The following is a 57,671-nucleotide window of genomic DNA, read 5'->3' on the forward strand; positions in this document are numbered from 1 at the left end:
GTATTGCCTGTCAGAAAGGCTTCATCCGAAATCACCCAGCCCGCCGATACCGACGGAAAAAAGGCCCAGTTGTTGCCCTTCGACAAACGCGACGAACCGTCGGCGCGTCCGGTGAGGGTGAGCAGATACCGGTCCTTAAAACCGTAGTTGATCCGGCCCATATACGATAATAACCCCCACTGGGTCAGCGAACTGGTAATGCCGGTGACGGTACCCGAACTTCCTAAATCGTAGAACGAGGAGGTTTCAATCGGAATATTCTGACCGCTGGCACTCGAGGATTCAAAGCGGTTTTTCTGCGTACTGAACAGCCCCACCACATTGAGCGAATGCGGCCCGAATTTTTTGTTGTAACTCAGAAGGTTCTCCAGTGTGTAGGCAAAGTTTTGCTGGTTTTCAACCGTCGCCCGGCTGGTGCCGCCCGCCAGCGTTCCGGAATAATTGCCCCGGCGGTAGGTGCTGAAATCCGGGCCGTAGTTCAGGCGGTAGGTAAGTCCTTCCGCGAGTTGGTATTCCCCGAAAAGCGTGGCAAAAACCCGGTATTTCTTCGTTTCATCAACGTACTGATTCGGCTGAAATTCGAGCAGCGGACTGGTCGTATTGCCTTCGCGGGGGTTTGGATAAGCCACAAAAGCACCGTCCGCGTTGTAAGGCTCAATCAAAGGCGAGAAAAGCAGGGCATTGTTGTACGGCGCGTTCGACATCACGTTTTGGAGGTCGGTCGATACCGTCGCGCTCACGCCGATCTTCAGCCGTTCGGTCAATTTGGTGTCGATGTTGGCCCGGAATGAATACCGGCGGTAATCGCTTTTTTGCAGCACGCCTTTTTCGTCGAAAAACGAGCCGGACAGGTAATACGTCGTGTTTTCGGACCCGCCACTGGCCGAAAGCTGGTGGCTTTGCTGAACGCCGTCGCGCAGAATGAGGTCCAGCCAATCGGTCGAAATGCCTTTGCTCAGGTTGTCGATTTCCAAACTGCTCATCAAAGCCGCGTCCTGACTGGCATTGTCGGGAGCGAGTCCCCGCGAAATCCGGGCATACCGGGCAAACTCATTCCCGTTCATCAGGTTCAGGTCTTTTTTCGCCTTTTTAATCCCGTAATACCCATCGTAGCTCAGCACGGCTTTCCCCTGTTTTCCGCGTTTGGTCGTGATCAGAATGACGCCGTTAGCCCCCCGCGACCCATAAATGGCCACGGCGCTGGCATCTTTCAGCACCTCCATCGACTCGATGTCGTTCGGATTGAAGTCGTTGATATTCACATCCGTCGGAATCCCGTCGATGACATACAGCGGGTTGTTGCTGGCGTTGATCGAACGGTTTCCACGGATCCGAATGGTGGGGTTGGAACCGGGTGCGCCGTTGGCCCGGACGATGTCGACTCCCGCCAACCGGCCCTGTGCGTTCGACAGAAAATTAGCCGCCGGGGTTTCGGAAATGTCTTTGCTGGAAATGGAAGAAATCGCACCCGTCAGATCCCGTTTTTTCTGCGTGCCGTAGCCCACCACCACAATCTCGCTCAAGGTTTTTTCGTCCGTTTTCAGAACGATGTTCAGCGTGGTTTTGGAACCAACGGGAATTTCCTGCGTCAGGTAACCGACAAAGCTGAACACCAGCGTCACCGATTTGTCCGGCACACTGATGCGAAACTGACCATTTCCGTCCGTTGTCGTGCCGCGCTGGGTGCCTTTCATCACAATGGAAACGCCGGGCAAGCCTCCGCCTTTTTCGTCCGAAACCGTTCCCGAAATCACTTCTTCAACCGGCTGCGTCAGTAGGGAGGCTTCCGGCGACGAATTGGGTTTAACCGCCGGGGCCACACCGGGCAGGCGGTTCAGTATGATCTGCTTACCGGACACCTCATAGCCCAGGTTCAACGGTTTCAGCATGTCTTCCAAAACCGTTCCCAGCTTTTCACGCTGCACATTCAGCGAGATTTTCCGGTCGGCCTGAATCAGGCTTGTGCTGTAGAGAAACTTCACTTTGGTCTGCTCTTCGATCAGTGCCAGAACCGTTTTCACGTCCTGATTCTGCATCTGAATCGTCACTTTGGTGTTCAGGATCGCCTGCGCCCGGATACCGGTTGCCAGAGCAATGCTGGTTACCAGTCCCGAAAGGAGCAGTTGCAGAAAACTCAGCTTCAGGGCCATTCGCCAGGAAATCAGGGTAGGGAGATTTTTTTTCATGTATTCAGTTTATTAGGTGTATTAGGGTAAGGGTCATTTGATTCCTCTGCCGCTTTCGACGGGCGAAAGTATTTCATTTTTTAGTAATCAGAACGAATTTAGTAAATTAAATCACTAGACTAAATATACAATTCATAAGTAACCCCGGTTTCAAGCGCCAAACCGCTTCCTTCATTGGCACCCTTTTGCCGAAATAACAATCTGTGCATCAACAACTTCGTAATGCCCTTCAATGCCTTTGCAAAGGAGTGTCAGTTTCTCAAAAAGGGGTTCTTCGGCTAAAGAGGCCGTTAAGAGACAATTGCCCAGCAGTTCTTCATCATACACGATGTCGATCCCGTAGGCCTGCTCCAGTTCCGAAAAGATCCGGGAAACGGGCGCATCCTTGAACTCAAAACTGTGTGGGTGTACGGGTGCTGGCTCAGCCACCAGCGATTTCTTCATCCGAACCTCATCGCGGGAGAAAGCCAGCTGCTGGTTGGGTGTCAGCACCACGCCTTCCAGCTCCCGGTTAGCCTGCATCGCATTGGCGCGGCTATCGGTCCGGGCAAAAACCGAGACTTTGCCGGTTTTCACCTGCACCACCACCTGCTTACCCGCTTCGGCGGCTTTGATCCAGAAACTGGTGCCCAGCACTTTGGTGACCAGTTCGTCGGCGTATACAAAAAACGGTTTTGCCGGATTTTTGGTCACCTGAAAGAAGGCTTCGCCGGTCAGATACACTTCCCGTTTCGCCTGACGACCGAAATCCCGGGCAAAACTGATCCGGCTATTCGGCTGCAACAAAACCGTACTCTGGTCAGGCAGACGAACCGTCATCGGTTGCTCGGATTGATTGGCTTTTTCCAGCAAAGCTGCAGACGACTGATCGATTAGCTGCTCATACTGTGTCGGAAGGCGGTTTTTCTGGTAGACCCAAAGTCCCAGACAAAGCAAAATGGAAGCAGCCGCCAGCCAGCGCCACGGGACCGGGAGTTGGCGCACGGGGGCGGGTTGCATGCGTTCCCGGACGTTCGTAAACATCCGTTCGACCTGGTTCTCGTCCGGATAATCCTGGATGACGGCTTCATCGATTGACTGCAAAACCATCCGGGCATGGTCGACAACCGGCTGTTTTTCAGGATGCCGGTCCAGAAACTGCCGCCAGAAAGCCTCGGTTTCCGGGGTCGGTGCAAACACCCATTGTCTGAAGGACTCCTCCTTTAAAAAGTCCTCCAAATCGAAATCCGCGTACTCCATCCTATCACTTTTTGGCTACGAAATTAGATTATGCCTTTAAGAAGAAAGAGAAAAGGGAGCCGCGGTTTAACTCACTTGCGGAGAAAAAAAAGTATAAACAGCAGAATGGTGCCAGAGAGAAAGGCAAACTGGCGGAGTTTATGAAGCCCGCGTTGCAGCAAATTCCGGACGGATTGTTCGTTGATGGCCAGAATGTCCGCGATCTGGGCGTAGCTGAAATCCTGGTAATAATAGAGCATCAGGACTTCGTATTGGCGAAGCGGCAATTTCTTCATTTTAGCCTGCAAATCAGCGGTTTGCGTTTGCAGCATTTCGGCATTGATCACTTCCGTTTCCTGCGCCGGGCTGGTGGGGAGCCGCCACTCGTCGGTCATTTCCCAGCTTTCGGAGGCAAGCTGATCGGGTCGGATTGACTTATGTATTTTCCGGCGCAGGGATCGAAACAAATAAAACCGGGCCGATTCCACGTCACTCAGGCGGCTACGGCTTTGCCACAGATCCACAAACAGATCCTGAACCGCATCTTCAACCGCCTGTTCGTCGCGGGACAGCTTTTTACCGTAACTGAACAACACCCGGACATACCGCTGGTAGAGCACCCCAAAGGCGGTTTCGTCGCCCTGTTTGAAGGCCTGCCACAAGGTCTTATCGTCCGTAGTTTCCGAAAAAGACATCAACGTGTTGAAGTAAAAGTTGCCCTGACTCAACGGTTTTGATCCAGAAATCAGTCGGCTCGCTTTCCCGTCCTGCCTGACCAGATCGCCAACCAGCAATCCAAAGGTACAATTACTTCTTAAAATGTGTCTATCATCCGCAAGAAATCGGTCGGTGCCAACTTACGCCAACGAATCTATTTTTTCACTACTTTTGAACACACTTCACACTGACTGGCCTTATGTTCCGTACCTTATTTCCGTTTCAATTTCTTTTCGTTCTTTTCATTCAGTTCCCCGCTTTTTCCCAACAAAAGCAACGGTTTCAAAATCTGCAACAGGCCCTGGCCGCTTCCGGCCAACTCGCTGGCTCACAAGGCCCTTCGAGTGTCAACTGGATCGATGGCGGCACCCGTTTTTCGTTTATCGACAAAGATGTGATCAAATCATTTTCGCCCAAAGACCAGCGCGAAGAGGTGGTTTTTGACGGCAGTGCACTCAAGTTTCCCGAAACCGGCCAGCCCTTTACCTATGAATCGTTCCAGTGGTCGAAAGACTCCAAAAATCTGTTGTTTCAAACCAACTTCCGGCCCGTCTGGCGTCGTTCGGGCATTTCGGATTATTACGTGTACGGCGTTGCCGACAAAAGTCTGAAGCGGGTTGCGAAAGACGCCCAAACCGCTGAACTCTCGCCCGACGGTTTGAAGATTGGCTATGAGCGGGACGGCAACCTGTTCGTGTTCGACTTTGCCACCCAGAAAGAAATGCAGCTCACCAACGATGCCGCGCCGTCGCTCTACAACGGTCGGTTTGGCTGGGCTTATGAAGAGGAGTTCGGTCTGGCGCAGGCCTGGGAATGGTCGCCCGACAGCAAGTTCATTGCCTATTGGCAGATTGACGAGCGCGAAGTGCCGATCTACGCCATGACCGATTACAAGGGCTTTGACGAAAACTTCACGAAACTTCCCTACCCGCGCGTGGGTGACAAAAATCCGACCGCCCGAATCGGCGTCGTTGAACTGTCCAATACAAAACAGCAGTGGATGAAGGTAGATTTGGGCGACGGCTACATTCCCCGCATTTACTGGACGTCGCAGGAAGCACAACTGGCGGTCGTGCACCTGAACCGCAAGCAAAACCACCTGAAACTGTTTTTGACCAACGCCCGCACCGGCGACGCGAAGCAGATTATGGAAGAAACGTCGAAAACCTGGCTCGACGTGTTCGATTTCTTCGCCGGCATCATGCACTATTTCTATTTCCCCGCCAATTCGCAGGAGTTTTTCTGGGTTTCGGAACGGGACGGCTGGGCGCACCTGTATCGCTACGACTACACCGGAAAACTGCTGAATCAGGTTACGAAGGGAAGTTGGGAGGTGGTTTTTGTGCACAACATCGACGCCAAAAACAAAAAGATTTACTACACCTCGACCGAGCAGTCCCCACTGGACCGGCAACTGTATGCCGTTGATTTTGACGGGAAAAACAAACGCCGACTGACCCCAGCTGCGGGCCGGCACAAGATCGATTTTGCACCCAACAGCCAGTATTACATCGACCGGTATTCGAACACCACCACGCCCACCCGCGTGGAACTGTGGGACACCAAAGGCAAGCTCATCAAACCGCTGGAAACCAACGCCAGCGTGACGAAATTCATCAGCAACTACGCCTATGCGACGAAAGAACTGACCCACTTCACGACTTCCGATGGCCAGAAGATCGACATCTCGATCCTGAAACCGCTTGATTTCGACGCTACCAAAAAGTATCCGGTGGTGGTGGATATTTACGGTGGGCCGGGTGCGCAGTCGGTTTACAACGAGTTCAATACGTCCGGCTGGCACCAGTTTCTGGCGCAACAGGGTTACGTCATTGTGAGCGTGAACAACCGGGGCAGTGGCGGCTACGGTTCTGATTTTGAGAAAGTAGTCTACGAAAAACTCGGCCAGTACGAAAGCCGGGATTTTGTTGAAACCGCCAAATACCTGAGTACGCTGCCGTGGATCGATGGAAGGCGCATGGCCATCCGGGGACACAGCTATGGCGGGTACATGAGTAGCTACACGATGCTGGCTCACCCTGGTATTTTCAAAGTTGCGCTCGTGGGGGCTCCCGTCACCGACTGGCGGCTATACGACAGCATTTACACCGAACGCTACATGGGGTTGCTGCCCGAAAACGACGCGCAATACCAGAAAAGTGCAGTTTCGCCGAACGCCAAAAACCTTCAGGGCAAAATGTTTATCGCCCATTCGACGATGGATGAAAACGTTCACGTCCGGAACACCATGCAGTTGATGAATGCGCTGGAAGACGCCGGGAAAGACGCCGACCTGCGCATTTATCCACCGGGTGCGCACGGCGTGGCCTACAACAGCACCAGTTCACTGCTGCTGTATCAGCAGTATACGGCGTATCTGGAGAAGTATTTGAAAATACCGTAATCTCTTAATAACTAAGCCATTACTTCACCAAAGCAAAATTCATCTTCTTAATGGCTGCCAGATCTAGATTACACCAGTTGCTGACCTATGCCATAGCATCCGTCTGGCTTGTAAACGGCTTATTTTGTAAGGTACTCAACTGGGTGCCAAGGCACCAATTCATTGTGGCAAGGATTTTGGGTAAGAATATGCTCTTGTACTAACAAAATGTATCGGCTTTTCTGAAATCTTGCTGGCCGTTTGGATAGCGAGTTTTAGAAGCGTCTGCATACCTTTTTCGTTTGATGCAAAATACGGTTTTTCCGGCAAAGATGCTTCAGGACTCCCCTACACTTCCATTTTCAACGCCCGACCAACGTCCTTCTGGTGCAGCCGCCCAATCGGGAGTTCCTGCCCGGCGACCTCGATGTGGCTGGGCGACCAGGCCGAAATCTTGTCGATGGCCACAATGAACGACCGGTGAATCCGCAGAAAATCCCGGCCCGGCAGCATGGCTTCCACCGAGCTGATGGCCTGTTTCACCACCAGCGGTCTGGCGTTGGTCGTGATGATTTTGATGTAATCTTTCAGGCTTTCGACGTAGAGAATGTCTTTGGTATAGACCTTCACCATTTTGCGGTCGGCCCGAAAATAGAGAAACGCGTCGCGCTCCGACGGCACCAGTTCCTTTTCAACGGGCGGCTGATCTGGCTCCGAAATACCGTTCGCCATATGCTGGGGTTCAAGCCGCATGACTTTGGAAACCGCCCGCAAAAACCGCTCGAACGGAATGGGTTTGAGCAGGTAATCAACCACATCCAGATCAAAACCGTCCAGTGCGTATTCGCGATACGCCGTGGTGAAAATCACTTTGGGGGGATTCCGCAAACTCCGCAGGAAATCGGTGCCGGAGAGTTTGGGCATTTTAATGTCTAAAAACAGCAGATCGACCGGCATCGACTGGAGCATACTGAATGCCTGAATGGCATTATGGCATTTGCCGACGATCTCTAGTCCATCGACCAGTTCGATGTACGATTCGATAATCTCCACAGCGTGTGGTTCGTCATCAATCAGCAGACAACGTACGTTCATAGGGATGTGTATTTGTTGTTGTTATCTTAAACCGGTATTTCAGCTACCGGCACCGTGTTCGGTTTCAAAACCGCCGACTCCCGGGGTAACTGCAAGGTCAAATCGACCAGAAACGTTTCTTCTTCCGGCTGAATTTTCAGTTCATAACGACCCGGATACAGCAATTCCAGCCGTTTCCGCACGTTCTGCAATCCGATTCCCCCAACGGAGGTTGCCCCAACGGAAGCTGGAACGACCGTATCGGCATCGCGGCTGTTGACCAACTTGAATGTCAGCACCTGATCATCGACGGACAGGTCCAGAAAAATCCAGGCCTGTTCCAGTTGTTCACTGGTTCCGTGTTTGAAGGCATTTTCCAGAAACGGAATCAGCAACAGGGGCGCCATCTGTATTCCCTGCAAATTGCCGTGGAAATTCATCGAAACATCCAGCCGCGAACCGTAGCGCAACTGCTCCAGTCCGATGTAATTTTTCATGAATGCAATCTCCTTTTCCAACGGCACCTCCGACGCGTTGCAGTCGTAGAGCATATAACTCAGCAATTGCGACAGTTTCAGCACAACCGCCGGCGATTGCTCCGATTTTCGTAACGTCAGGGCATACAGGTTGTTGAGGGTATTGAACAGAAAGTGCGGATGGATTTGGGACTTCAGCAACTGTAACTCCGCGTTAAACTTTTCTTTTTCAATCTGCCGATATGCCTGCTCTTTCAAATACCAGATTTTGACGAGTTTGATCGCAGCCGCAAAACCGCCCACCGTAATGCCGCCCCGTAATCCCGCCATCAATAAATAGGTTAAGCCCCCCCCACGAGCCCGCGACGTACCGAGCCACGCATGCAAAGGCGCAACAACCGAGGTCGACAGAAGAGCCGATGCCGACGCGCTCAGAAATGAAAAAAGAATAACGCCAACCACCATTTTCCAATAGGGCCCTTTGTCCAGATAGCGGGGGAATAAAACATAAATAATACCGTACGACAGAACCATATGGGCCGGCATAAATATCAGTGAACTGACGCCGGAGGAAAAAAAACCCAGAAAGAACGCTTCGGGTTTTCCGTAACCGCGATGCAGGAAATAGGAGATCGGAAAAACACCATACAAAACCGTGAAGTAGAGTTGAACAACTCCCCAAAAAAGCCCGTGCCGGGCCAGACGGTAACGCGGCTGATTGGAAAAGATAAAGTTGGTGTTAGACAGTTGCATACGAGTACCCGATTGCCGACCGAATATAGATAAACGACACCTTTCCTGCCACGAATTGCGCGAATTGTAGACGAACGGTAACGAATCGTCGCCAAATGACTCTTTTCAGCGCCCTAACTACACTCGTCGCCAGCCCCTTGCTGTATCTGTTGGGAACCGGCGCATTGGGCGACAATCCCGGCAGGCGGTTTTTCCCGTGTTTACCTTTGAAGCGTCAATTCCGACTAAAACAACAACTACGAACGAACCGCTTCGGCGCTACCACCATGAAAATCAATCCACACTACCGTTTGGCGCTATTCGCCACTGCTTTATTCCTGTCTTTGTCGGCTTTCAGCTTTGGTCAGGGACGGCAACTCCGTCAGTCAACCTCACCCCGTCAGGGCTTCTGGGTCGTGGAATCCCAACCGAAGCAGAACTGCATCGTGTTTTTCTACAACGATGACAACCAGCTCATTTACAAAGAAAATCTGGCGAAAAAACGACTCAATCTCAAACAGGCCAAAACCCGGGAGAGTCTGAATGCCGTGCTGGAACAGGCTTTGCAACAATGGGCCATTTCGCAACAACCGGGTGGCGCGGCCATGCCAGCCGATCAGCAATGGCTCGCGACGGAGTTTCGAAAATGAGGTGAGATAAGAGATGAAGGACGCTCCCCTCAGCCAGCAAGCCTTGGTCTCTTGTCTCACGTCTTTACTATAATTTGGTTAAATTGGTTCGAGTCCCCCGGCATGGGCAGTTTGCTCCGGGCCGGGGGCTTTTTTGTGCGAAATAATCACTCAATTGCCAGACGGGGAGTTGAATTGGTGTTCGTAATCCGTATTTTCGGACTTCGATCCATCCGTTCTTCATGCAAACCGGCCTTTCCGTTCCCGCAACCCGCACCGAAATCCTGGCGGGTGTTTCCACGTTTCTGGCAACCATGTACATCATCGTGGTCAATCCGGCGATTCTCAGTCAGGCCGGTTTGCCGTTCAGCGGGGTGCTGACAGCCACGGTTTTGCTGTCGTTTGGGTGCAGTGTGATGATGGGCCTGTATGCCCGCAACCCGATGGTGGTGGCGCCCGGTATGGGCCTCAACGCCTTTTTCACCTTCACTGCCGTCAAGGGCATGGGCATCCGCCCCGAAGTGGCGCTGGGAGCCGTTTTCTGGGCGGGCATTCTGTTTTTGATCCTGTCGCTTTTCAACGTCCGGTCGGCCATTGTCAGGATCATTCCCAAACCGCTGCGGTATTCGGTCTCGGCCGGTATTGGCCTGTTTATCACCCTGATTGGGTTTGAAAATGCGAAGTTTATTGTGGCTAATCCGGCCACGCTGGTCAGCATCGCCAGCCTGAAAGACCCAATCATTCTGACGTTTATTTTCGGACTTTTCATCACCAGCGTTCTGGTCATCCGGCAAGTTCCGGGGGCCATTATCATCGGTATTCTGCTCACTACCCTGGCCGCGTTGCCCATTGGCCGGTGGTGGGGCGATGCGTCGGCGGTCAATTTCGGGCAAAAAACACTGGTCAATTTTCAGGGTCTTTTTGCCGCCCCGGATTTCAGTCTGATCGGCAAACTGGATCTGGTCAACTCCCTACAATGGTCGCTCTGGCCGGTGATTTTTGCCTTTGTTTTTACGGACTTGTTCGACAGTCTGTCCACCTTCGTGGGCGTGGCCGAAGCCGCCGATCTGTACGACGAAGACGGAAACCCGCGTAACCTCAACCGCTCGCTGACGGTCGATGCCGTGGCCACGACGATGGCGGGCTTGCTCGGCACCAGCCCCGGAACGGCCTACATCGAATCGGCGGTGGGCATTGCGCAGGGCGGGCGTACGGGTCTGACGGCCATTGTGGCGGGTTGCCTTTTTCTGCCGTTCCTGTTTCTGTCGCCGTTGCTGTCGGTGATTCCGGCTATCGCCACCGCCCCGGCGCTGGTGCTGGTCGGTGCTTTCATGATGAAACCGATTACCAAAATCAACTGGGGTCGGCTGGACGATGCCTTACCGGCCTTTCTGGCGCTGGTCCTGATTCCGTTCAGCTACTCGATTACGCAGGGAATTATCTGGGGATTTCTGATGTGGACGGTCGTAAAACTGGCCATTGGCCAATCAAAAGAGGTGCCGGTCGGCTTATTACTTGTCGATTTATTCTGCATTCTGGCACTCTTTTCCGGACACTGATGGTCACGGAAGCACGGCCACCAGTTCCACTTCCACCAAGGCCGTTTCTTCGTACAGCCGTTGAATCTGCACCCAGGTTGCCGCCGGGAAATCGTTGTTATAAAACTTCTTACGAACGTCGTTGTGCTTTTTCATTTCCTCGATGTTGGTCGTGTATAAATTCTCTTTGACCACGTTCTGAAAAGTAGCCCCGTAAAAAGCCAGTGTTTTTTGAAGACCATTGTACACGTTCGTCAGTGCAGAAGCCGCTTCGCCCCCGCCCACGGTTCCCGAAATGTAAATGGTTTTGCCGACCCGGACGGCCTGCGCATAGCCCGCTCCATCCTCACCGGCTTTCCCAAAATGAAATTTCTGTTTTTCAATTGCATTCTGGCTGGATTGTGCGTTGACTTCATTAAAAACAACGGTCGAAAGCATGACAAGAATAGAAATGGCAAGTTTTTTCATCGTATTTTAGTTGTTTAACCCCAAAGAGTATGCCGCATAAACTATACAAAATGATTCGTTTAAACAAATTTCTGATTTTGGGATGGTTCGTAATCGGACTTGTCGTCGGCACTACGCCTATTCAGGCCCAGCGGTATAAACCCCGTCCGATTACGGCCTTACTCGGCGCTTTCGACGAAGAGGTGAAGCTGGTACAGAAATCCCTCAAGAAACCGAAAAGCCGGACGCTCAACGGAATTCACTTTATGACCGGGCGGATCAATGGTCACAAAGTCGTGATCGCCGAAACCGGAATTGGAAAGGTCAATGCTGCCATGACGACGGCATTTGTGCTGGCCTATTTCAAACCGGAACGGGTGCTTTTTACGGGAATCGCGGGTGGCACCAATCCCGACCTTCAACCCGGCGACATCGTGATTGCCCGGCAAACCGCCCACCACGATTACGGTTACATTACGTTTCAACAACAGAAAACGAATCAAACCCGCAACGCCATCACGAAAGACCTGAACCCAACGTACTTTCCCGCCGATTCACTCATGATGCTGGCGGCACAGGAAGCCGCGAAAACCGTTCCGTTTGAGAGCATTCCCTCCACCAAACGGCCACCGTCGGTTGTGGTAGGCACGGTGGTGACGGGCGATGTGTTCGTTTCGTCCGACGAAAAAGTGGCCAGTCTCTGGTCGGAATTCAAAGCTGACGCTACCGAAATGGAAGGCGCGGCTGTGGCGCAGGTTTGCTACCAGCAACAGGTGCCGTGTCTGGTGATCCGGAGTTTGAGCGACAAAGCCAACTCCAACGCCCGGCAGGATATGCTCACGTTTTTCAAGATTGCCGCCCGAAATTCGGCCAATCTGGTGATGACCATTGTGGGAAAGTTGTAATCCGATCAGGATTTGAAAACCGTGCCTGGTATCAGATTTAGATAACGGCTTTTGGTCTCTTCGTGCCGACAGTTAACAGTCAGAAGTCGCCGGGATGAAATTACAGGGTAAGAATGGTTTGGAAACCGTCGCGCAAAATGCCCAGATCCGAGCCGATGGCCAGGCAGGAAAAACCGGCTTTTCGCAGTTCCGGTACGTCGGCCGGGTTTCGCACCAGAATTCCAGCCTCTTTCCCGTTCTTTTGGGCCGCCTGGCTCACCCGCGCCAGGGCATTGGTAAATGGTAGGGACGGTTTGGATGGGCAACGCACGGCTAGATCCAGTTTCAGATCCGCTGGCCCCACAAAAAGCACATCGACCCCCTCAACTTCAGCGATCGCTTCGGCATTCATAACACCTTCATAGTCTTCCAGTTGGGCCATAAAAACCGGAACGGACTGTTTCTCAATGGCTTTGGAGGCACGCAACCCGTAGTCATACGCCCGCACCGAACCGGAATAGCCGCGGGTTCCGTGGGGCGGATAGCGCATGGCGGCCACGCAGGCTTCCGCCTGCGCCGGAGTCGAAACGCGGGGGAGCATAATTCCCGACGCACCCCAGTCCAGCGCCCGGGCAATCAGCACCGGATCGAGGCTGCCCACCCGGACCATGAGCGTAACATCCGGGTTTCGGACGGCCTGCAAATTCGCCAGCAACCCGCTTTCCGTCAGACAGCCATGCTCCAGATCGAACAGCAGCCAGTCCAGCGAACACGCTCCGGCCAGCTCGGCAATAACCGGCGAACCCGTTGACAACCAGGTCCCCAAACCCAGTCGACGGACATTTTTCTTTTCGAAGGAATTCATAAATCAGCGATCGTTTTATGGCCCTGCAAACCCAGCATCGCCGTTCGAATCCGGTCTTTGGTGAAGCTTTTCAGGGATTGTCCCGACGATCCGGCTCCGATCAGGAAAAAATCGTCCTGCCGGTCGAAGTAACCCGCTCCCACCCGAATAACGGCTTTGACAATCATATTCCGAAGCAGATGCAGCCAGAAACGCGGCAGGAATTGTTCCGGCAATTCCCGGATGGTCTGATAACCCGTCAAAACCGCCTTGATGAAGTCGCCGGAATGAAAACAGGCCAGCAAAGCCAGGTCGTCCGTGGGGTCACCCGAAACCGTGTCGTCCCAGTCGATGACGGCTTTTAGTTCGTCCGGCGTTCCCAGCATGTTCCACAACGCCAGGTCTTTGTGAACCAGACAACCGGTTTTCAACGCCAGCAAAGCGTCATTTTTATCGACAAGATCCTGTAAATCCAAGCTTTCTTCGTCGGTCAGAAACTGGGCATTCGTCAGAAAATCCAGATGCCGTTCCCAATTCAGCCGGAAATAAGCGCGGTACGTTTCGTGTAAACCGATTAACCGACCGGTTTTTCGAAGCAACGCCGGATCAAAAGGGCCGAAATTGTCAGGTGAAATTTGCTGCCAGCGGGCCAGATTGACTCCAATTTCGTGCGCAATAGCAGGTTCGTTTAGCGCCCCTTTTTTGCGTAACGCGTTCAAATCCGGCGCATCGATAAACGCCAGAATCTGGTACGCAAAAGGCACCTTGGATCGGGACGCATCGACGGCAAAAACCGGGGGCGTCGGCACCCCGGTTTGGCGAACCTGATCCAGAACGGCAGCTTCCACCTCCATGTAATCGTCTTGCTCCGGCCCGTTTTCCAAGCGCAGAAAATAGGTTTCTCCGCGATGCGACGCCAGATACGTCAGGTGATTTCCCTGACCGCCCGCCGGTTGCAGCGTAAAGGAAGAATCCCCAAAATAGGTTTGCAAAACCGTTCGCAAAGCGTCTTCTACGTCCTGATCCGGTACGGAGGCATGTGGCGTTATCAGACTGTAAAAAGCAGAAGGCCGGTCGCATTTCCAGTAATAAATCTGTTGCCGATTCGCCATTTTGTTTTTAGTTCTTAGCCTCTGCTTTGGCTTCCAGCGATTGACTAATCACCTGTTTGGCTTTGGCGTTCGGCGTTACAAAACCGCCTTTCAGAACATCTTCTTCCGTAAACCGGGCCAGCAGAATTTCTCCGCCCGTACTGCGTTTCCGGCCCCGGTCGTAGGAAATATACAGGGTGCCGTCGGGTGCCTGAACACCATCGGGATACGTTACCATATTCCGTTCATCCAGCAACAAACCGCCCTGCCAGGTCTGCCCGTCGTCGTCGGAAAGATACGCCGTCAGGTGCGACCGGGCGATTTTGCCATCCACTTTGGCGTGCTTGACCAGCAACAACCGACCCGATTGCAAACGGCGGATAAAATGCCGGGCGTTGGTGTTTTCAATCGCCGACTTCTGCGGTTCCGACCAGGTTTTCCCCTTGTCGTTCGAGTAGCTTTCCCAAAGTCCTTTGGCCGTGCGGGTGGTCAGCCAGAGTGTGCCGTCGCGCCGTTCGACGATGTGCGATTCGTCGTAGTCGGGCTGCGGAAACCGGACCCCGCCCCGGCGTTTCCAGGTGCGACCTTGATCGCTGGAAACGAAGACGTTAGCCATCCGGAGCGAATCCAGTTCGTGGTGCGCTTCCCGATACGGAGAAGCCGGGTCCATCGCGATGATTTTCTCCCGGTTCCAGAGCGAAATCACCAGCAGCCAGTCGCCGTTGGCCAATACGGTGGGTTTGTTCAGGGAGCAGCCGTGCCAGATTCGTTGCGGTTTCGACCAGGTGGGTTTGTCGCTGTCGGGGTTGTTGCACATGGTGTACCAGTTACCGGCACGACCGTCGAAAAACGTCATCGATTGGTCGAAGAAAAGCCACAGCCGACCGCGCGGATCGGTCCACAAGGTTCCGACAATGGCCCGGCGGCTTTCGCCCAGCGACGCATCGTGCGGATCAATCACGGCACGCGGTTTCGACCAGGTTTTGCCGTTGTCATCGCTGGTGGTCAGCGCAAAAAATGCTTCTTCGTTGTCACCACCGCCCACCCAACAGGCCCAAAGCCGTCCTTTGGGCGTTCGCTCGAGGCCAATGGTCATGTTGAAATCCAGCCGGTCCGGATCGTATTCTGACGACGGAGCCGTATTGACAACCGGTGGCACCAGGGCCGGATCGACCGGTTTTTTCGTCTGCGCCCGAAGCGAAAAAGCCCCCATCGACAAGCTGATTGCCAGACAAAAAAACTGTACTCTACACAGGTGATTCATCCCATCGTTACCTAAAATCTGCATACGGTATTTTCATGAAATAGTGCCGAATACCGTCTTCCATTGCGAGATAGAGCACTTTTTGGGCGTCGTCGGCAAAACCGTCGGGGTAGCAGATCATGGCCGGATTGTGTTCAATTTTCTCCATCGTGGCGGTATTCTCAATGGTCGCCAGCCGGATTTTTTTTGACCAGGTTTTACAACCGTCTTTAGAAACCCAAAGCGACACTTCGCTGCGATCTTTGCATTGGTTTCCGATCAGCAAAACGGTTTGTCCGACCTTCAACAACATGATTTTTGAATTTCCATTGGGAATATCGCTCGGGGCAACTTTGGTCCAGGTGCGACCAAAATCCCGGCTTTCGGTTCGGTACAGGACGCCGGTTCCGGAAGCCCGCATCAGCATCACCAGATGTCCGGTTGCCACTTCAACCGTGTTGGGTTCCCAGAGCATCCCCAGATCTTCGCGCTTGTGATAGCCGTGCATTTCGATGTTTTTCCAACCCGGCTTGCAAACCAGCGCCGAGACGCAGAACGGCCAGTTTTTGCCCTCAATCAGCTTCTGACGGCTAAATTTCTGGGTAAACCCGTCGGCCTGTTCCTGACAGAAAGCGGAGAAAAACCATTCGCCGTTGGACATCACAAAGCCGCGTCGCAGCGTAAAACTGCTGGCGAATCCCGGCAAACTCACCGGCTCCGTCCAGGTTTTTCCGGCGTCGGTACTGACGGTCGTAAAAGTTTTCAGGTTGTTGTACCAGCTTGGCGCGTCGAAGGTATTGACCGGCACAAACACGGTTTTATCGGCCACAAACAGTTCCGGCGACCAAACCGCCCGGGTCGGATGTTTCAGAAACGGTTCCGGCGACGACCAGGTTTTGCCTTCGTCGGTGCTGCGGGTGGCAACCACAAAATTGCCGTTGTCGGGTTCCCAGGGGCCACCCGTGTAGTGCAGACAGAGCAGCGAGCCGTCGGGCATCCGTCGCAAAACCGGCTCCCGCGACCAGCCATCGCCATTTTTCCTGAAATCGTTGATCAAAACCGGCGGATAGGCAAACACCAGGCCGTTAAGTTTCACCTCGCTTTTCTGGGCTTTCAGTTGAAAAGCGGAGCCCAAAAGGAGCAACAGGACCAGAAACCGTCGGATATGGGACGAACGTATTTTCATCGAATTAAAGAACAAACAAGTTAGAAGATCAATAGCCCAGATTTTGGGTTAACGCAGGATTCAGGTCGATTTCCCGTAGTGGAATTGGCATGAGCAACTCATTTTCCGTCATTTTGAAACTGATACCCTTGCTGGCAAAATGCGCATTCATGACCTCGATGGCGCGGCCCGTGCGAACCAGATCAAACCAGCGTTGCTCTTCGAACAGAAACTCCACTTTCCGTTCTTTCTCCAGTGCCAGCCGAACCGCCGGTTTGTCTAATCCGGTCAGATCCGCCAAACCGGCGCGTTTGCGCACCTGATTGATATACGGCAATGCATCGGCGGTTTTGTCCTGCTCGTTCAAAGCTTCGGCGTACATCAGCAGCACATCGGAAAACCGCGAAACCGGGTAGGTAACACTCCCGTCGGACACGTTGATTGCGCTGAAATCCACAAACTTTAACCCATACCGGCTATACACTTTCGTGCCGCCCAGCAAGGTGATGGTGTCGTTGACCGAAGCCGCCTTTCGCCGATCCGATTTTTCAAATGCATTGACAGAATTCAGCGTCGGTACGATTCGCCCACCGCCACTTTGGTTGTTGGGAAACAGCAGCATGTTGGACAGAGCGGGCGTAAATTGCAACGAATACAAATTGCCCAGATTGGACCCGGAGACAAACTTGATTTCAAAAATGGATTCGGTTAAATTATTATTTCCCTTGACCACCAACGTTTTATAGTCGGGCACTAAGGCATACTGCTTTTCGTCGATAACTTCTTTCAGTTTCGCAGCTGCCAACGCATAGTCTTTTTTGGTCAGGTACACTTTTCCCAGCAGCGTTTTAACGGTTCCTCTGGAAACCCGGCCTTTATCGGCGTTCAAGGTCGCCGGCATCAGCGACTCGGCACTGGTCAGGTCATCAAGGATGAGTTTGTAGACTTCTTCCTGCGGTTTTAGCGATAAATCGGTGGCTGCGATGTTGCCGGGGCTTCGGAACTCCACGTCGGTAACCGGCACCCGACCGAACAACTGCACCAGGTAAAAGTAACTGTAGGCCCGGAAAAACCGGGTTTCTCCGATAATCCGATCCCTTGTTACCGGATCGAACGAAGCGCCTTTGATGCGGTTTAAAATGGTATTGCAGCGGGCAATGGTGTACAAACCCACGTTCCAGGTCGCCAGAACCGTGGCGTTGGCGGCCGTAACGCTGTTGTCGTCAAACTCCACTTCGGCGGCTGTTGGCGCCAGCCACTGGAGCTCGGCATTGTCCGTTGCCAGTTCGTTGATGTAATGCAGATTACCGGTGTGAAATCCTTTGAATGAGCTGTAAACCCCCAAAAGAGAACTTTCAAAATCGGCCGCTGTGCGGTAGAAACTCTCGTCGTTAATCTGGTTCTGGGGCTGCAATTCCAGAAATTCCTGACACGACGTACTTGAAATCATGACCAGGAAAACGGCCAGAATCGTGCTTAGTTTATGTCGTATGTTCGGTTTCATAATCGTAATCGATAATGTTATTTTAAAAAACCGGTAGCGTTATTTAAAAGCGACCCGTAACCCCAATGTGGCAATGCGCGGAACCGGATAGGAATAAAAATCGATGCCGGATTTGGCAATGTTATCCCCGCCGATGCTGGCTTCCGGGTCAAAACTGGGATACTTTGTGAAGGTGTAGGCATTGGTCACATCCGCAAAAACGGTAAACGTCTGAAGACCAAGCCGGTTGGCGAGCGAAGCCGGGAACGCATACGAAAGGTTGATGTTCCGGATGCGCACGTACGACCCGTCGAACAAATACCGCGACGACATGCTGTTCCCCCGCGCATAATCGTTCCGGATCGCTCGCGGAAGCAGGCCGTCACCGGGATCTTCGGCCGATTTCCAGCGACGATCGGCCAGGGCAAGCTGATTCTGAACGCCCGCAACGTTCAACTGGGTTTCACCCGCCTGGAGATAAACCAGGTTACCTTCCGTTCCGATCACGCTGACATTCAGGGCTATATTCCGAAACGTAAATTTGTTGTTGAAGCCCCAGGTATATTTTGGCCACGGATTTCCGACGATTTTCTTGTCCGCATCCGTAATGCGTCCATCCTTGTTGACATCTTCAAACCGAAGGTCGCCCGGTTGCGTGGCCGGATGTACCAATGGGCTGGCTTTGATTTCTTCCGGCGTTTTGAAAACGCCCAGCACATTGAGCATGAAGAAACTCGAAATGGGCGAACCGACCTGACTAACCTGGTAGGGCGAGTTGACAATCCGGGAGCTGGACGTGCTGAGTGCCAGCACCTTGTTCCGGTTGGTGCTCAGGTTCAGATTGGTGGTCCAGGAAAAATCTTTCCCGCGGACGTTTTCCGAACTCACCGTCAGTTCCAGCCCTTTGTTCTCCACTTCGCCGATGTTCTGAATGGACGAGTCGAACCCGGAAGCCGCCGGTAACAAGGTGTTCAGCAACAGCCCTTTCTTGACGTTACGGTAGGCATCGACGGTGAACGACAGGCGGTTTTTGAACAGGGAAATGTCCAGTCCGATGTCGGCTTGAAGCGATTTTTCCCAGGTAAGGTCGTCGTTGGCCAGGCTTTGGGGCGTAATGCCCAGCACAATACCGCTGGTGGTGACGTAACGCGACGTTCCGAGGAGTCCGATGTGGGCGTAATTCCCGATCAGGTTATTCCCGGATGTCCCATAACTGGCTCTGATTTTCAGGTCATTGATGAACGTAAGACCCGCCATAAACGGCTCATCGGACAGGCGATAGCCCAGCGAAAAGGAAGGAAAGGTTCCCCATTTATGGTTGGCTCCAAACCGCGAACTGCCATCGCGACGCACTGTGGCCGTCAGCAAATACCGCCCGTTGAAGGTGTAGTTCACCCGGGCCAGCATTGACAGCATCGACCATTCGGAGATGAAATTCGTTCCGGCATTGACGTTGCCGCCCGACAGAAACGGAATATAGTCGGTCGGAAAATCGGACGCGCCAGCCTGCAGAATGTCGTCCGAATTTTTCTGCACCGTAAACCCGACTACGCTGTTGAAATTGTGCTTTTCACCCAGCATCCGCTGAAAACTGAGCGTGTTTTCGTTCAGCCAGTTCAGGCTTTTGCTGACATACGCTCCGGCGGTGGGTGGCCCGGTCAGATTGAAACCGTCTCCAATCCGCGATGATTTCCAGATGCGGTTGTTATTAGTAGTGTAGTTGACGCCCACCGACGATTTAAGCCGCAACCCGCTCATCAACTCATACTCCAGATAGTTGTTGGTGAAGATATTAGCTGCATTGCGTTTATCGGTAAATTCACGCACAATCACCAGCGGATTCTCGACCGGAACGCCCATCGGATCAACCAGTTCGGAGTACGGATTGCCGTTCTGATCGTAAACCGGGGCCAGTGGCGAGCTGGACAAGGTGGCCGCCAGCAACCCGCGCTGCCCGACGGTACCTTCGGCGCGGGCAAAATTGCCGTACGAATACGAACCGGCAAAGGAAGCGCCCAGTTTCAGGCGTTTGGTCAATTGTGCGTCGATGTTGGTGCGGAGGGTGAATTTCTTCAGGTTGGAGCCGATGATGATTCCTTCCTGATCAAAATAACCGCCCGAAACGTAGTAATTGATGTCGTTGGTGCCACCGCTGGCCGAGAGCTGGTAATTCTGAAGCGTTGCCGGCCGGAAAATCACATCCTGCCAGTCGGTTCCTTCGGTGGGCAGCAACTGCGGGTTTCGGTAGTCCGGTCGCACCCACTGGGGCTGACCGCGCACGCTGTTGGGATCGGAGGCTTTCCCGCCCAGATACACCCAGGCGTTGTCGCGCCCCTCGGCCACCATCTGCGCAAACTGCTGCGGATTCAGCATGTCCAGTTTCTTCGCCAGCGTCTGAACGCCCACCGATGACTCCAGATTAATGCTGGTTTTCCCCTGTTTGCCCCGCTTGGTCGTGATAATCACCACGCCATTGGCACCGCGTGACCCATAAATCGCCGTGGCCGATGCGTCTTTCAAAATCTCAACCGATTCAATATCAGACGGATTGATGGTACTCAGCGGATTAATTTTCGTCGTCGAAGCATTCGTGGCCATGCCGCTGGCCGAGTAGGAATTTCCGGTGAAGCTGCTCAAATCCGACCCTCCGCCCATCGAACCGATGGCGTATCCGTCGATGACATACAAGGGCTGATTACCGCCCGTGATGGAACTGATGCCCCGGATGACGACGTTGACGTTGCCGCCCGGCGCCCCCGTGGTCTGGGTAATCTGTGCCCCCGCCACCTTGCCCTGCATCATCTGATCGAAACTGGCGGCCGGAACCGGCAGCAGGTCTTTGCCGCTCAGGTTGACAATCGAACCCGTCAAATCCTTCTTTTTCTGCGTCCCATAGCCCACCACCACGACCTCATTCAGGGTTTTCTGGTCCGGTGCCAGTTGCACATCGATGGTGTTCCGGTTGCCAATTGCCACTTCCTGATTCAGATACCCGACGAATGAAAAGACCAGCACCAGCACCGATGTGCCGGCATCGTCGGGCACGTTGAGCCGAAATTCGCCGTTTCCGTCGGTCGTGGTTCCGCGCGTGGTTTTCTTCACCACCACACTGACCCCCGGCAGACGTTCGCCGGTTTCGCTTTTCACACTTCCCGTCAGCACCCGGTCCTCAACGGGCGCTTTCGCCGGGGCCGCCAGGGGAAGTTCGGCGGTGGCCGTCCCCCTTTCCGGGGGGCCATTCGCCGACGTTGGCAGGGAGAGCGCCGAATCCGGAAGCCGGGTTTCGGCATCGGCCACTTTCCGCGCCTTTTTGTCGCCAATGACCAGATACGAACTGCTGTTTACTTTTTTGTACCGCAAACCCAGTGGTCGCAAGACATTGCCGAGATTTTTTTCAAGCGTCGCTTTCGGGTTAATGGCTTCCGATGTAACCGTAAACCCTTCTACAGCACGCAGTTCAAACATGATATCGACCCCGTAGGTGTTCTTCAGATCGTTCAGTACGTCTTTGAGTTGCCGGACAGTTCCCCGTGGGATTTCAGCCGGTTTTTGCCGCATCGTACTGGCCAGCGCCAGGGACTGCGACCAGCCCGGCCGGAGCCCAAAAAGCAATAGGATCAACAGAAGCCCCGCTTGTGGAGCCCTTCGTAAAGGATTTACCATAGAAAGTAAGGGTTTAGAAAGTCTGGTTTAGTTGTCCATTAACTGGACATGATTGCCCTGCCGGACCACATTAATATCCAGCAATTCCGAGATGGATTGCAACAATTGATCGACATTATCGGCCCGAAATGACCCCATCAGCACCCGTCCGGCCAGCTTCTGATCCTTGATATCGACCTGTAAACCGTAGTTTTCTTCGAGGAGATAGGCCACTTCCTGCAAAGGCGTTTCCTCAAAAACGAACCGTTTTTCGCCCCAGGCCGGATGCAGTTGGGTTTGCTTCATCGTTTTCAGGGCAATGTGGTTCTGCGGGTCGAGCGTCACCAGCTCGCCGGGTTTCATCAGCACCTGCTTTACGGTTTGCCCGGTTTGCACCTGCACCTGAACTTTACCCTTGTTCAAGGTCACTTTGGCTCCGCGTTTTCGGGCAAAAACGGTGAATTCCGTTCCCAGAACCACCACTTCGAAATTCTTGACGGTTTTGACGACAAATTTCTGATCGTCGGCGGTGTGGGTCACCGAAAAATTGGCTTCACCGGTGAGCAGCACTTCCCGGATACGCGTCCCAAATCCCCAGCGGGGTACGCGTAGCATCGAATTCGCATTCAGGAGTACGGCACTTCCGTCGGCCAGTTGCAGCGAACGGGTTTCGCCAAATCCTGTTTCGTACGTTTGATATCGGATCGTATTGCGGAACAAAAAAGCACCAATGCTGACCAGCAACAGAAACGAAGCCGCCACCAGCCAGGGCCTGATCGACCAGCGGTTTTGCGCGGGCGCAACAACCGTTTCGGCGGTATTGACGGCGTCGGTTTGCGGATTGTCTTTCAAAAAAGCCGTGTAACGCTGAAGTGCGCTGTCGGTTTGGGTCAAATACTGCGGATGCAAATTTTCCCACTCTTCCAGCCATTCGTAGTAGCGCTCTTCGTTTGCTTTTTCCTGAAGCCACTGCGCAATCAACTCCCGCTGCAGCGGAGACGTTTTCCGGGCGAAGTGGTTAAATAGCAAACTTTTGTTGACTTCCGATTCCATTTCCTGCTACCTGCTGTTTATTCATAAGACAACTTTTCGGCAAAAGCACCTTAGTGGCTTCAGGAGTTATTCATCCACAGGACCAGCAAAATCAGCCAGTGCTCTTTCAATCCTTTCCGAATAATGCTCAGGGCCTTCACCATGTGTACCTCGACGGTTTTGATCGAAAGGCCCAATTCGGTCGCGATGGTCTGGTATTTTTTCCCTTCAAACCGGCTCAGCAGAAATACTTTCCGGCATTGCGGAGGCATCGATTCAACCAGATCTTCGACCCGGTGAAAGACTTCTTCGAACTGAATAATCTGGTCGGGGCGCTGGCTAAACGCACCCTCCTGCGTATCAGCGGTTTCGAGGTCTTCCAGCTTTTTAAATTCCAGGCGCAGGTAATTGTAGGCTTCGTTGCGGACACTGCGGAACAGGTAGTACCGGTACGAATCCGTCACGGATTCGTAGGCTTTTGTTTTCCAGAATTTACAAAAAACATCACTAACGAGGTCTTCTGCGGTCTCTTTGGAGTAGACAAACCGGACGGCATGGCTGCAAAGCGCCTGGTGATACCGCCGAAAAAGCAATTCGCATCCTTTTTGCGGGTTCTCGCTGAACGTCCGCCGAATGAACCATTCCGCATCCTGCCGAGCCGGTTTTTCATCCGCTGGCTCGATTTCCAGACCAGGGTCATTCCCGGGAGTGGTAATCGTCGGAACGTGGAGGTCGGCAGAATCGAACCGTTGACGGGTTTGCATAACCTTAGATTAAAACGAACGGGTCTTTGAAAGAGACAATGCTTTACTAAGAAAGACAACTTTTCACCAAAACCACCTTAGTTGGTTTTAAAAATTTCCCGAATAAAGACAAAAATGGTTGTGATTGTGGTCAAACCCGTTGGGCTGGGGCGCTCCTCCGGAGCTCAGGGTTGTCGTGCAGGGATTGCTTGCTATTGACAGGAAATCCCTTCGGGATCGCGTGTGCCGATTGGCGTCGTATTTGCATTGCCCCGGAGGGATTTTCTGTCAATAGTCGGCTTTTTACCAAAATTACCTTAGCTGTTTTGATAGATTTTGGAATAAAGTCAAAAATGGATTGTAATTGTGGTCAAACCCGTTGGGCTGGGGCGCTCCTCCGGAGCTCAGGGTTACCGTAGCAGAGATTGCTTGCTATTGACAGAAAATCCCGCCGGGATTGAGTGGGACGTCTGGTGTCGTATGTGCATGACCCCCGGCGGGATTTTCTGTCAAAAGTCGCTTTGCTTGCTATTGACAGGGATTCCCACCGGGATTGAGGGTGCCGCTTGGGATAGGATGTGCATGACCCCGGAGGGGTTTTCTGTCAATAGTCACCTTGGTTGCTATAAACAGGGATTCCCACCGGGATTGAGTGGGACGCCTGGTGTAGGATGTGCATGACCCCGGAGGGGTTTTCTGTTAATAGCAGACAGAATTCAGTCGATATCATCAAGCTCCGGAGGAGCGTACTACTTTCTAACTCCGTCATCAATCCATTCAAACAGGTATTTCGTCTCAAACGGCACTTCAAATTTTTCCAGTAGTGTAAGGTATTCCTCCCGAAACGTGTGCTTACGGTGGTGTTCTTCCTGATTTAAAATATAGCGCACAACCGCACCAACCTGCGAATGAGAATAGGTAAAAGCCCCATATCCTTCCTGCCAGTAAAATGGAATTCGTGTCCAGCGTTTTTCCTTAATAAAAGACGAAGTCGCCGTTTTTATATCCCTAGCCAAACTGGCAATGGTTAATGTGGGAGAAAATCCAATAAATACATGGACATGATCGGGCATACAATGGATTGCCAGTAACTTAGCGCCCCTGTTTTTTACGATCCCCGTTACATAGCGATGCAATTCTTCTTTGTGCTCCCGTGGAATAAGACTGTGACGGCCTTTAACGGCAAATACAATCTGTACGTAAAGCTGCGTGTACGTATCCGCCATAACCAGAATGTGTTTAATGACTTCCATTAGACATTTTTTTAAAACGGAAGTCACCTGGTCAAATCAGCATCCGTAATTATAACCCTTGATCAGCACAAGAAAATGACGCGTCATTCCCGTCGTAAACCGTAAACCGGAGTACCGTAACCGCTAAATCTTTACTTTTACGCGAACTCCTTAACTCCTTCCTCCGTGCGTAAATTTTTCATCGGTTTCCTGCTCTTTCTGGTTGCGGTCGTCGTGCTGGGTGCGGGCTACGGCTACTACAACAGCCGCGACCGGCATCCCAGCTATTCGCTCGACCTGAACATTCCGGCGCCTGCCCAGCCCCAGTCGCTCAAAGTCGGTTTTTCGGCGCTGAAAATCACCCCCTACCTCCCCGACCGCTGGACGGATAAAAACCAGGATGCGGCTTATAAACCGGACGACGGCGACACCTTTACCGACGGCAACCACAACGGCGAATTCGATGCCTACTGGATGGCGGGATTCAGCCAGAAACGCGCGGCCAACGGCGTTCACGACGATTTGTGGGCGCGGGCAATGGTGATCGACGATGGCAAAACCCGGCTGGCCATCGTGGCCGTCGACCTGCTCGGCTTTACACACAAAAACGTCATCAATGTCCGCAAATCCATCCCCGTCAGCGCGGGCGTTACCTATTCCATCGTGTGCAGCACCCACACCCACGAAGCGCCGGATTTTCTGGGGATGTGGGGTGGCAGTGTTTTAAAAAGTGGCGTAAACAAAGCGTATGAACTATTTGTTGAGCAGCAGGTGACGCGGGCCATCGTTCAGGCCGTCGAAAAGCTGCGACCGGCGCGGCTGCGTTTTGCGCAGGATTTGACCGGTGCGGATTCGCTGCAGATGGATACCCGAAAACCGCTGGTGAAAGACGCCGGTTTGTATAGCATGCAGGTACTGGATGCGGTGAAAGACAGCACCCTGGGAACGCTCGTCGTCTGGGGAAATCACCCTGAAACCTTGTGGAGCAAAAACACCCTGCTGACTTCCGATTTCCCGCATTATGTTCGGGCGTATCTGGAACAAGGAATCTCGCAGGGCGATTCGGTGGTGCAGAAGGGATTGGGGGGAACCGTGGTGTATGCGTCCGGCTGCGTAGGCGGATTGATGACGACCTCACCCAAAGTGACCATTCAGGATCCGCTGACGGGCGAGCGGTTTAAAGACCCGACATTTGAGAAAGCTGATGCGCAGGGAAAACACCTGGCAATGCTGATTTACAAATCGTTGCAGCAGGACACCGCGACAGCCCAACCAGCGGACATCCGGTTGAAAGCGCACACGATCGAAATCCCGCTGGCCAATAAACTGTTCCGGCTGGCGGTCGGATTGGGCGTTCTGGATGCCGGTTTTAGCAGTTGGGGGAACTTCCGGAGCGAAATTGCGGCTTTCCGTTTAGGCGAAGCGTCTTTTTTGTGTGTTCCGGGGGAAATCTATCCCGAAATCGTCAACGGCGGGGTTGAAAACCCGGTAGGTGCCGACTTTCGTATCAAACCGATCGAAACTCCTCCGCTAAGAAGTTTAATGCCGGGGAAATACAAGTTTGTGATCGGACTGGCGAATGATGAACTGGGCTACATTATTCCAAAAAGTGAATGGGATACGGAAGCTCCGCATATTTACAACCAGGAGAATAAACCGTATGGTGAAGTCAACTCCACCGGACCCGAAACCGCACCCAAACTATACCGGGCCATGGCTGAATTATTGCGTGATTTATAGCAAAAAAAGGAGTTGAGTGCTATATTTTTCCGTGGATATTATTTTCAAATCTAAACGGTTCAACTCCTGTAACATTGATTGGTATGCGGATTTTACTTGTTGAAGATGAACAGGAAGTAGCTTCATTTATTAAAAGCGGGTTGGAAGACTACGGTTTCGAAGCCGACGTGGCCGGCGATGCTTTGCAGGCTCAGGTGATGCTGGCCCATACTGACTACCCCACGATTATTCTGGATGTAAACCTTCCGGTAATCAACGGTTTCGAGCTGTGTAAACTCATTCGCAGCCGCTACGAAGATGTGTCGATTCTGATGCTGACGGCCCTGGGAAGTACGGAAAGCAAACTGAGCGGTTTTGACGCCGGGGCCGACGATTACCTGATCAAACCGTTCGAATTTCGGGAACTCGTGGCCCGGTTGCGGGCTTTGAACCGGCGGAGAAGCACCCATCCTTCCGAGGCCACGGTGCTGAAAATTGCGGATCTGGAACTGAACCAGCAGAGTAAAACCGTCAAACGCGGCACCCAGAAAATCATTCTGACCGCCCGCGAACTGGCGCTGCTGGAGTTCTTTATGAAAAACCAGAACAAGGCCCTATCCCGCAATGAGATTACCGAAAAAGTGTGGGATGTCAACTTCGACACCGGCACCAATGTGGTCGATGTGTATGTGAATTACTTACGAAAAAAAATCGATAAGGATTTCTCCCCCAAATTGATCCATACCATCACCGGTATTGGCTACATCATGCAGGAATCGGAAGAATAACAGATGAAAATAAGAGCGCGTATTTCGGTTACTTTCCTGATTATTGTCGCCACCAATCTGGTGCTTTTTTCGCTGGCGATCTATTTTATTTCTGAATATTTCCGGCAACGCGATTTCTATTACCGGCTGACCGACAAAGCCCGCATTACCGCCCGGCTGCTGATTGAGGAGGACGAAGTCGACCCGGCTATTCTTCGTTTAATTGAACGCAACAACCTGACGTCTTTACCCGAAGAACACATCGTTATTTACGACCAGCAGAATAAACAGATTTACGCCAGTGCCGACACCGCACACGGTATTGCGAGCCAACGCGACCTGCTCGATCGCGTTCGTAAACAGAAGCAACTTTATATGCGTCGCAAAACCCGGGAAATCGTTGGGCTGGCCTACACCTATCAGCAACAGGAATACGTGATCATTGCCACCGCCTACGACGAATCCGGGCTGACGGAAATCGCTCACTTGCGGAATATCCTCGGTTTCGGACTGGTTTTCAGCCTTTCACTGGTGGGTATTTCGGGCTGGATGTTTGCGGGTCGTTTTCTGCAACCGATTTCCAATGTGATCCGGCAGGTGGACCGCATCAGGGCATCGAATCTAAACATGCGGGTAGATGCCAGCGACAACAGCGACGAAATTGCGCAACTGGCCAAAACCTTCAATTCGATGCTCGACCGGGTGCAGGAAGCGTTTGAGGTCCAGCGGAATTTTGTGGCCAATGCCTCCCACGAACTCCGGACGCCCCTCACGATCATTACCGGCCAGATCGAAGTGACACTCATCAAGAAACGCACCGTTGAAGAACACGAAGCCAAATGGGTCGCCGTTCTCGACGTGATCAAACGGTTGAACGTGCTGTCAAATAATTTGCTGGAACTGACGCAGGTGAGCCTCGACGATGCGCCCATCAAATTTCACGAGGTGGCCCTGGACGAAGCCATCTATCAGGCAACCAAGATGTTAACCACCCGTCGACCGGATTATCAGGTCATTTTCTCCTTCGAAAGCGAAACCATTCAGTCTTCGCTTACGGTTCAGGGGAGCCTGGCGTTGCTGATTTCCGCTTTCGTAAACCTGATGGAGAACGGGTGTAAATTTTCGGCCAACAACCGGGTTGAAGTAATCCTGGGGGCGGATGAGCAATGGGCCACCATCCAGTTCAAAGACGAGGGGATCGGCATTGACCCGGCCGACATCAAGCACATTTACGAACCCTTCTTCCGGGCCGAAAACGCCAAACGAATCCTCGGCTACGGCATCGGCCTGCCGCTGACCTACCGCATCATTCAGCTGCACCGTGGACAAATCTCGGTTGCATCCAAAATCAACGAAGGCACGACCTTTACATTAAAGCTACCCAAAACGTTCTAATCGTTTCCTAATTGACTTCTAATCGACTTCTCATTGACTTCTAATTAACTCTTAATTACCTGCTTTCCATACGGTTGTAGATTTGTACTATCACAAGGAAAGGTATTTACTACGATAAAAGAATCATTAGTCCAGTCCGGTTCGACCCATTGCCTGTCAATGGGTTGGCGCATTTAAAGACCTGGGATTGTGAGCTTGTATCGATAAAACCGTCCGACTGAATCACACAAACTACCGGGAGCTATGCTAGTCGACACGAACAATACCGAAAAAAAATCGAGTAAACTCGTTAACTGGGGAACGGTTTGGGGACTGATTTTTGCCACCATCGCCCTCGATTTATACATCAATTACCGCGAAAATAGCCAGGATAAGGAAATTTATCGCACGAAATATGAAGTCAAGGCATCGGAAGCGGACTCGCTGCGGGCCGTAAAAGTTGAGTTGGAAAAGCGGTTACTGGAGCTTAACCAGCGCGAAACCACCGCAATCGAGGTCAGTTCAGCCAACTGACCGGATCGGTTTGACCGCGTTGTGATTATCCTAATGTGACTTCATCCAACCATTCATGCATCATGAAAACAACACAAAAAAACTTTCAAATCGTTGATTTGAGCAACGTAGAAGGGGATATCAAAGGAGGTGTTGTTTCATTTCTGGTAGCCGTCCCGCTTTGTCTGGGAATTGCCCTGGCTTCCGGAGCCCCTCTTTTTTCAGGAATCATCGCCGGGATTGTCGGCGGCCTGGTGGTCGGTCTGTTCAGTCGTTCAGCGCTGAGTATTTCGGGACCTGAGGCAGGTCTGATTGTTGTTGTACTGGCCGCCATTGAGTCGCTGGGTTCGTTTCCGGCTTTTCTGCTGGCAACCTTCCTGGCCGGTGTTCTCCAGATTGGGCTGGGGTACATGCGGGCCGGGATTGTCAGCAACTTCTTCCCTTCATCGGTCATCAAAGGTATGCTGGCCGGTATTGGCGTCATTCTGATTATCAAGCAGATCCCGCATCTCGTTGGCTACGATACGGATTCGGCCGAAGAGATTTCACTTTTTCAGCCCGATGGATTCAACATCGTTAGTCAGTTTCAGGCCGCCATCGGCCAACTCAACGGTGTCGCTTTTTTGATTGCCGTCGTGTCGTTGGCGATTCTGCTGCTGTGGGAACGCCCTTTTTTCAAAGAAAACAAGATTCTGAAAAATGTACCGGCGGCCCTGGTCGTGGTGGTATCGGGTATTGCTATCAACGGACTGATTGGAATTTTTCAGAGCGACTGGGCCTTGCAAGGCAACCATTTGGTGCAATTACCGGTGCCCGATAGCCCGGCGGCTTTCGTCGATTTGTTTACGATGCCCGATTTTGAACAATGGACCAATCCGCAGGTCTACACAGCGGCCATTTCCATTGCCTTGGTAGCCAGCCTGGAAGCCCTGCTGTCGATTGAAGCGACGGATGAACTGGACCCGCTGAAACGCAAAACGTCCACCAACGCCGAACTGAAGGCGCAGGGAATCGGCAACATGGTGAGTGGACTGATTGGAGGCATTCCGCTGACGTCCGTCATTGTCCGGAGTTCGGTCAGCATCAACGCCGGTGCCCGGACCAAGCTCGCAGCCCTGGTACATGGAACGCTGCTGCTGGTGTGTGTAATTGCCCTGCCGACGGTGCTCAACCGGATTCCGTGGGCGGCACTCGCGTCGATTTTGCTGATCACCGGCTACAAACTGACCCGGGTCCGGATTTTCAAGCAGCTTTTTGAGGAAGGTATCGCCAAGTTTTTGCCTTTCGTGGTCACCGTCGTTTCGATTTTGATGACGGATTTACTGACCGGCATTGGCATCGGTATGCTGGTCGCCCTGTTTTTCATTCTGCGGGAAAATTACCTCAACGCCCATAAAATGGAAACCTTTCAGGACAACGGGCAGGAGCACATCCGCATCAGTCTCGGCGATTATGTTTCGTTCCTGAGCAAGGCCAGCATGGTGAAAGTGCTGATGAACGTGCCCGAAAACGCCATTGTAGAAATCGACAGCAGCAATTCGTCGTACATCGACAGCGATGTGATGAACACGATTCAGAATTTTAAAGAAACCGCCCATAAACGCAACATCCGTCTGATTTTTCTGCGTGAACCAGCTGATTATAAACCCGTTCCGGAATCGGTGATTGCCATGCGCAACCGGCACCTGCGGGAAATCGAAGAAATGAACTAGCACCGGTTTTCCGGGCTTTCACCCCAATAATTAGCGTAGTCCTATCTTTGTGTGATAGAAGACCGATGACCCTGATCGCCCTTGCAGTCAGGGTCATTTTTTGGTTGGCAACCAGCAGCCGAGCGAGACGGTGAAACCGTAGGTGTTCTCGTTCGGTTTGGAGGATGCCAGAGTCGAGGGATATTGGCTCAACCCGTATTGAAACCGGGCATCTAAAAAGGTGGTGAGTCGCCCGATCCCCATCTCAATTCCACCACCACCCCAGACAGCCGCTTCGAGCCGACGCCTGAAAAGAACCTGATCTCGAAAAATCTCGGAGCCCTCATCCGTAATCGTCAGCCTGCCGCCCAATGCATATCCCAGACTGGGGCCAAACAATCCGTAATAGGCCCAGCGATTCGTCACCTTCCGGCGATAAGAAATCAATACCGGAAGCTCGGCAACTTCATAATGTAAAAGGAGTTTCCCGGTTCCGGCAGGCACACCGATTTCATCGGTATAATCTACACCTGACTGCCAGCCCTTCTGAATGACCGACGGTTCTGCCCGAATCGACCAGCGATTTTTCAGAACCATCTCAACAGGAACCGCAACAGCAAAGCCCCTCGCCAGAGAACGGTCGGCGAAAGAATTCCGGGTGTGAACCGTCGACCAGTGAGCGCCCGCCCGCACACCGACCTGTACCTGAGCGTGCAGTTTTAGCGAAAAAATCACGAGGATGAAAGTAAAAAAGAAGAGCTTTTTCATCGAAATTAGGCTTTGTTTGTCTGATAAACGATGAATTTGGTTTTGTTCATATAACCGTCAATAAATATCCGTCGGACGGTTTAACATTTGCCAGCTCTTCGGGTTTATGCAATACATTTAACCGTACCCATGAATTTAGCCGAACTGGTTCACGACCCCGTCAAGGCCGCCAAAGCGGTCAAATTAGTCTACGTCAACGATTCGACACCCGGCATTTCCCGCCATCGGTCGGGTGATCAGTTTGTTTACAAAGACCCGAAAGATCACCTCATCGACGACGATGACACCCTGTGCCGCATCAAGAAAATGGCCTTGCCGCCAGCCTGGGAAAACGTCTGGATCTGCGCCAAACCCAACGGACACCTGCAGGCCACCGGCATCGACACCAAAGGCCGGAAGCAATACCGCTACCATACCAATTGGAACGCCATCCGCAGCGAAACCAAGTTCTTCCGGATGATTGCCTTCGGCCAACAACTCCCCGACCTTCGCGCCCGCATCGAGCAGGATTTGAAAAACCGCGAGCTGACCAAAGAAAAGGTCATTGCGATTGCCCTCAGTGTGATGGAACAGACGCTGATCCGGATTGGCAACGCATCGTACGAGAAAGAATACGGGCACTACGGTTTGACGACTTTAAAAGACAAACACGTCAACGTGGCGACCTCCGAACTCCAGTTTCGGTTCAAGGGCAAAAAAGGTATTTACCACGACATTACCGTTCGCGACCGGCGGCTGGCCCGACTCGTGAAAGCCTGCCGCGACATTCCCGGCAAAGAGCTGTTTCAGTATTACGACGAAAACGGCGAACACCGCAGCATCGACTCCGGCATGGTGAACGGTTATTTGCAGGAAGTGACGGGGGAAGAATTCTCAGCCAAGGATTTCCGTACCTGGGCCGGAACCGTCAACGCGTTGCGTTTGCTGGCCGAACTGGAACCGTGTTCGACGGAACAGGAAGCGAAGAAAAACATCAATACGATTCTGGAACAGGTAGCCCACCGGCTGGGCAACACGCGGACCGTTAGCCGGAAATATTACGTGCATCCGCAGATTCTGGAAGCCTATGAATGCCGGGATTTAAACCCGTATCTGAAGCGCAAAAACCAGTTTCGCCAAACGTCACCGTATGGGCTGGATCCGATCGAGAAACTGTTGCTGACGTTTTTGAAGGATAAAGTGAAGAAATAGCCTGCGATCCATGCGACCGGTTAGGTGTTGAACACCTGACCGGTCGCATGGATCGTTTCACCCCTGTGCCCGCACCCACCGGTGATGGTCGCAACGCTGGCAGGTCGAAACCGGCCCTTTGCCGTATTCTACCACCTGACCACATTGACAACAAGCGTAATGCCCGGCTTCGGAAAGCGTATCAAAGGACTCCTTTAATTTATGGGGAAGAATCGGCAAGCCCGGCTTTACTTCGTCGTCTTTGAACTGAAAAATGCTGACTTCGCCGTTGTGTTCCAGAATCGCCGTCCGAACCTGCCCAAGATGCTCGATGCCCGCCATCCGCAGTTCGGCGAACAGCTCATCCAGCCCCAGGTCTTCCTCATCGAAGTTCTGCACCAGAATGCAGCCGTTTTCAATCACGTAAACCGGTTTTCCTTCCAGAAATTCGCGGACGGGTTTGCTCTTGTCACTCAGCCGGGTGAAGAATTTGTAACTGCCCATCATGACCACGAACACCACCGCAGCCGCCAGCAGCGGCACATCGTGGTAGAACATGGGATCGCCCGCGGCTGACCCCAGGCCGATGACCAGCACCAGTTCGAAAACCGAAAGTTGTTTCACTTCCCGCTTCCCCGATATTTTGAGGGCGGTCAGCAAAATCAAAAACATGACAAACGTCCGCAGTGCCACCTCACCGAGGTAGCTCACCGGAAAATCGTGCAGCAACATCCGTTGCCAGTCAAAAGCCTGAATCGGCTCTTCGTTGTTCATTTACCGCGTTTTCGGTTTACTCAGGATGCCTTATCTTTCCGGATTTTCAAATGCCGGTTAGCCGCCCATTCTTCGGCTTTGGAAGTGGCAATCGGAATTGCCCGTTCCTCTTCCATTCCTTCTTTCAACAGCGCATTGGCAATCGAAATCGCTTTGTTTCGCACCGGTGCCATAAAATTCTTCAACGACACCGGATAATCCTGCTTCGTCCAGGGCATAAAGAGTTAAGAGTTAAGAGTGATGAGTTAAGAGTTAAAAAAACAGATACGACGATTTTTTTAACTCTTAACTCATCACTCTTAACTCTTAACTCACTTCGTTTGTTGCAGAATCTGGCTGCTGAGCCGCAGGAGTTCGATTTCGGCAAGTTTGGTGTTGTATTCGGCGTTGATCAGACGGGTCTCGGCGGCAACGGCGTTACGCTGTACATCCCGGAATTCGACCGCCGTCGAGTTGCCTACCCGGTAGCGTTCAAAGGCGATCTCGACGTTTTCATTGGCGATTTTGAAGCTTTCCAGTTCCAGATTGACCAGAATCAGGCTGTTGCGGTATTGGGAGTAGGTCTGTTCGAGGGCTTGCTGCAGTTGCAAACGCTGGTCGGACTCCTGGTACTCGGTGATGAGCGCATTCGTCTGGGCGTTGGCCAGCAACCGTCGCTGGTTAAATCCGGTAAAAATCGGAATGCTGGCCTGAATCCCGTACTGAAGGGCATCGTTGCGGGCACTCCGAACCCCGAAACCGCCCTGGTTATCGATGGCCGTAAAATTATACCCCCCCACCAGATTGACGACCGGCAACCGTTGCGACCGCGCCAGCCGCACGTTCAGATCCGCAACCCGCCGGTTCAGAGACGCGGCAATCAACAGCGGGTTGTTGTTGGTCAACGACTCCCGAAGCTGGTCGAGCGAAATATCCGTCCGCACAATGATCGTATCCCGAACGGCAAACTCCGTGGCGGGGTCCCGAACGATGAGCGTATTCAACAATACCTTGGCATTCCGCACATTCTGCTGCTGCGTTACCAGTGCGGAGCTATCGGCATTATAATCGACCTGAGCACTCAGGAAATCGACCCGCGAGCGCGTGCCAACTTCGTAATTGGCGCGGGCCAGTTCCAGGCGGTCACGGGAAATATCCAGCGCCTGCCGGAGTGAAACCAGTTGCTGCAATTGCCGGATTACATCGTAATAGCCCGTGGCCACATCGGCCACCGTGGCTTCAATGTTGGCGCGGGTGTTGACTTCACTGATCTTCACGACTTCGCCCAGGCGGTCGTAGGTAATGAAATTGCCAAAACCATTAAAGATCGTCCAGTTTACCCCAACCCCAACCTGCGTATTCCGGTTGGTGATCCCGTAGAGATTCTGAGGGGGACGTAAGCCGTCGAGAAATTCCTGGCGTAAATTTTGTAAGTTGCTGTTATTGGTTAGGTTACCCGTTACATTGGGAAAAAAGCTGGCTTTGGCCGTCTTGAAATCGGTGCGGGCAATCTGTTCCTGCGACCGGAAGATGCGAACCTGGTAACTTTTTTCAAGAGCCGCCGAAATCGCTTCCTGCAAGGTAAGTGTTTCGCCCTCCTGCGTAATAACGGAAGTGCGCCGGGTGCGCGGAGCGAGTGGTTGAACGGGTTGAGACCAGGAAGTAAAGAACGAAAAGAAAAGGAGCAAGCTTAGAAAGAAGCGCATTCTGGTATTATTTTTAAGTATCTGACCTTCAAAATTAAAAGATATTCTGTCATTCTTTGTATACCGGAATTAGATTTGGAGGTATTTCTTCTCAACCGAACATTTCCGAAAGAATCTTCCACCAAAAGCGTAAATTTCCGGCATGAACCATCGCTACCTGCTCTTCGGCCTTTCTATGGCCCTTTTAACGGCTTGTTCGCCCAAAAAAAAGGCCGATTTACTGGTTCATCATGCGGTTATCTACACTGCCGACTCCCTCTTCACCAGTGCCCAGGCTTTTGCTGTCAAAGATGGAAAATTCGTGGCCGTCGGCTCTTCGGAAAGCGTGCTGAACGACTACCAGGCGGATAGCGTCGTCGATTTGAACGGGCAGCCGGTCTATCCCGGTTTCTATGACCCTCACGCCCATTTCCTGGGGTTGGGGCAGATGCTGGAACAGGCCGACCTGGTGGGCACGCGCTCCTTCGACGAGGTGATTCAACGACTCAAAACCTTTTCCGAAAAACACCCCGACAACCTTTGGATTCTGGGCCGGGGCTGGGACCAGAACCAGTGGCCCGACAAGCAGTTTCCGACCCGGGAAAAACTGGATGCGGCCTTCCCCACGATCCCGGTTTACATTGCCCGCATCGATGGACACGCGGCCCTGATCAACTCGAAAGCACTCCGACTGGCTGGCATTACCAACGCCACCAAAGTTGCGGGTGGGGAAGTCATTTTGGCAAACAACGAACCAACGGGTGTCCTGATCGACAACGCGAAGAATGCGGTTCGACGCCTGATTCCGCAACCGGACGCCCGGGAAAAGGAGCGCATGCTTCTGGCGGCCCAGAAAGTGTGTCTGTCGCTGGGTCTGACAACGGTTTCCGACGCCGGTCTGGATCGGAAAGACATTGAACTGGTGGAACAACTGCACCGGGAAAACAAGCTGAAGATCCGGGATTATGTGATGATCAAACTTGGCGAACCGAATCTGGACTATTACCTCAAACGGGGGCCCTTCCAGACCGACCGGCTGACGGTTCGCTCCTTCAAACTCTATGCCGACGGGGCGCTGGGGTCGCGGGGGGCCTGTCTGCGAAAACCGTATCACGACCGCCCCGAAACCGCCGGTTTTCTGCTGCTGCATCCCGCCGAACTGGAACGGATTTTGACCTTACTGGAAGCCAGTAACTTTCAAGCCAATACGCACTGCATTGGCGACTCGGCCAATCACCTGATTCTGGATCTGTACGGCAAACTGCTGAAAAGCCCCAACCCGCGCCGGTGGCGGATCGAACACGCGCAGGTGGTTTCACCGGACGATTTCTGGAAATTTAACCGGTATTCGGTCATTCCGTCGGTGCAACCCACCCACGCAACCTCCGACATGGACTGGGCCACCGACCGTCTGGGACCGATCCGGGTGAAGGGTGCCTATGCTTTCAAAGACTTGATGAAACAAAACGGTATCATTGCCTTTGGGAGTGACTTTCCGGTCGAAGCCCCCAACCCGCTCTATGGTTTTCATGCCGCCGTGGCCCGGGTCGATGCCAAAGGGTTTCCGGCCGGCGGCTACCAGATGGAAAATGCCGTAGACCGCGCATCCGCCCTGAAAGCAATGACGAGTTGGGCCGCTTACGCCAATTTTGAAGACCACCTGCGCGGCAGCATCGAACCCGGCAAGCAAGCCGATTTTGTGGTGTTGCAACAGGATATTATGAAGATTCCGGCTCCGCAACTTCGAGGGGTGAAGGTACTGCAAACCTGGATCGGTGGTGAACGACTGTTCTGATCTGTACGAGTTGACTATTGAACACTGAATAACGAATATTGAATAACGAAATGCCTCTTCTCATCTACCGTTCAGCATTCGCTGTTCATATTCGTTTTTCTTACCAATGCTATTCCTATGCAACATTCTGCTCACATCCACGAGCCCGCTGCCAACCCGTTGCGCCGGACGGTTTACCGGGTACTGGAAACGTCCACCGGAAAAAAACGGGGTTTGAGTCTGGTATTCAACCTGACCCTGATCGTCGTCATTACGCTCAATGCCATTGCCATCATTCTGAATACCGTGCCATCGCTCAAGCTTCGCTACGACCATTTATTCGTTGATTTTGAGATCTTTTCCGTTATTTTTTTTACGGTTGAATACTTCGTCCGGGTCTGGATCTGCGTCGAGAATGAGAAGTATCGGCACCCGGTTTTCGGGCGAATCCGGTACATGCTGTCCACCACGGCCATTGTTCACCTGCTGGCGATTTTGCCGTTTTACGTAACGCTTTTTCACACCGATCTGGCCCTGATCCGGATTCTGCGGATTTTCCGGATTTTCCGGCTGTTCCGCATCACGCGCTATTCCAAGGCATTTCAGGTCATTCAGAGCGTGGTAGAAGACAAAAAAGAAGAACTGGTGTTGAGCGTCTCCTTCCTGATGTTTATGCTCGTCATTATTTCGAGTGTCATGTACTACCTCGAACACCCCACCCAGCCCGATCAGTTTTCGAGCATTCCGGCCACCTTGTGGTGGGGCATTAACGCGATGGCCACCGTTGGTTACGGCGATATTCACCCCATGACCCCCCTGGGAAAAGTACTGGCCGGTGTTACGGCAGTCATGGGAATTGGCCTTTTCGCCCTCCCAACCGGTATTTTAGCCTCGGGTTTTGCCGAACACATCCGCTCCCAAAAAACCGGTCAGAAGCGGCACTGCCCGCATTGCGGGAAGGAACTTTGAAATGTAAAATGATGAGCGCCAAATGCAAAAGTAAAACCGGAGTCGGAGCAACCCTTTTACATTTGGCGTTCATCATTTTACATTTATCATTCTTTTTTCACTTCGCTTTATACTTCGCAATCGCTTCCTGAATGCGTTCGATGCGGTTATCGGGATCGGGGTGGCTGCTCATGAATTCGGAAGGGCGGTTGGGACCACCGGCGGCCTTCAGCACTTCCATCACATCGATCATCGCTTCGGGATTGTACCCGCTCTCGACCATCCACCGAACCCCGAGCTGGTCGGATTCGATTTCGTCATCACGGCCGTATTTCAGACCAATCAGGTTGGCGACGTAAGCCGCAATGGCCGAATTGCGGCCCGGTGAGTTGGGGTCTTCGGTGGCAATGGCGGCAGCCCCGGCCAGTCCCTGGGTGAGTTGTTGTTTGGCAATTTGCTCGGCCGAATGACGTCCTACCACGTGCGTAATTTCGTGACCCAGCACCCCCGCCAGTTGGTCCTCGTTTTTCAATTTATCAAGCAAAGCCGCTGTGATAAAAATCTGCCCGCCCGGTACGGCAAAAGCATTAACCGTCTTGTTGTCGGCCAGAACGTGAAAATCAAATTGATAAGGGCTGTTTTTTACATCGGTGGAGTTAACGATTTTCTGGCCAACGCGCTTCACCGATTGCTGCACTTTTTCGTCCGGGTAGAGTCCACCAAATTGCTGGGCCATCTGGGGCGCACTTTCCAGCCCCAACTGAACTTCCTGTTCGGGCGTCAGGCTGATGTGCTGCTTCTCACCCGTCACCGGATTTTCCTGCGTGTTACTGAAGTAGGTAAAAACGGCAATGAGGGCCGCTATCAAACCAAAAATTAATCGACCGGCTCGCGAGCGCATGATGTGAGGGAGTGAAAGGTTTTTACTTTAGTCGTATACTAAACCAAAAAGTAACAAAAAGTTCTCAGGCAATTTTCAGGAGATTCGTCAAAACCCGGTCTGAAGCCGCCATGATCGTTTTTTTGCTGCCCTTCTTTTCACTTCTCCAGCAACTTTCTTCTCAACTTTCGCTCTATTGTCAATATGAAATTACGGTGATACCACCTGGTTGTAGTTCCGGCAAGAAGATGAAAAAATAAGGTGGTCCGCAAAGGGCGAACAAGACACGGTTTTACTATTTCGAGATTTCAACCCGCCAATCCGGCCCGCTGCTGATTTTATATTTTCGGGCGAAATCTCCCCTGTTCACCGCTACTGAAAAATTGAGCAGGCTATTGAAATAGGCCACATTCCCACCTTCTTTCGACTCACCAAACGTGTTCACAAACAACACATTACCCTTAAAACACCTCTTATTTTTATTAAAAATCCGAATGTGTAGGTTCTCGCCGGTTTTAGCGCCCAGTTGTTCAAAAAGCGGTTTGGGAATGTTGGTCCAGACGTTGCCATACTGCACGTCCAGCACCGGAACCGTTCCTTTCAGAACGCCATTTTCAAGAACCGGTTTCTGGTAAGGTATTTTCCAAACCTCGGCGGGCAGCTTTTTGCCGACCTGTGCCAGCGAAATGACCTTAGCCGCCAGCCGTGCTCCCGTATAGGCATACACGTCGCGACCGTGAAAGGTATAGGACTCCGTCGAATTGCGCAGGCGGTTAACGGCTTCATCAATTTCGCGCACTTCCTGAATGCCCAGCTTTTCGGCAATGAGCGTGAGTGTTCCGTTGTCAGGCGTTACAAAATAATGGCCGGATTGGGTGAGCAGAACCACCGATTTCCGTTCCGTTCCCACACCGGGGTCGCAGACCGAAACGAAAACCGTGCCTTCGGGATAATAGGGGGCCGTTTGCAATAACCGGTAGGCCGCTTCCCAGATGTTGTAGGCTGGAATGTCGTGGGTCAGATCAAAAATCTTCAGCGTGGGCGACACGCCCACCGCCACACCTTTCATCGCCGAAACCGCCCCGTCTTTCAACCCAAAATCAGACTGAAAAACCAAGACGCCATTCTGGGCGAAAAGCGCAGTCGCCATCAGCCAGCCGTGGATCAACAACAAGGCGGTTTTTCGGTTCATGATTTTTTAGTTAAGAGTTAAGAGTTAAAAATTAAGAGTTATTCTGCTAAGTTAAAATACATTAGCCAACAGCACGGGTGGCAGCTCTTAACTCTTAATTTTTAACTCTTAACTATTTCCCTGCTCCCTTCAACTGCTGAACCAGCCAGGTGGTCATCAGTTCCGTTTGTTCGGGATAGGTCCAGTGGCCGGTGTCTTCGTATAATTTCAATTGTTTTGGAGCCGAAATTACGTTGTAAGAGGCATACATGGAAGTCGGCGGGCAGGTTTCGTCATTGAAACCCCAGGAATAATACCCCGGCACTTTGATCAGGCGGGCAAAATTGACGACATCGTAATACCCAACGGTTTTGATTTTAGCGGGCGTGTTGTTGAAAGCCAGAGCCTTTCCGTAAAACAGATGCGGCCACCCGCCAGCCCGGCCTTTCAGATACCCCGTCACATCCGACAAAGCCGGGTAATAGGCTCCCAGCCACTTCACGCGGCTGTCCAGACCGGCGGTGGTGATGGACAACGCGCCCCCCTGACTACCGCCTGTTACGGCCAGATTGCTGCCGTCGTACTGCGGCAAACTCACCAGAAAGTCGTTGGCCCGCACGCAGCCCAGATACACCCGTTTGTAGTAATACCGATCGCGGTCGTCAAGGTTAAAATTCTGATAACCACCCAGTCCACCAGCACTCAGATTGAGGTAAACCGCCGGGTCCAGATTCACCGGAATGCCGTGAATCCCTATTTCCAGCGTAATGATGCCCTTTTCCGCATCGGCGATATTGCCGTTATACGGCCGAATCCCCGCCCCCGGAACCCGCAGCAAGGCCGGATATTTCCCGTCCTGCTTCGGCACACACAGAATGCCATACAACCGGGAGTTGGCGTAGTTCTGAATATTGACCTGATACACGTTCACTTTTTCGGTGCAGCGTTCGGGCAGCAGCGTCATGCGGGCATCGAGCGGAATCCGGCTAAGTTCAGCTTTGGCACTGTCCCAGAACATCTTGAAATCGGCGGGATTTTCGACGGTCGGCACCACCTGCAGCGGATTGAAACCGGCCGTGGCCAGGTTGCGGTAGGTCTTGCCATTGATTTCGGTGGTGGCGATGCAACGCAGAAAACCGGGTGTTTTCATCGTTCCGCCATCGACGATGGTCGTGCCGTTGGCCAGCGTCACGGTTTCCTGTTTCGTGGGCTCCATTTTTTCCGGCCCGATTTCATACCGGATTTTGGCCCCTTTGACGGGATTGCCGTATTGTAAAACAGAAATGGTAAATTTAACGGACTCGCCGGGGCGGTATAACCAATCGGTATGATCGGGCGCCACGACGATTTTAATGGGACGTTCGGCGGGTTGGGCCAGGGCACAAACCGTTACAAGCAGGTACAGATAGACCAGCAGGAAGCATTTTTTCATAAGGCTCAGGTGTTGAAATTTTATTCAGCAGTTTTTGTTGGTAAGCAAAAAAGGGCGGTTCTCTACCTGTCCAGGCGAATTTTATTCATCCTCTAACCATTGCATTCATGAAAGACATCACGACCCGTTACACCAATGGCGAAATAACCGTCGTCTGGAAACCGGCCCTCTGTACGCACTCCCGACGCTGTTTTACGGGGTTACCGGACGTTTTCGATCCGAGGAAAAGACCGTGGGTGACCATCGCCGGAGCGACAACGGAACGCATTGTGGAACAGATCCATCAGTGTCCATCCGGGGCATTGTCGTATTTCCGGAACGATGCGGTAACAGCAGGGTAATGCCGATACCCCCTGAAAAGTAGCTACCAGATGATTCATCCCTTCGGGATTATCAAATTACAAATCCCGGAGGGATGAATCATTTTGTAGCCCCCGGTTAAACCGGGGGTAGAGATGAACAAGGTGGGTCTAAAATCCCGGAGAGATGACCGATTGAAGGAACGGGTATGGCCTGAAACCCTACAATTTCCCCGTCGAACCATCCGGTTTGACATAGATGAAATCAGCGTTGATGGGCGCGCCAAAATAGTTGATTTTCAGTGCGTCCAGGCGTTTCTTATGAACGTCCAGCCGCTGCTTGAAACTGTCGATGTTCCTGCGTTCTTTGGGCGTCCAGCCAATTTCGGCCATTGCAATTCCGCGGGGAAACAGCATGTATTCGAGGTGCTCCGGGGTTTTGATGTATTCCGTCCAGAGGTTGGCCTGAACGCCGATGATGTGCTTTTGCTCCTCTGCCGATAAACTGTCGGGCATGGGTTCATAGGAATACGTTTTTTCCAGGGGCAGCATTCCGCCAATGGAGACGGGCTGCGACACCGTTTTGGGGTCGGCCTGGTAATAATCCAGGTAGAAAAACGTGGTGGGCGTCATGATCGCATCATGTCCCTGCCGGGCGGCCGCAATACCGCCATCGACACCCCGCCAGCTCATCACCGTCGCGTTGGGCGACAAACCGCCTTCCAGAATTTCGTCCCAGCCGATCATCTTGCGCCCTTTTGACGTGATGAATTTGTCGATGCGTCCGATGAAGTAGCTTTGCAGTTCGTGCTCGTCTTTCAGCCCCAGTTTTTTGATCAGATCCTGGCAAAACCGGCTTTCGATCCACTGTTTTTTCGGACACTCATCTCCGCCGATGTGGATATAGGGACTTGGAAACAAAGCGATCACCTCGGTCAGCACATCCTCCAGAAACTGAAAGGTTTCCTCACGCGGGAACAGCACATCGTCGTGGACGCCCCAACGACCCGTTACCGGCACAATTTTGTCAGGATTACTCCCCAACTGCGGATAAGCCGCCAGCACCGCCATCGAGTGACCCGGCATTTCGATTTCCGGGATTACCGTAATGAACCGTTCCTGCGCGTACTTGATGACATCACGGATTTCGTCCTGCGTGTAAAAACCGCCGTAGGGTGTTTTGTCAAATTTGTTGTTCCGGTAATGCCCCAGCATGGTTTCTTTCCGGACCGAGCCGATTTCGGTCAGTTTGGGGTATTTTTTGATCTCAATCCGCCAACCCTGGTCTTCGGTCAGGTGCCAGTGGAACGTGTTAAGTTTATGAAGCGCAATTTCATCAATGAATTTCTTCACCGCCGGAACCGGGTAAAAATGACGCCCCACATCCAGCATCACGCCCCGATAGCCAAAGCGTGGCTGGTCTTCGATGCGACAGCACGGCACGGACCAATCGACGCCCGAAGCCACGGTGGTGCCAAACACCTCGGCGGGCATCAGTTGCAGCAGCGACTGCATCCCGTAGAAAAAACCGTTGGGTTGCTGCGCGGTTAGCGTAATGCGTTTGGGCGATACGGTCAGGAAATACCCTTCGCTGCCCAGTTTGGGATTCTGTTCGGTTACAAAAACGATAGTCCCGCCTTGGCCGGTTTTGATCTTCGGCGTCCGACCGGTGGTTTTGGCAAGCTGACCGGCTAACATCCCGGCCACCCGGCGCACCTCCGCGTTGTCGGTGCCGATGCTAATGACGACTTCGTTCGGGAGTTTGCAATTTCCTTTCTGCTCATCGAGCCGAACGGGTTGTGGAACCAGGGCATACCGGCTCGTCTGCGCTTCGGAAACCCGAATTGTCAGACAAATAACTACTATATAGAGAAACAGTTTTTTCATTCAATACGCGGATTTATCAAGGAATTTCTTCGTGTTCCAGTAAACTCTGCACAACGTAAGCCTGCGTGCCGTAGAGTTTTGCCATTTCACCCAGCCGGGACACCGTGATTACTAGCTTGTTGCGAAAATCTGCCAGACAATACTTGTCGATGGCCTGCTCGATGGGACGGGTAATGAGTCGTTCCGCTTTGGCTACGACCCCGTTGACAATGATCAGCTCAGGGTTGAATAAATGAACAGCAATGGAAAGTCCTTTGCCCAGTTCACCGCCCACTTCGTTGAGCAGATCGATGGCCAGTTCGTCGCCCGCTTTGGCTTTGTCGATCACCAGCTCGACGTCGATGTCTTCAAAGTTTTCTTCGGCCAGTTTCGAAACGCGTCCTTCCCGCAAACCGGCTTTCACCCGGCGCACCAGCGAGGAGGCCGAGGTCAGCGTGTCGAGGCAACCCACTTTGCCGCACGAGCACAATTCGCCGTCGGCCTGGAGTTGGATATGCCCTAATTCGCCCGCAAAACCAGCCAGGCCCTGCAAAATTTCACCGTTGTTGATCACGCCCAGACCCACACCCCAGTCGATGTTGATGGACAAAACATGGTTTTTCCCCTTTGCCAGCCCGAAGCGGTGTTCGCCCAGAATGGTCGCCTTGGTATCGTTGATGAGGTAAACCGGCGAATCGAAATAATGGGCCAGCAACTGCTGCAACGACTGCTCCGGCCGATTCAGTTTTTTGTAGGTGTAATTGATCCCGGTTCGGGGGTCGACCAGGCCGGGCAGGGCGCAACCGACGCCGATGATGTTCAGGTTGTGTTCCTGAATCCGGTGCGAGATTTCCTCCAGCGGCCCTTTCAGCGATTCCAGAAAAGCCACGGAGTCCTCTAAACGCAGGTTGACATCCAGGCGGTTGAGTACGCGATTGGTCAGATCGAACACCACCAGTTTGACATCGTGAACGCTGATGTCGACCACAACAATTGCCTGATTTCCGGGCCGCAGTCCAAACAGAGCCGGTTTTCGCCCGTATTGAGCCGCACCGGTTCCGATTTCCTGCACCCAGTGTTCAGTCGCCAGTTCGTCGATCAGCATCGTGACGGAAGGAACACTGGCGTGCAACGCCTTGGCCAACTGAGCCAGCGTCCGCGAACCCAGCCGGTACATCTCTTTCAGGATACCGCGCTTTAAACGACTTTTTTTCTTATCGACAATGGATACCGTATAGTTTGCCTCCATAAATACAATACTCTATTAAAACCTCTACGAGATGAAAAGCGATGAAATATAAGAATGATATTTTTAAAATAATTTATTAATAGAACGATTTTATTAAATTATTTACAAAACAGCAGTAATTGGCTTTAAACAATCCTACAATTCCATCAAATCAGGCTCGATTTATACTAAAGCGAAAGCAAACGCGAAATTTACTTATGGTCAGCGCATTGGCCCTAAACTACTTTTCGGCTGTCCTGAGTACCGTTTTCGGTTCGTCCATCCAGGTCCGGATAATCTGGGTAAGCGGTTTGGTTTCGATCAGAAAACCGTCGTGACCATACAGGGAATCGATTTCTTCGTAGCGGGCATCCGGAATATGGCGGGCCAGAATCTTTTGTTCGATGGGTGGAAAGAGGATGTCGGATTTGATGCCGACGGCCAGGGTTCGCGACACAACCTGCTCGAGTGCCAGGCTGATGCTGCCCCGGTTTCGGCCGACATTGTGCGAATCCATGATTTTCGACAAAATCCAGTAGGTGTACGCATTGAAGCGATTGGCCAATTTTTCGCCCTGGTACTGCTGATAAGTAGACGCTTTGTAGTGGTCGAGTTGCTCGTTGTTGTCGAGTGCCTGCGTGAAACCGTAGGTGTCATAATTGCGGTAGGACAACATGGCCACGGCCCGGGCGGCTTTCAGGCCCGTTCGGCCGGCATTGTCGTGGCTTTCGCTCCAGGTGGGGTCGGTGCTGATGGCCATCCGCTGGGCTTCGTTGAAGGCAATGCCCCAGGGCGACATCACGGCGTTGGAAGCAATCAGGATGAGGTTTTGAATCACCTCCGGCTGTTGAATGGCCCATTCCAGCGCCTGTTGCCCGCCGAGCGACCCGCCAATACAGGTTTGAATCTGTTCAATTCCCAGCTCCTGCCGGAGCAGGTCCAGCGCTTTGACAATGTCGTGGATGGTAATCAGCGGAAACGTGTGGTAAAACGGTTTCCCGGTTTGCGGATTGACCGACAGCGGCCCGGTTGAGCCGTAGCAGGAGCCCAGCACGTTGGCACATACGATAAACTGATGCGCCGGATCGTAAAATTTACCCGGCCCGATCATGCCCTCCCACCACTCACCGGGATCGGCACTCCCCGTGAGGGCATGGCAAATCCAGACGACATTTGAACGGTCACTATTTAGCGTTCCACGCGTCGTATACGCCAGCCGGAAGCCCGGCAGAGCCGCACCCGACTCTAAAGCGAAGGTGTATTTGTAGTCAAAAAACCGGGTTTCCAATCGAAAAAAGAATTGTCAGTTTACAGAATACGGCTTTCGGTATACGGTTTACGGTAGCTGACACCTTAGGCTATATGCGTCAGCACCGAAAACCATATACCGAAAACCGTAAACTAAATATTAAGCCCCAATGGCAGCAAACGCCCGTTCAAGGTCGGCCTTGATGTCGTCGAGGTGTTCGGTTCCGACCGACAACCGCAACTGACCCGGCGCAACCCCGGCACTGATTTGTTCGGTATCGCTCAACTGCTGGTGTGTGGTGGCCGCCGGGTGAATAATCAGCGTTTTGGAATCGCCCACATTGGCCAGGTGACTAATCATCGTCAGGCTGTCGATAAACTTGTCGGCTAATTCCTTCCCCGCTTTCAGTTTGAACGTCAACACGCCCCCAAAACCGCGTTTGAGGTATTTTTTGGCCAGTTCATGGTAAGGACTGCTTTCCAGACCCGGATAGAAAACCTGTTCCACCTGCTCGTGTTGCTCCAGCCACTGCGCCAGGGCCAGGGCGTTCTGCACCGTGCGATCGACGCGCAACGACAGCGTTTCGATGCCCTGTAAAAACAAAAATGAATTGAACGGACTGAGCGCGGGGCCCCAGTCACGGAGTCCTTCGACCCGGGCACGAATGATGAACTGGATGTTGCCAAAGGGTCCGCCAATGCCGAATACGTCGTTGAACACCAGCCCGTGGTAGCCTTCGGACGGTTCGGTAAACTGCGGAAACTTACCGTTCCCCCAGTTGTAATTTCCGCTGTCGACAATCACGCCCCCAATGCTCGTTCCGTGGCCGCCGATCCATTTCGTGGCCGATTCAACCACGACAGCCGCGCCGTGTTCGATGGGCCGGAACAAATAACCGCCCGCGCCGAACGTATTGTCCACAATCAATGGCAGGTCGTATTTCTGCGCCAAAGCCGCGAAGGCTTCAAAATCCGGAATGTTAAACTGGGGGTTCCCGATGGTTTCCAGGTAAATGGCCTTCGTTTTGTCGTCGATCAGCCTTTCGAAGCTTTCCACTTTGTCGCCATCGGCAAAGCGGGCGTCGATCCCAAGCCGTTTGAACGACACCTTGAACTGGTTATAGGTACCGCCGTAGAGGTAAGAAGTCGTCACAAAATTATCACCGACACCCAGAATATTGTTCAGCGCAATGAACTGAGACGCCTGACCCGACGCCACGGCCAGAGCCGCTACCCCGCCTTCCAGAGCCGCAATGCGCTTCTCAAAAACGTCGGTCGTGGGGTTCATGATCCGGGTATAAATGTTTCCAAACTGCTGCAGGGCAAACAGTTTGGCGCCGTGTTCGGCATTATCGAAAACGTAGGAAGACGTTTGATAGATGGGAACCGCCCGGGATTTGGTGGTGGGGTCGGGCTCCTGTCCTGCGTGCAGTTGCAGGGTTTCAAAATGCAATGGTGCTGACATACGTACTGATTGTTATAGAGTTGAGGATTGGTAAAGCGAGATGATGAATCGACGCGCCAGCCGGGACGTTGGAACGTCCCGGCGCCGGGTCGCCGGAGTGATGGAGTTGTTGAATGGCGGAGACGAATCTACGGCGCATTCCGTCAACCCACAGCCGATAGCCTCTCCCGGTTGTCGGTATCGTCGGTGTGTGTGAAATTAGTAGCCCGCCGGGGGCATACAGCATCGGATGTTGGTCATGTGTCTGATCGATTTATATCTCCTATCGGATGGCCGAAGCGATCCGTAGGCGGGATGTAGCACCTTGCCGCGCGGCAGGTTGCCAGAGGTTCACCGAGCCCGGTCTCTTGCCTCTTCTTTATAAATCAAGCGCAGCAGGAAGTCTGCTGCAAAGATTCGATGGCGTTCGAATCGTGTGGAAACTTGATTTGAGCCGCAAGTATAGCGAACGAAGCCCGATGCTGCAAATTTTTTGGTCAGAAACCGGTCGGACAGGACTTCGATGCGGTGGATACGCCCAACAAAAAACCTCTCATTTTGCAGTCGAACGACCACAAAATGAGAGGTTTTACTGATCTGGCGTTGCCCGAAAATTCCGGAACGTCGCCGAGGGTAATTAACTAGGTCGTCAGCTTCCAGCCATCGCGGTATTGCCGCGAAACAAACTGGTTGGCATCGTCGAAGTTGGTAATTTTCATGTTCTTGCCATCCCACATCAGGCGTTGGCGACCGGGGTAGTTAAAGCCCTTGCCATCGGCTTTTGGCGTCCGGAGCATGTAGCTACGAATGGCCAGGTTACCCATCAGAACGGATTCGGTCAGCGGGCCGGAGAAGTCGAACGAAGACGTCAAGGCTTTGTGTTCCTTGCTGTTAAAACCGGCTTTACAGGCTTCGGTCCACAGAATCTGGTGACCGTTTTCGGGCCACGGTTTTCCGTCGACCGGTTTGGGCTTCGGAGCCGCTTCCATTTTCTGTCCGTCTTTGGTATACAATTTCGGATCATCGCCGTACATGCCGCAGGCAATCAGACCTTTGTCGCCCACCATGAACATGCCGTTTTCGCCCCCTTCCGGATAGGCTTCACCCGCAGGCAAAAAGTCGGGACGGAACGGACGAATACCGCCATCGGCCCAGATCAGTTTCACATCGGATTTATTTTTAGCCGAAGCCGGGAATTTCAGTTCCACGTGCGACGCTGGCGGACAGCCTTCGGGGTTGTATTCCGGCGTCCAGTCTTTCAGGAATACCGAGCTGATGCTGGTTTCCACTTCGGTGGGGTAGCCCAGTCCCAGTACGCGGAACGGAATATCCATGATGTGGCAACCGATATCGCCGAGTGCGCCTGCACCGAAGTTCCACCAGCCGCGCCATTTGAACGGGTGATAGGCGGGCGTGTAGCCCACTTTCTGGGCAGGTCCCAGCCACAGATCCCAGTCCAGATCGACCGGCGTGTTTTCGGCCGCCTGCGGCACCGGAATACCCTGCGGCCACACGGGGCGGTTGGTCCAGATCTGAATGGTGTGTACTTTTCCGATCAGGCCTTTGTCAAACCAGTCCACCATCTGCTTCTGCTGCGGGTTCGATGAGCCCTGGTTTCCCATCTGCGTCACCACCTTGTATTTACGGGCGGCTTCGGTCAGCATCCGGGCTTCGTAAATGTTGTGCGTCAACGGTTTTTGCACGTACACGTGCTTGCCCCGCTGCATGGCGGCCATCGCCACGACGGCGTGTGTATGGTCGGCGGTCGAAACCGTAACGGCATCAATGTTCTTTCCTTCTTTCTCGAGCATTTCACGGAAGTCCTTGTAGCGCTTGGCGTTCGCGTGCTTCGTAAAATTCTCTTTCACACGGGGGAGACCCCAGTCCACGTCACAGAGGGCTACGACGTTGTTGGCTCCGTTGTTGAACGAGTTGTTGATGTCACTGGACCCTTTCCCACCAAAGCCGACAGCGGCCAGGTTAAGTTTATCGCTGGGCGCAATGAAGCCCGGCCCACCCAGAACGTGGCGCGGCACGATAAAGAAACTACCAGCAGCTAATGCCCCGGCCTGAATGAACTTGCGACGCGATGTCTGCGACGGTTTTTCAGAAGATTGCATAAATCAGATAAGGACTATAGGTAAATCAATACAAATAAAGCTCAAATTAAGGAAGATATACCAATCGGGAAGCGAAAAAATGGTTAAAGAAAATGAGATGGTTGGATGGTGTTAATGGTTAAGGATGGTTGGATGGTTAAGAATGGCTGAATAGCTCGTGGAGACCATCCCTAACCATCCAACCATCCTTAACCATTCAGCCATCCACTTTCCGTAGTTAAAATTTTTTCCGGGATTGCCGGGCCATTCCTTCGGGTGGTTCGTTACCTTTGTGTTAAGACACCGTTTCGTATGGCCCAATATTATCGTTTTGACAAAGACAATGCTTCCCGGCGAGCCGGAACGGTTGCCCTGAAGGATGCGATCGGGCAAATGCTGAAATCGTATCAACTCCAAACCCGGTTCAACGAAACGTATCTGGAAGCTTTTTGGGAGAAGATGATGGGCAAAGCGATCGCTTCCCGCACCAACCGGCTTTACGTCAAGGATCGCAAGCTACACATCGAAATCAACTCCGCTCCACTGCGCAGCGAACTGGTGATTGCCAAACAGAAAATGATTCAGCTCATCAACCGTGAAATGGGTGCGGATGTGCTGGAGGATGTCATTTTTATCTAATTCACTTTGATACGACCCCCTTTTTTAGAACCCGGTCAGCGGGTGGGCGTGTTGGCTATGGCCAGCCGTCTGGACTATGAAACGCTCGAACCGGCCTTCCACATCCTGCGCAATCAATGGCAGTTGGAAGTGGTAGAAGGCGAATCACTCCGGAGCAGTTATTTTCAGTTTGCGGGCGACGACGCCCTGCGCACCCGCGACCTGCAACAGATGCTCGATGACCCCGGCATCCGGGCGATTTTCTCCGCCCGCGGGGGCTACGGCAGCTACCGCATCCTCGACCGGCTTGACTTCACGCAATTTCTGAAAAATCCGAAATGGATCATTGGTTTCAGTGATATTACGGTTGTACACTGCCACTTGCAAAGGATGGGCATCCAGAGTTTACACGCCATTATGCCCAAATTATTTGGCGGTGAAGGCGTTACGGATTCCATCGAAACACTGCGGCAATGCCTTTTTGGTGAATCCCCTGCGCCCTATACCAGCCCCGCCCACCTTCTCAACCGCCCCGGAACAGCCACAGGCCCGCTGGTTGGCGGCAACCTGACGATGCTCATGCACATTCTGGGGACGCCATCCGACATCGACCTGACCGGCAAACTCCTGTTCATCGAAGACATCGACGAAACGCTTTTCTCCACCGACCGCATGATGATTCAGCTCCGGCGCTCCGGCCGGCTGGCCAATCTCGCGGGTTTGCTGGTGGGGCAGTTTACGGACATGCGCATCAACGAGTCGTCGCCCTTCGGAAAAACCGCCAACGAAATCATTGCCGAGCAGGTAGCCGGGTATAACTACCCGGTTTGCTTCGATTTTCCGGTCGGCCATGTGGCCCGCAATCTGGCCATGCCGATTGGAAAAACCGCAGCGCTGGTGGTGAATGAAGAAGGAGGGCGATTGCAGTTTTAAGGGAAATAATAAATGTAAAATGATAAATATTAAATGAAAAAGTGACTGGTAAAGGAGGCCGCCGTCTAACGGTTCATGCAACTACATGGAAAATGGCCAATGACGAATGATAAAATAGGTGAACAAAAGACGCGGCAGTATGATCTCGAAGAACGACTTATTGATTTTGCCGTACTGGTCATTGAAACCGTTAACCGAATCCCGCCCACAAAAGCAGGGAATCATTTAGGCGGGCAACTTATTCGATCGGGTACTGCACCAGCCCTGCATTACGGCGAAGCTCAGGGAGCGGAGTCTCGAAAAGATTTCATTCACAAAATGAAGGGTGCCCTGAAAGAGCTTCGAGAGTCGCAGATCAACCTTAAAATCCTCAAAAAAACGCAGCACCTTACTTCTGCCGATGAAAAAACCACCCAGGAATGCCGGGAACTGGTCCAAATCTTCACGCGAAGCATTGAAACCGCTGAACGCAATCTAGCTCAGAAGTAGCCACTTTTACATTCATCATTTTACATTTTTCATTTATAATTCATTCTTTTTCTTTCTCACTTCTTCTTCCCACTCGCCGTTGCGGCTCCTTTCCACTGCTCCATGTAATCGACGGTCAGGTGGCAGAGGGATTTGACGCCCAGGCCAAAGCCGCTTTCGTCGATGAAAAAATCCGGGGTGTGGTGCGGGGCGGCATCTTCCAGTTTGCGGCCTTTCGGCATGCCACCCAGAAAATAGAAAAAACCGGGCACTTTTTGCTGGAAAAAAGAGAAATCCTCCGCGCCGGTATCGAGCGGGCGAATGATCACGTTGTCTTTTCCGGCTACGGCTTCCAGCGTCGGCACCATTTGGTCGGTTAGCGCCGGGTCGTTGTAAGTCACGGGATACATCACGTCGATTTTTACATCGGCTTTGGCACCGGCACTTTCCGAAATATTGGTGGCAATTTCATTGATCCGGCGGTGAATCGTTTTTTGCATGTCGGGTGTGAACGACCGGATGGTGCCGATCATGTTCACCTCTTCCGGAATGATGTTTTGCCGAATCCCGCCGTGAACCGCGCCCACCGTCACCACCGCCGGGTATTCCGTAATGGGCAGATTCCGGCTGACGATGGTTTGCAGGCCCATCACAATTTGCGACGAGGTAACAATCGGATCGACACCCGACCACGGTGCCGCGCCGTGCGTCTGTTTCCCTTTGACTTTGATGCTGTAAAAGTCGACGGCGGCCATCGTGGCGCCCGGGCGGTATTTGATCGTTCCGACCTCGGTTTGGGAGTTGATGTGCAGGCCGAAAATGGCGTCGACTTTCGGGTTTTCCAGAACACCTTCTTTCACCATCAACTGCGCGCCCCCCTCTTCACCGGCCGGTGGGCCTTCTTCAGCGGGTTGAAAAATAAACTTAACCGTTCCTTTCAGGTCGTTTTTAACACTGGCCAGTATTTCGGCCACGCCCATCATGATGGCGACGTGTGAATCATGACCGCAGGCATGCATGACGCCGGTTTTCTGGCCGTTGAATTCCGTGGTTACCGTGGATTTGAACGGCAGATCGCCCCGCTCGGTCACCGGCAAACCGTCCATATCCGCCCGCAACGCCACCACCGGCCCCGGTTTGCCGCCTTTCAAAATGCCGACGACCCCGGTTTTGGCCACATTGGTTTTTACCTGGATGCCCAGCGAATGGAGGTGAGCGGCAATCTTGGCAGAGGTTTGCAGTTCGCGATTACCCAGCTCCGGGTTCTGGTGAATTTCCCGACGCCAGGTGACCACTTTTTTCTCCAGACCATCGGCCAGTTTATTCATCTGATTCTTCAGGGGCGACTGGGCCGGTAACGTAAACGGTGCCAGTGCAAGCGAAAAAACTATTGCAACGACTGTTTTTGTAGACATCCTCATATACTCGTTCTGGTTTATTTCCTGTTTTGCCGAAAATGCAAGCTAGGTTGTTTTTCTAAGTAATATTTAGAAAAATTTTATCAAAGTAGTATTATGCAATCATTTTTTGAACCATTTTTGCGAATAACCTAAACAAATATACAGATTTATGAAAAAACTATTACCATCCCTATGGGTGTGGTTTGCCTTGCTGTGTCTACCAGCACTGGCGCAGGATCGCACCGTTACCGGGAAAATCACTTCATCAGACGACGGCTCCCCACTCCCGGGAGTGAGTGTTCAAATCAAAGGCACCACCCGCGGTGCCAACAGCAACAGCGACGGTACGTATCGCCTGACCAATGTTCCGGAAAATGCCCGGCTCGTCTTCAGTTTCATCGGTTTTGCTTCCCAGGAAATCGAAACCGGCAACCGCTCCACGATCAACGTCACCCTCCAGGTAGATGCCACCAGCCTCAGCGAAGTGGTAGTGGTGGGGTACGGTACGCAAAGCAAAAAAACCATTACCGGTGCGGTTTCTTCGGTCAATGGCGAGACCATTGCCAACAAACCCGTTCAGAGTTTCGATCAGGCTTTGCAGGGCCGGGCCGCGGGGGTGAACATCATCACACCGAACGGGGTTCTGAACAACGCGCCGGTGATCCGGATTCGCGGGGTTTCGTCCATCAACGGCAGTTCATCACCGCTGATCGTCATCGACGGCCTGCCCATCAACTCCAACGACAACGTTTCGGCGGGCGGTTTTACGGTGAACAACCCACTGGGCGACATCAACCCGTCCGATATCGAATCACTTGAGATCCTGAAAGATGCATCGGCAACGGCCATTTACGGTTCGCGGGCAGCCGCCGGGGTTATTCTGATCACCACTAAAAAGGGCAAGGAAGGCCGGGTTCAGGTGACCTACGACGGCTGGGTTGGCGTTACCAAACCCTTCAAACTGTTTGACATCCTGGATGCCCAGCAGTATATGGACTACAAAAACCTGGCCGCCCGCAACGCCAACCTGCCCGACCAGTTTTTCCCCACCCTCAATGCCGATGGCAGCGTGGTCAACACCGACTGGTATGACGTAATTTATCGTACCGGAACGGCCCACAACCACAACCTGGGCGTCAACGGCGGGACGAAAGACACGAAGTACGCCTTTTCGGTGGGCTACACCGATCAGGAAGGGATGCTGAAACAGAACTCCTTCAGTCGGATGACGGGTCGGATGAACATCTCGCACCAGTTGAACAAAGCCATTCGGCTGGGGGCCAACATTGCGCTGGCCAACAGCAAAAACCAGGCCCCCAATACCGGTACGACGGGCGCGTTCAGCACCGGCGGTCTGGGTCGTTTGCCGCTGGTGCTGGCTCCCAACCTGGCCCCCCGCAACCCCGACGGATCGTACAACATCAACCGGGCCGGTAACAACATGGGGCTCGGTAAAAACCTGGTCGGCGCCGGTGGGTATTATAACCCGCTTCCTGACCTCGAACTCAGCCGGTTTACGTCGGAAAATAACCACATACTCGGTAATATTTTCGCTGATTTCACCCTCTTCAAAGGACTCACATTCCGGACCTCCTACGGGATTGACAACACGACCGTGGAAGACATCGATTTCCGGAACAGCGTTCACGGCGAAGGCGGAACGGCTGGTGGACAGGCGTTTAATATCTTCACCAACATCAAACAGTGGAACTGGCAGAACTACCTGACCTACGATCTTCAGGTGGGAAAAAATAATTTCTCGGTTGTGGGTGGTAACGAAGTCCAGAAGTATACGATCAACCGCTGGGGTGGTGCGCGGCAAGGGCTGTCGGACCCCTTCTTCACGTCTTATCAGGGAAACTTTACGAGCAACCAGCCGCCGTCCGGTAACTTCCAGAGCCAGAATGGTCTGATCTCGTATTTTGCCCGCTTTGATTACAACTTCGACCAGAAATATCTATTAACCTTCAACTTCCGTCGGGACGGTTATTCGGCTTACGCGGCTGGCCGTAAATACGGCAACTTCCCCGGAGGATCGATTGGCTGGCGGGTTTCGGAAGAAGATTTCTGGAAAAATTCAATCGGCAAAGTGGTCAACGAGTTTAAAATCCGGGCCAGTCTGGGCCGCGTCGGAAACGCCGGCATCAGTGATTTTGGTTCTTTGAGCCTGTTCAACTCCGGTTTATACGGCACCGTGCCTACGTTTTTCTTCGCGCAGGCCGGGAACCCATCGCTGCGGTGGGAAAGCAGCACGAGCACCGACATCGGTATCGCGTTTGGCCTGTTCGGCGACCGAATTACAGGTGAACTGACCTACTACAAGAAAGACGTCACCGACCTCGTTTTGCCCGAACCCCAGGCTCCGTCGCGCGGGATTCCGAACAACTTCATTCTGACGAACATTGGCTCAATGGCCAATACCGGAATCGAGCTGGCCCTGACGTCTTCAAACATTACCAAAGGCAAATTCAACTGGACTACCAGCTTCAATCTGTCGACGCTGAAAAACGAAGTGACCGCTCTGGCTAACAACAACGCCGACATTCTGGCCAACACCGGCGGTCTGGAAAGCTCCAACATCGTGCGGGTCAATGAGTCGATCGGGAGTATTTATGTCATCCGGACGGACGGCGTCAACCCGGCCAATGGTCGCCGGATTTTTATCAACGCCAACAACGACCGGGTGCAGTACGACCACTCGGCCCCGGCCGCCAGTCGCTGGACCTACGTTGACAAGGACGGCAATGCCCCGGCCATTTCCGGCACCGACCGGGTTGTGGTAGGAGCGGCCATACCGAAATGGTACGGCGGTCTCGACAACACCTTCAAATATGGCAATCTGGAATTGGGAGTCTTCCTCCAGTTTTCGGGCGGCAACGTGATTTACAACGGAACGAAAGCCGGTTTGCGCGATCAGCGGCCCTGGAACAACGACGTTGGCGTGCTGAACCACTGGAAACAGGCGGGTGATGTCACCGACGTTCCGCGCCCGGTTCTGAACGACAACATCTCGAACGGTTCGGCCAACCCGATTTCTGAAAACGTGGAAAAAGGCGATTTCCTGCGGGGACGAAACATCATGCTCGGCTACACGATCAAGAACGATCTGTTGCGGAAAGCAAATCTGTCGTCGATCCGGGTGTATGCACAGGTGCAGAATGCCTTCATCATTACGAACTACACGGGATCTGACCCTGAAATCTCGACCAACCGGAACTCCAACACGGCGCCGGGTGTCGACCGGAATTCGGTTCCGCAGGCCCGTACGTTCACGGCCGGTTTGAGCCTTAATTTCTAATCGATCGTTTGATGTCCTGATTCAACAGCCCTTTAAACGGTTAACACGATTTTCCATGAAAAACCATACTTCATTTTTATCCACCAACCGACGGATGTTTCTGAAAGCCGCTCTGCTTTCGGTGTGCCTGCTGCCCGTCGTAACCTCGTGTAGTGAGGAAGAACTCTTGGAGCCCAAACCCCTGACCAGCCTGGCCGATGTAGAGGCTTTTTCCAACCCCGATCGGGTGCTGGCGCAGGTGAATGGTCTGTATTCGAGCATTAAAAACGGCCAGTTCCTGGGTGGCCGGTATTTCATTTATGTCGACGTGCGCGGGGAAGAGTTTCTGAATGTGAGCAATAACGGCGTAACGGCTCTCCAGACCTGGAATCACACCAACAACTCCGGCTCCAACGAACCCACCAACCTCTGGAACCAGGCGTATCTGGCCATCAACCGGATCAATTTGTTTCTGGAAGGCCTGGACGCCAACCCCACCGTGGTCGACGCGGCACTGGCCAGTCAATACAAAGGTGAAGCCCGGTTTTTGCGGGCACTAGCCTATCTGTCGATGGTGCAGTTGTATGCGCAGCCCTATACGAAAGACAACGGAGCCAGTCTGGGCCTGCCGCTTCGCTTGCAAGGTGAGGTTGGAACGGGCAACAATGACCTGGTTCGCAGTACGGTAGCGCAAGTGTACGCCCAGATTCTGGAAGACTTGAATTTTGCCGAACAAAACCTGGCGGCCACCAATGCGTCTGCTGCGCTGAATACGACGCGGGCGCACAAAAATACCGCCATTGCGCTGAAAACCCGGGCCTATCTGGCAATGGGTCGCTACGCCGATGTGGTGACTGAAGCCGCCAAGATTGTATCGGCGACGGCTCCTTACCGGGCAGCTACCGGCGTAGCGCACCAGTTGCAGGCATCGGTTTCGACGGTTTTCACGAATTACACCACGACGGAGTCGATTCTTTCCATGCCGATGAGCAGCAACGACCTGCCCGGGACGCAAAACGGGCTGGCGAGCTACTACATGCCGATTGTCGGGATTGGTGATTACAGCCTGAATCCGAATGGCATCATCGGCAATGCGGCTTTTACGGCCACGGACGCCCGGAGAACCAGTTTTGTCAAGAATGATTTTACGGGCGATGCGGGCCGGATTCGGCTCACCAAGTTTCCGACGGGGCCTCAGCATACCGACTATGTTCCGGTGATCCGGTACGCCGAAGTACTGCTGAACCTGGCTGAAGCCAAAGCGCGGCTGGCTGCAGGGGTCGATGCCGATGCGCTGGCGTTGCTAAACGCCGTTCGGGGTCGGTCGGCCCCCACGGCGGTTTATGCCACGATGGCCGACAAAGCCGCGCTGGTCGACGCCATTCTG

The 57,671-nt window shown here is 52.8% G+C and carries 48 protein-coding genes and 1 riboswitch (2 of these 49 only partly in view); of the genes, 19 read left to right on the plus strand and 29 right to left on the minus strand.

All coding sequences use genetic code 11. The annotated features are described in order from the left end of the window. From FH871_RS02745 to FH871_RS02755, 3 genes are all read right to left on the minus strand, one after another. On the minus strand, positions 1-2,186 hold the 5' portion of the coding sequence (locus tag FH871_RS02745) for a TonB-dependent receptor (RefSeq protein WP_138989788.1). The gene continues 1,162 nt to the left of window position 1, outside the view; 2,186 of the gene's 3,348 nt are visible here — the first part of the coding sequence; the start codon lies at positions 2,184-2,186; its stop codon lies off the left edge, out of view. Between the two features lie 171 nt (positions 2,187-2,357). After that, positions 2,358-3,425: a FecR family protein gene (locus tag FH871_RS02750; protein ID WP_138989789.1), complete on the minus strand. Its 1,068-nt coding sequence runs from the start codon at positions 3,423-3,425 to the stop codon at positions 2,358-2,360. A 71-nt stretch (positions 3,426-3,496) separates the two neighbouring features. Next, positions 3,497-4,099, minus strand: coding sequence for an RNA polymerase sigma factor (locus tag FH871_RS02755; protein WP_138989790.1), 603 nt, complete (start codon positions 4,097-4,099; stop codon positions 3,497-3,499). 221 nt (positions 4,100-4,320) lie between these two features. On the opposite strand from FH871_RS02755, the gene FH871_RS02760 reads away from it, so the two are divergent. Continuing rightward, positions 4,321-6,525 carry a S9 family peptidase gene (locus FH871_RS02760; protein WP_138989791.1) on the plus strand — a complete coding sequence of 735 codons (2,205 nt, stop codon included), beginning with the start codon at positions 4,321-4,323 and terminating at the stop codon, positions 6,523-6,525. Positions 6,526-6,852: 327 nt separating this feature from the next. On the opposite strand, the gene FH871_RS02765 is transcribed toward FH871_RS02760, so the two are convergent. Continuing rightward, positions 6,853-7,599 carry a LytTR family DNA-binding domain-containing protein gene (locus tag FH871_RS02765; RefSeq protein WP_138989792.1) on the minus strand — a complete coding sequence of 249 codons (747 nt, stop codon included), beginning with the start codon at positions 7,597-7,599 and terminating at the stop codon, positions 6,853-6,855. A gap of 26 nt (positions 7,600-7,625) precedes the next feature. After that, positions 7,626-8,807, minus strand: coding sequence for a sensor histidine kinase (locus tag FH871_RS02770; RefSeq protein WP_138989793.1), 1,182 nt, complete (start codon positions 8,805-8,807; stop codon positions 7,626-7,628). 95 nt (positions 8,808-8,902) lie between these two features. Here FH871_RS02770 and FH871_RS02775 point away from each other — a divergent pair, with 95 nt between their 5' ends. Together FH871_RS02775 and FH871_RS02780 are read left to right on the plus strand one after the other, a co-directional pair. Beyond that, on the plus strand, positions 8,903-9,436 hold the full coding sequence (locus tag FH871_RS02775) for a hypothetical protein (RefSeq protein ID WP_138989794.1): 534 nt from the start codon (positions 8,903-8,905) through the stop codon (positions 9,434-9,436). A 221-nt stretch (positions 9,437-9,657) separates the two neighbouring features. Continuing rightward, positions 9,658-10,974 carry an NCS2 family permease gene (locus FH871_RS02780; protein ID WP_138989795.1) on the plus strand — a complete coding sequence of 439 codons (1,317 nt, stop codon included), beginning with the start codon at positions 9,658-9,660 and terminating at the stop codon, positions 10,972-10,974. A 3-nt stretch (positions 10,975-10,977) separates the two neighbouring features. Here FH871_RS02780 and FH871_RS02785 read toward each other — a convergent pair whose 3' ends face one another. Next, on the minus strand, positions 10,978-11,421 hold the full coding sequence (locus tag FH871_RS02785) for a RidA family protein (protein ID WP_212768195.1): 444 nt from the start codon (positions 11,419-11,421) through the stop codon (positions 10,978-10,980). Positions 11,422-11,498: 77 nt separating this feature from the next. On the opposite strand from FH871_RS02785, the gene FH871_RS02790 reads away from it, so the two are divergent. Then, a complete protein-coding gene (locus FH871_RS02790) occupies positions 11,499-12,305 on the plus strand; it encodes a 5'-methylthioadenosine/adenosylhomocysteine nucleosidase (protein WP_229316989.1) in 807 nt (268 codons plus the stop codon). Between the two features lie 100 nt (positions 12,306-12,405). On the opposite strand, the gene FH871_RS02795 is transcribed toward FH871_RS02790, so the two are convergent. From FH871_RS02795 to tnpA, 9 genes are all read right to left on the minus strand, one after another. After that, on the minus strand, positions 12,406-13,149 hold the full coding sequence (locus tag FH871_RS02795) for an HpcH/HpaI aldolase/citrate lyase family protein (protein WP_138989797.1): 744 nt from the start codon (positions 13,147-13,149) through the stop codon (positions 12,406-12,408). Then, complete coding sequence (locus tag FH871_RS02800; RefSeq protein WP_138989798.1) at positions 13,146-14,240, minus strand: phosphotransferase family protein; 1,095 nt, start codon at positions 14,238-14,240, stop codon at positions 13,146-13,148. The genes FH871_RS02795 and FH871_RS02800 overlap by 4 nt, the downstream gene beginning before the upstream one ends. 7 nt (positions 14,241-14,247) lie before the next feature. Further along, complete coding sequence (locus FH871_RS02805; RefSeq protein WP_138989799.1) at positions 14,248-15,507, minus strand: sialidase family protein; 1,260 nt, start codon at positions 15,505-15,507, stop codon at positions 14,248-14,250. After that, a complete protein-coding gene (locus tag FH871_RS02810) occupies positions 15,491-16,648 on the minus strand; it encodes a sialidase family protein (RefSeq protein ID WP_138989800.1) in 1,158 nt (385 codons plus the stop codon). The genes FH871_RS02805 and FH871_RS02810 overlap by 17 nt, the downstream gene beginning before the upstream one ends. 28 nt (positions 16,649-16,676) lie before the next feature. Continuing rightward, entirely contained in the window at positions 16,677-18,131 is a 1,455-nt protein-coding gene (locus FH871_RS02815; protein WP_138989801.1) for a RagB/SusD family nutrient uptake outer membrane protein, read from the minus strand. Positions 18,132-18,170: 39 nt separating this feature from the next. After that, complete coding sequence (locus FH871_RS02820) at positions 18,171-21,773, minus strand: TonB-dependent receptor (protein ID WP_229316993.1); 3,603 nt, start codon at positions 21,771-21,773, stop codon at positions 18,171-18,173. A gap of 27 nt (positions 21,774-21,800) precedes the next feature. Next, positions 21,801-22,805, minus strand: coding sequence for a FecR family protein (locus tag FH871_RS02825; protein WP_138989802.1), 1,005 nt, complete (start codon positions 22,803-22,805; stop codon positions 21,801-21,803). Positions 22,806-22,864: 59 nt separating this feature from the next. Continuing rightward, the gene (locus tag FH871_RS02830) at positions 22,865-23,548 is read right to left on the minus strand and encodes an RNA polymerase sigma-70 factor (RefSeq protein WP_138989803.1); all 684 of its coding nucleotides are present in this window, start codon (positions 23,546-23,548) and stop codon (positions 22,865-22,867) included. A gap of 728 nt (positions 23,549-24,276) precedes the next feature. Next, a complete protein-coding gene (gene tnpA, locus FH871_RS02835; protein ID WP_138990240.1) occupies positions 24,277-24,753 on the minus strand; it encodes an IS200/IS605 family transposase in 477 nt (158 codons plus the stop codon). Between the two features lie 192 nt (positions 24,754-24,945). Here tnpA and FH871_RS02840 point away from each other — a divergent pair, with 192 nt between their 5' ends. The 5 genes from FH871_RS02840 (at position 24,946) to FH871_RS02860 (ending at position 30,844) form a co-directional block, all read left to right on the plus strand. After that, positions 24,946-26,499, plus strand: a complete 1,554-nt coding sequence (locus FH871_RS02840) for a neutral/alkaline non-lysosomal ceramidase N-terminal domain-containing protein (RefSeq protein ID WP_138989804.1) — start codon at positions 24,946-24,948, stop codon at positions 26,497-26,499. Between the two features lie 83 nt (positions 26,500-26,582). Continuing rightward, positions 26,583-27,266, plus strand: coding sequence for a response regulator transcription factor (locus FH871_RS02845; RefSeq protein WP_138989805.1), 684 nt, complete (start codon positions 26,583-26,585; stop codon positions 27,264-27,266). A gap of 3 nt (positions 27,267-27,269) precedes the next feature. After that, complete coding sequence (locus FH871_RS02850; RefSeq protein ID WP_138989806.1) at positions 27,270-28,640, plus strand: cell wall metabolism sensor histidine kinase WalK; 1,371 nt, start codon at positions 27,270-27,272, stop codon at positions 28,638-28,640. Between the two features lie 243 nt (positions 28,641-28,883). Then, a complete protein-coding gene (locus FH871_RS02855; RefSeq protein WP_138989807.1) occupies positions 28,884-29,153 on the plus strand; it encodes a hypothetical protein in 270 nt (89 codons plus the stop codon). 62 nt (positions 29,154-29,215) lie between these two features. Continuing rightward, positions 29,216-30,844, plus strand: a complete 1,629-nt coding sequence (locus FH871_RS02860) for a SulP family inorganic anion transporter (protein WP_138989808.1) — start codon at positions 29,216-29,218, stop codon at positions 30,842-30,844. A 93-nt stretch (positions 30,845-30,937) separates the two neighbouring features. On the opposite strand, the gene FH871_RS02865 is transcribed toward FH871_RS02860, so the two are convergent. After that, the gene (locus FH871_RS02865; protein ID WP_138989809.1) at positions 30,938-31,591 is read right to left on the minus strand and encodes a porin family protein; all 654 of its coding nucleotides are present in this window, start codon (positions 31,589-31,591) and stop codon (positions 30,938-30,940) included. 129 nt (positions 31,592-31,720) lie between these two features. Here FH871_RS02865 and FH871_RS02870 point away from each other — a divergent pair, with 129 nt between their 5' ends. Beyond that, entirely contained in the window at positions 31,721-32,782 is a 1,062-nt protein-coding gene (locus tag FH871_RS02870) for a DNA topoisomerase IB (RefSeq protein WP_138989810.1), read from the plus strand. A 57-nt stretch (positions 32,783-32,839) separates the two neighbouring features. Here FH871_RS02870 and FH871_RS02875 read toward each other — a convergent pair whose 3' ends face one another. From FH871_RS02875 to FH871_RS02885, 3 genes are all read right to left on the minus strand, one after another. Then, on the minus strand, positions 32,840-33,535 hold the full coding sequence (locus FH871_RS02875; RefSeq protein ID WP_138989811.1) for a DUF421 domain-containing protein: 696 nt from the start codon (positions 33,533-33,535) through the stop codon (positions 32,840-32,842). A 20-nt stretch (positions 33,536-33,555) separates the two neighbouring features. After that, on the minus strand, positions 33,556-33,753 hold the full coding sequence (locus tag FH871_RS02880) for a DUF2188 domain-containing protein (RefSeq protein WP_138989812.1): 198 nt from the start codon (positions 33,751-33,753) through the stop codon (positions 33,556-33,558). 93 nt (positions 33,754-33,846) lie between these two features. Continuing rightward, positions 33,847-35,220 carry a TolC family protein gene (locus tag FH871_RS02885; protein WP_138989813.1) on the minus strand — a complete coding sequence of 458 codons (1,374 nt, stop codon included), beginning with the start codon at positions 35,218-35,220 and terminating at the stop codon, positions 33,847-33,849. Between the two features lie 142 nt (positions 35,221-35,362). Here FH871_RS02885 and FH871_RS02890 point away from each other — a divergent pair, with 142 nt between their 5' ends. Next, a complete protein-coding gene (locus tag FH871_RS02890) occupies positions 35,363-36,994 on the plus strand; it encodes an amidohydrolase (protein WP_138989814.1) in 1,632 nt (543 codons plus the stop codon). A gap of 117 nt (positions 36,995-37,111) precedes the next feature. Next, positions 37,112-37,942, plus strand: a complete 831-nt coding sequence (locus FH871_RS02895) for an ion transporter (RefSeq protein ID WP_138989815.1) — start codon at positions 37,112-37,114, stop codon at positions 37,940-37,942. 97 nt (positions 37,943-38,039) lie between these two features. Here FH871_RS02895 and FH871_RS02900 read toward each other — a convergent pair whose 3' ends face one another. From FH871_RS02900 to FH871_RS02910, 3 genes are all read right to left on the minus strand, one after another. Further along, entirely contained in the window at positions 38,040-38,822 is a 783-nt protein-coding gene (locus FH871_RS02900) for a M48 family metallopeptidase (protein ID WP_138989816.1), read from the minus strand. A 274-nt stretch (positions 38,823-39,096) separates the two neighbouring features. Continuing rightward, the gene (locus tag FH871_RS02905) at positions 39,097-39,993 is read right to left on the minus strand and encodes an S-adenosyl-l-methionine hydroxide adenosyltransferase family protein (protein WP_138989817.1); all 897 of its coding nucleotides are present in this window, start codon (positions 39,991-39,993) and stop codon (positions 39,097-39,099) included. A 112-nt stretch (positions 39,994-40,105) separates the two neighbouring features. Next, positions 40,106-41,404: an acetylxylan esterase gene (locus FH871_RS02910; protein WP_138989818.1), complete on the minus strand. Its 1,299-nt coding sequence runs from the start codon at positions 41,402-41,404 to the stop codon at positions 40,106-40,108. A 107-nt stretch (positions 41,405-41,511) separates the two neighbouring features. Here FH871_RS02910 and FH871_RS02915 point away from each other — a divergent pair, with 107 nt between their 5' ends. Continuing rightward, positions 41,512-41,745, plus strand: coding sequence for a (4Fe-4S)-binding protein (locus FH871_RS02915; RefSeq protein WP_171062738.1), 234 nt, complete (start codon positions 41,512-41,514; stop codon positions 41,743-41,745). A gap of 180 nt (positions 41,746-41,925) precedes the next feature. Here the strand turns inward: FH871_RS02915 and FH871_RS02920 are convergent, their stop codons facing one another. The 4 genes from FH871_RS02920 to FH871_RS02935 form a co-directional block, all read right to left on the minus strand. Next, complete coding sequence (locus FH871_RS02920) at positions 41,926-43,590, minus strand: beta-N-acetylhexosaminidase (RefSeq protein WP_138989820.1); 1,665 nt, start codon at positions 43,588-43,590, stop codon at positions 41,926-41,928. A gap of 16 nt (positions 43,591-43,606) precedes the next feature. Continuing rightward, a complete protein-coding gene (locus tag FH871_RS02925) occupies positions 43,607-44,818 on the minus strand; it encodes an ROK family protein (protein WP_138989821.1) in 1,212 nt (403 codons plus the stop codon). A gap of 220 nt (positions 44,819-45,038) precedes the next feature. Further along, positions 45,039-46,085 (minus strand): homoserine O-acetyltransferase, encoded by a 1,047-nt coding sequence (gene metX / locus FH871_RS02930; protein WP_138989822.1) that lies wholly within the window; start codon positions 46,083-46,085, stop codon positions 45,039-45,041. A 120-nt stretch (positions 46,086-46,205) separates the two neighbouring features. After that, a complete protein-coding gene (locus FH871_RS02935; protein ID WP_138989823.1) occupies positions 46,206-47,510 on the minus strand; it encodes an O-acetylhomoserine aminocarboxypropyltransferase/cysteine synthase family protein in 1,305 nt (434 codons plus the stop codon). A gap of 40 nt (positions 47,511-47,550) precedes the next feature. On the opposite strand from FH871_RS02935, the gene FH871_RS33035 reads away from it, so the two are divergent. Next, positions 47,551-47,706, plus strand: coding sequence for a hypothetical protein (locus FH871_RS33035; protein WP_171062739.1), 156 nt, complete (start codon positions 47,551-47,553; stop codon positions 47,704-47,706). A 54-nt stretch (positions 47,707-47,760) separates the two neighbouring features. Next, positions 47,761-47,877, minus strand: a riboswitch (SAM riboswitch). Here FH871_RS33035 and FH871_RS33040 read toward each other — a convergent pair. Then, complete coding sequence (locus FH871_RS33040) at positions 47,841-48,065, minus strand: hypothetical protein (RefSeq protein WP_171062740.1); 225 nt, start codon at positions 48,063-48,065, stop codon at positions 47,841-47,843. (Overlaps the previous riboswitch by 37 nt.) A 65-nt stretch (positions 48,066-48,130) precedes the next feature. Next, positions 48,131-49,609, minus strand: a complete 1,479-nt coding sequence (locus tag FH871_RS02940; RefSeq protein WP_138989824.1) for a Gfo/Idh/MocA family protein — start codon at positions 49,607-49,609, stop codon at positions 48,131-48,133. A 291-nt stretch (positions 49,610-49,900) separates the two neighbouring features. Here FH871_RS02940 and FH871_RS02945 point away from each other — a divergent pair, with 291 nt between their 5' ends. From FH871_RS02945 to FH871_RS02955, 3 genes are all read left to right on the plus strand, one after another. Continuing rightward, entirely contained in the window at positions 49,901-50,227 is a 327-nt protein-coding gene (locus tag FH871_RS02945; protein WP_114404177.1) for a DUF721 domain-containing protein, read from the plus strand. 6 nt (positions 50,228-50,233) lie between these two features. Further along, positions 50,234-51,139 carry an LD-carboxypeptidase gene (locus FH871_RS02950; protein WP_138989825.1) on the plus strand — a complete coding sequence of 302 codons (906 nt, stop codon included), beginning with the start codon at positions 50,234-50,236 and terminating at the stop codon, positions 51,137-51,139. 75 nt (positions 51,140-51,214) lie between these two features. Continuing rightward, positions 51,215-51,628: a four helix bundle protein gene (locus tag FH871_RS02955; RefSeq protein WP_229316994.1), complete on the plus strand. Its 414-nt coding sequence runs from the start codon at positions 51,215-51,217 to the stop codon at positions 51,626-51,628. 56 nt (positions 51,629-51,684) lie between these two features. Here the strand turns inward: FH871_RS02955 and FH871_RS02960 are convergent, their stop codons facing one another. After that, positions 51,685-53,022 carry an amidohydrolase gene (locus tag FH871_RS02960; RefSeq protein ID WP_171062741.1) on the minus strand — a complete coding sequence of 446 codons (1,338 nt, stop codon included), beginning with the start codon at positions 53,020-53,022 and terminating at the stop codon, positions 51,685-51,687. A gap of 154 nt (positions 53,023-53,176) precedes the next feature. On the opposite strand from FH871_RS02960, the gene FH871_RS02965 reads away from it, so the two are divergent. Together FH871_RS02965 and FH871_RS02970 are read left to right on the plus strand one after the other, a co-directional pair. After that, a complete protein-coding gene (locus FH871_RS02965) occupies positions 53,177-56,305 on the plus strand; it encodes a TonB-dependent receptor (RefSeq protein ID WP_138989827.1) in 3,129 nt (1,042 codons plus the stop codon). A gap of 55 nt (positions 56,306-56,360) precedes the next feature. After that, positions 56,361-57,671, plus strand: partial view of a RagB/SusD family nutrient uptake outer membrane protein gene (locus tag FH871_RS02970; protein WP_138989828.1) — the 5' portion only. The gene runs 180 nt beyond the window's last position; the window shows 1,311 of its 1,491 coding nt (coding positions 1-1,311); it begins with the start codon at positions 56,361-56,363; its stop codon lies off the right edge, out of view.

Origin of the sequence: Larkinella sp. C7, assembly GCF_006149005.1 — a bacterium.
Classification (GTDB): domain Bacteria; phylum Bacteroidota; class Bacteroidia; order Cytophagales; family Spirosomataceae; genus Larkinella.

Coding starts and splice junctions, on each gene's coding strand:
- FH871_RS02750 (WP_138989789.1), bottom strand. CDS start 3,425: ATGGAGTACGCGGATTTCGATTTGGAGGACTTTTTAAAGGAGGAGTCC.
- FH871_RS02785 (WP_212768195.1), bottom strand. CDS start 11,421: ATGAAAAAACTTGCCATTTCTATTCTTGTCATGCTTTCGACCGTTGTT.
- FH871_RS02810 (WP_138989800.1), bottom strand. CDS start 16,648: ATGAAAATACGTTCGTCCCATATCCGACGGTTTCTGGTCCTGTTGCTC.
- FH871_RS02940 (WP_138989824.1), bottom strand. CDS start 49,609: ATGCAATCTTCTGAAAAACCGTCGCAGACATCGCGTCGCAAGTTCATT.
- FH871_RS02920 (WP_138989820.1), bottom strand. CDS start 43,590: ATGAAAAAACTGTTTCTCTATATAGTAGTTATTTGTCTGACAATTCGG.
- FH871_RS02780 (WP_138989795.1), top strand. CDS start 9,658: ATGCAAACCGGCCTTTCCGTTCCCGCAACCCGCACCGAAATCCTGGCG.
- FH871_RS02875 (WP_138989811.1), bottom strand. CDS start 33,535: ATGAACAACGAAGAGCCGATTCAGGCTTTTGACTGGCAACGGATGTTG.
- FH871_RS02830 (WP_138989803.1), bottom strand. CDS start 23,548: ATGCAAACCCGTCAACGGTTCGATTCTGCCGACCTCCACGTTCCGACG.
- FH871_RS02895 (WP_138989815.1), top strand. CDS start 37,112: ATGCAACATTCTGCTCACATCCACGAGCCCGCTGCCAACCCGTTGCGC.
- FH871_RS02860 (WP_138989808.1), top strand. CDS start 29,216: ATGAAAACAACACAAAAAAACTTTCAAATCGTTGATTTGAGCAACGTA.
- FH871_RS02925 (WP_138989821.1), bottom strand. CDS start 44,818: ATGGAGGCAAACTATACGGTATCCATTGTCGATAAGAAAAAAAGTCGT.
- FH871_RS02935 (WP_138989823.1), bottom strand. CDS start 47,510: ATGTCAGCACCATTGCATTTTGAAACCCTGCAACTGCACGCAGGACAG.
- FH871_RS02910 (WP_138989818.1), bottom strand. CDS start 41,404: ATGAAAAAATGCTTCCTGCTGGTCTATCTGTACCTGCTTGTAACGGTT.
- FH871_RS02915 (WP_171062738.1), top strand. CDS start 41,512: ATGAAAGACATCACGACCCGTTACACCAATGGCGAAATAACCGTCGTC.
- FH871_RS02960 (WP_171062741.1), bottom strand. CDS start 53,022: ATGTCTACAAAAACAGTCGTTGCAATAGTTTTTTCGCTTGCACTGGCA.
- FH871_RS02825 (WP_138989802.1), bottom strand. CDS start 22,805: ATGGAATCGGAAGTCAACAAAAGTTTGCTATTTAACCACTTCGCCCGG.
- FH871_RS02890 (WP_138989814.1), top strand. CDS start 35,363: ATGAACCATCGCTACCTGCTCTTCGGCCTTTCTATGGCCCTTTTAACG.
- FH871_RS02885 (WP_138989813.1), bottom strand. CDS start 35,220: ATGCGCTTCTTTCTAAGCTTGCTCCTTTTCTTTTCGTTCTTTACTTCC.
- FH871_RS02805 (WP_138989799.1), bottom strand. CDS start 15,507: ATGCAGATTTTAGGTAACGATGGGATGAATCACCTGTGTAGAGTACAG.
- FH871_RS02765 (WP_138989792.1), bottom strand. CDS start 7,599: ATGAACGTACGTTGTCTGCTGATTGATGACGAACCACACGCTGTGGAG.
- FH871_RS02905 (WP_138989817.1), bottom strand. CDS start 39,993: ATGAACCGAAAAACCGCCTTGTTGTTGATCCACGGCTGGCTGATGGCG.
- FH871_RS02820 (WP_229316993.1), bottom strand. CDS start 21,773: ATGGTAAATCCTTTACGAAGGGCTCCACAAGCGGGGCTTCTGTTGATC.
- FH871_RS02815 (WP_138989801.1), bottom strand. CDS start 18,131: ATGAAACCGAACATACGACATAAACTAAGCACGATTCTGGCCGTTTTC.
- FH871_RS33035 (WP_171062739.1), top strand. CDS start 47,551: ATGATGAATCGACGCGCCAGCCGGGACGTTGGAACGTCCCGGCGCCGG.
- FH871_RS02795 (WP_138989797.1), bottom strand. CDS start 13,149: ATGAATTCCTTCGAAAAGAAAAATGTCCGTCGACTGGGTTTGGGGACC.
- FH871_RS02855 (WP_138989807.1), top strand. CDS start 28,884: ATGCTAGTCGACACGAACAATACCGAAAAAAAATCGAGTAAACTCGTT.
- FH871_RS02965 (WP_138989827.1), top strand. CDS start 53,177: ATGAAAAAACTATTACCATCCCTATGGGTGTGGTTTGCCTTGCTGTGT.
- FH871_RS02955 (WP_229316994.1), top strand. CDS start 51,215: ATGCAACTACATGGAAAATGGCCAATGACGAATGATAAAATAGGTGAA.
- FH871_RS02845 (WP_138989805.1), top strand. CDS start 26,583: ATGCGGATTTTACTTGTTGAAGATGAACAGGAAGTAGCTTCATTTATT.
- FH871_RS02870 (WP_138989810.1), top strand. CDS start 31,721: ATGAATTTAGCCGAACTGGTTCACGACCCCGTCAAGGCCGCCAAAGCG.
- FH871_RS02770 (WP_138989793.1), bottom strand. CDS start 8,807: ATGCAACTGTCTAACACCAACTTTATCTTTTCCAATCAGCCGCGTTAC.
- FH871_RS02850 (WP_138989806.1), top strand. CDS start 27,270: ATGAAAATAAGAGCGCGTATTTCGGTTACTTTCCTGATTATTGTCGCC.
- FH871_RS02800 (WP_138989798.1), bottom strand. CDS start 14,240: ATGGCGAATCGGCAACAGATTTATTACTGGAAATGCGACCGGCCTTCT.
- tnpA (WP_138990240.1), bottom strand. CDS start 24,753: ATGGCGGATACGTACACGCAGCTTTACGTACAGATTGTATTTGCCGTT.
- FH871_RS02775 (WP_138989794.1), top strand. CDS start 8,903: ATGACTCTTTTCAGCGCCCTAACTACACTCGTCGCCAGCCCCTTGCTG.
- FH871_RS02755 (WP_138989790.1), bottom strand. CDS start 4,099: ATGTCTTTTTCGGAAACTACGGACGATAAGACCTTGTGGCAGGCCTTC.
- FH871_RS02900 (WP_138989816.1), bottom strand. CDS start 38,822: ATGCGCTCGCGAGCCGGTCGATTAATTTTTGGTTTGATAGCGGCCCTC.
- FH871_RS02865 (WP_138989809.1), bottom strand. CDS start 31,591: ATGAAAAAGCTCTTCTTTTTTACTTTCATCCTCGTGATTTTTTCGCTA.
- FH871_RS02760 (WP_138989791.1), top strand. CDS start 4,321: ATGTTCCGTACCTTATTTCCGTTTCAATTTCTTTTCGTTCTTTTCATT.
- FH871_RS02945 (WP_114404177.1), top strand. CDS start 49,901: ATGGCCCAATATTATCGTTTTGACAAAGACAATGCTTCCCGGCGAGCC.
- FH871_RS02880 (WP_138989812.1), bottom strand. CDS start 33,753: ATGCCCTGGACGAAGCAGGATTATCCGGTGTCGTTGAAGAATTTTATG.